Source organism: Desulfovibrio sp. SGI.230, assembly GCF_050313065.1.
Lineage (GTDB): Bacteria > Desulfobacterota > Desulfovibrionia > Desulfovibrionales > Desulfovibrionaceae > Desulfovibrio.
In genome coordinates this window covers 170,735-226,548 of sequence record NZ_JBNPKS010000002.1, presented here as the reverse complement: position 1 = coordinate 226,548, position 55,814 = coordinate 170,735, and the positions used below count along the sequence as shown (strand labels likewise).

Annotated in this window: 50 protein-coding genes (2 of these 50 running past the window's edge); 25 read left to right on the top strand and 25 right to left on the bottom strand. The window is 65.6% G+C overall.

The window, feature by feature from the left end; genetic code table 11:
* On the top strand, nt 1-671 hold the 3' portion of the coding sequence (locus ACQRAG_RS03040) for an aspartate aminotransferase family protein (RefSeq protein WP_040369801.1). 532 nt of this gene lie to the left of the window's left edge; only the last 671 of its 1,203 coding nucleotides appear in the window; its start codon lies off the left edge, out of view; its stop codon occupies nt 669-671.
* Between the two features lie 240 nt (nt 672-911).
* A complete protein-coding gene (locus tag ACQRAG_RS03035) occupies nt 912-1,130 on the top strand; it encodes a TraR/DksA family transcriptional regulator (RefSeq protein WP_040369802.1) in 219 nt (72 codons plus the stop codon).
* 436 nt (nt 1,131-1,566) lie between these two features.
* Here the strand turns inward: ACQRAG_RS03035 and ACQRAG_RS03030 are convergent, their stop codons facing one another.
* The 4 genes from ACQRAG_RS03030 to ACQRAG_RS03015 form a co-directional block, all read right to left on the bottom strand.
* Nucleotides 1,567-2,772 (bottom strand): FprA family A-type flavoprotein, encoded by a 1,206-nt coding sequence (locus ACQRAG_RS03030; RefSeq protein ID WP_006008121.1) that lies wholly within the window; start codon nt 2,770-2,772, stop codon nt 1,567-1,569.
* Nucleotides 2,773-2,885: 113 nt separating this feature from the next.
* A complete protein-coding gene (locus ACQRAG_RS03025; RefSeq protein ID WP_006008124.1) occupies nt 2,886-3,020 on the bottom strand; it encodes a rubredoxin in 135 nt (44 codons plus the stop codon).
* Nucleotides 3,021-3,039: 19 nt separating this feature from the next.
* Nucleotides 3,040-3,420, bottom strand: a complete 381-nt coding sequence (locus ACQRAG_RS03020; RefSeq protein WP_006008126.1) for a desulfoferrodoxin — start codon at nt 3,418-3,420, stop codon at nt 3,040-3,042.
* A 226-nt stretch (nt 3,421-3,646) separates the two neighbouring features.
* A complete protein-coding gene (locus ACQRAG_RS03015; protein ID WP_204674688.1) occupies nt 3,647-4,810 on the bottom strand; it encodes a phosphodiester glycosidase family protein in 1,164 nt (387 codons plus the stop codon).
* A gap of 152 nt (nt 4,811-4,962) precedes the next feature.
* On the opposite strand from ACQRAG_RS03015, the gene ACQRAG_RS03010 reads away from it, so the two are divergent.
* The 6 genes from ACQRAG_RS03010 (at nt 4,963) to ACQRAG_RS02985 (ending at nt 13,547) form a co-directional block, all read left to right on the top strand.
* Nucleotides 4,963-5,835, top strand: coding sequence for a methylenetetrahydrofolate reductase (locus ACQRAG_RS03010; RefSeq protein ID WP_168935487.1), 873 nt, complete (start codon nt 4,963-4,965; stop codon nt 5,833-5,835).
* A 303-nt stretch (nt 5,836-6,138) separates the two neighbouring features.
* On the top strand, nt 6,139-7,527 hold the full coding sequence (locus ACQRAG_RS03005; protein ID WP_297137762.1) for an MFS transporter: 1,389 nt from the start codon (nt 6,139-6,141) through the stop codon (nt 7,525-7,527).
* 17 nt (nt 7,528-7,544) lie between these two features.
* Nucleotides 7,545-8,207 carry a flavodoxin family protein gene (locus ACQRAG_RS03000; RefSeq protein ID WP_168935489.1) on the top strand — a complete coding sequence of 221 codons (663 nt, stop codon included), beginning with the start codon at nt 7,545-7,547 and terminating at the stop codon, nt 8,205-8,207.
* A 14-nt stretch (nt 8,208-8,221) separates the two neighbouring features.
* The gene (locus ACQRAG_RS02995; protein WP_427803830.1) at nt 8,222-8,683 is read left to right on the top strand and encodes a hypothetical protein; all 462 of its coding nucleotides are present in this window, start codon (nt 8,222-8,224) and stop codon (nt 8,681-8,683) included.
* A 411-nt stretch (nt 8,684-9,094) separates the two neighbouring features.
* A complete protein-coding gene (locus ACQRAG_RS02990; RefSeq protein ID WP_168935491.1) occupies nt 9,095-9,430 on the top strand; it encodes an ArsR/SmtB family transcription factor in 336 nt (111 codons plus the stop codon).
* A gap of 67 nt (nt 9,431-9,497) precedes the next feature.
* The gene (locus tag ACQRAG_RS02985; protein ID WP_427803831.1) at nt 9,498-13,547 is read left to right on the top strand and encodes an MFS transporter; all 4,050 of its coding nucleotides are present in this window, start codon (nt 9,498-9,500) and stop codon (nt 13,545-13,547) included.
* Nucleotides 13,548-13,821: 274 nt separating this feature from the next.
* On the opposite strand, the gene dnaJ is transcribed toward ACQRAG_RS02985, so the two are convergent.
* A complete protein-coding gene (dnaJ, locus tag ACQRAG_RS02980) occupies nt 13,822-14,943 on the bottom strand; it encodes a molecular chaperone DnaJ (protein WP_168935493.1) in 1,122 nt (373 codons plus the stop codon).
* Nucleotides 14,944-14,948: 5 nt separating this feature from the next.
* Nucleotides 14,949-15,188 (bottom strand): DNA-directed RNA polymerase subunit omega, encoded by a 240-nt coding sequence (gene rpoZ, locus ACQRAG_RS02975; RefSeq protein WP_168935494.1) that lies wholly within the window; start codon nt 15,186-15,188, stop codon nt 14,949-14,951.
* Nucleotides 15,189-15,416: 228 nt separating this feature from the next.
* Between rpoZ and ACQRAG_RS02970 the strand changes: the two genes are divergently transcribed.
* Complete coding sequence (locus tag ACQRAG_RS02970) at nt 15,417-16,223, top strand: tRNA lysidine(34) synthetase (protein WP_427803832.1); 807 nt, start codon at nt 15,417-15,419, stop codon at nt 16,221-16,223.
* 447 nt (nt 16,224-16,670) lie between these two features.
* On the opposite strand, the gene ACQRAG_RS02965 is transcribed toward ACQRAG_RS02970, so the two are convergent.
* The 5 genes from ACQRAG_RS02965 to ACQRAG_RS02945 all read right to left on the bottom strand — a co-directional run bounded on the left by ACQRAG_RS02965 (nt 16,671) and on the right by ACQRAG_RS02945 (nt 20,156).
* Complete coding sequence (locus ACQRAG_RS02965; protein ID WP_168935496.1) at nt 16,671-17,297, bottom strand: tetratricopeptide repeat protein; 627 nt, start codon at nt 17,295-17,297, stop codon at nt 16,671-16,673.
* Entirely contained in the window at nt 17,294-17,698 is a 405-nt protein-coding gene (locus ACQRAG_RS02960; RefSeq protein WP_006008157.1) for a hypothetical protein, read from the bottom strand. The genes ACQRAG_RS02965 and ACQRAG_RS02960 overlap by 4 nt, the downstream gene beginning before the upstream one ends.
* 10 nt (nt 17,699-17,708) lie before the next feature.
* Nucleotides 17,709-18,377 (bottom strand): YkgJ family cysteine cluster protein, encoded by a 669-nt coding sequence (locus ACQRAG_RS02955; RefSeq protein ID WP_168935497.1) that lies wholly within the window; start codon nt 18,375-18,377, stop codon nt 17,709-17,711.
* An 87-nt stretch (nt 18,378-18,464) separates the two neighbouring features.
* Complete coding sequence (locus ACQRAG_RS02950) at nt 18,465-18,653, bottom strand: ferredoxin (protein ID WP_040369804.1); 189 nt, start codon at nt 18,651-18,653, stop codon at nt 18,465-18,467.
* A 147-nt stretch (nt 18,654-18,800) separates the two neighbouring features.
* Complete coding sequence (locus ACQRAG_RS02945) at nt 18,801-20,156, bottom strand: trypsin-like peptidase domain-containing protein (RefSeq protein ID WP_427803833.1); 1,356 nt, start codon at nt 20,154-20,156, stop codon at nt 18,801-18,803.
* A gap of 221 nt (nt 20,157-20,377) precedes the next feature.
* Between ACQRAG_RS02945 and cobT the strand changes: the two genes are divergently transcribed.
* From cobT to ACQRAG_RS02930, 3 genes are all read left to right on the top strand, one after another.
* Entirely contained in the window at nt 20,378-21,475 is a 1,098-nt protein-coding gene (gene cobT / locus ACQRAG_RS02940; RefSeq protein WP_300644386.1) for a nicotinate-nucleotide--dimethylbenzimidazole phosphoribosyltransferase, read from the top strand.
* Entirely contained in the window at nt 21,475-22,461 is a 987-nt protein-coding gene (locus ACQRAG_RS02935) for an ABC transporter ATP-binding protein (protein ID WP_427803882.1), read from the top strand. Before cobT ends, ACQRAG_RS02935 begins: the two co-directional genes overlap by 1 nt.
* A 344-nt stretch (nt 22,462-22,805) precedes the next feature.
* On the top strand, nt 22,806-23,114 hold the full coding sequence (locus tag ACQRAG_RS02930) for a hypothetical protein (protein WP_168935499.1): 309 nt from the start codon (nt 22,806-22,808) through the stop codon (nt 23,112-23,114).
* 246 nt (nt 23,115-23,360) lie between these two features.
* On the opposite strand, the gene speA is transcribed toward ACQRAG_RS02930, so the two are convergent.
* Nucleotides 23,361-25,277 carry a biosynthetic arginine decarboxylase gene (gene speA / locus ACQRAG_RS02925; protein WP_204626192.1) on the bottom strand — a complete coding sequence of 639 codons (1,917 nt, stop codon included), beginning with the start codon at nt 25,275-25,277 and terminating at the stop codon, nt 23,361-23,363.
* 228 nt (nt 25,278-25,505) lie between these two features.
* On the opposite strand from speA, the gene ACQRAG_RS02920 reads away from it, so the two are divergent.
* The gene (locus ACQRAG_RS02920; protein ID WP_427803834.1) at nt 25,506-26,588 is read left to right on the top strand and encodes an efflux RND transporter periplasmic adaptor subunit; all 1,083 of its coding nucleotides are present in this window, start codon (nt 25,506-25,508) and stop codon (nt 26,586-26,588) included.
* A 280-nt stretch (nt 26,589-26,868) separates the two neighbouring features.
* On the opposite strand, the gene ACQRAG_RS02915 is transcribed toward ACQRAG_RS02920, so the two are convergent.
* Together ACQRAG_RS02915 and ACQRAG_RS02910 are read right to left on the bottom strand one after the other, a co-directional pair.
* A complete protein-coding gene (locus ACQRAG_RS02915) occupies nt 26,869-27,498 on the bottom strand; it encodes a YigZ family protein (protein ID WP_427803835.1) in 630 nt (209 codons plus the stop codon).
* Nucleotides 27,495-28,064: a cupin domain-containing protein gene (locus ACQRAG_RS02910; protein ID WP_297160147.1), complete on the bottom strand. Its 570-nt coding sequence runs from the start codon at nt 28,062-28,064 to the stop codon at nt 27,495-27,497. The genes ACQRAG_RS02915 and ACQRAG_RS02910 overlap by 4 nt, the downstream gene beginning before the upstream one ends.
* Nucleotides 28,065-28,322: 258 nt before the next feature.
* Here ACQRAG_RS02910 and ACQRAG_RS02905 point away from each other — a divergent pair, with 258 nt between their 5' ends.
* The gene (locus tag ACQRAG_RS02905; protein WP_168935504.1) at nt 28,323-28,835 is read left to right on the top strand and encodes a rubrerythrin family protein; all 513 of its coding nucleotides are present in this window, start codon (nt 28,323-28,325) and stop codon (nt 28,833-28,835) included.
* Between the two features lie 347 nt (nt 28,836-29,182).
* On the opposite strand, the gene ACQRAG_RS02900 is transcribed toward ACQRAG_RS02905, so the two are convergent.
* The 3 genes from ACQRAG_RS02900 to ACQRAG_RS02890 all read right to left on the bottom strand — a co-directional run bounded on the left by ACQRAG_RS02900 (nt 29,183) and on the right by ACQRAG_RS02890 (nt 32,924).
* Complete coding sequence (locus ACQRAG_RS02900) at nt 29,183-30,748, bottom strand: sigma-54-dependent transcriptional regulator (RefSeq protein WP_427803836.1); 1,566 nt, start codon at nt 30,746-30,748, stop codon at nt 29,183-29,185.
* Entirely contained in the window at nt 30,730-31,857 is a 1,128-nt protein-coding gene (locus ACQRAG_RS02895; RefSeq protein WP_427803837.1) for a sensor histidine kinase, read from the bottom strand. Before ACQRAG_RS02895 ends, ACQRAG_RS02900 begins: the two co-directional genes overlap by 19 nt.
* A 77-nt stretch (nt 31,858-31,934) precedes the next feature.
* Entirely contained in the window at nt 31,935-32,924 is a 990-nt protein-coding gene (locus ACQRAG_RS02890) for a YIP1 family protein (protein WP_418741210.1), read from the bottom strand.
* 279 nt (nt 32,925-33,203) lie between these two features.
* Here ACQRAG_RS02890 and ACQRAG_RS02885 point away from each other — a divergent pair, with 279 nt between their 5' ends.
* The 8 genes from ACQRAG_RS02885 to ACQRAG_RS02850 all read left to right on the top strand — a co-directional run bounded on the left by ACQRAG_RS02885 (nt 33,204) and on the right by ACQRAG_RS02850 (nt 40,008).
* The gene (locus ACQRAG_RS02885) at nt 33,204-34,445 is read left to right on the top strand and encodes a sodium:calcium antiporter (RefSeq protein WP_168935508.1); all 1,242 of its coding nucleotides are present in this window, start codon (nt 33,204-33,206) and stop codon (nt 34,443-34,445) included.
* Between the two features lie 234 nt (nt 34,446-34,679).
* On the top strand, nt 34,680-35,435 hold the full coding sequence (locus ACQRAG_RS02880; RefSeq protein WP_297138005.1) for a DUF3298 and DUF4163 domain-containing protein: 756 nt from the start codon (nt 34,680-34,682) through the stop codon (nt 35,433-35,435).
* On the top strand, nt 35,432-35,746 hold the full coding sequence (locus ACQRAG_RS02875) for a hypothetical protein (RefSeq protein WP_204625061.1): 315 nt from the start codon (nt 35,432-35,434) through the stop codon (nt 35,744-35,746). The genes ACQRAG_RS02880 and ACQRAG_RS02875 overlap by 4 nt, the downstream gene beginning before the upstream one ends.
* 294 nt (nt 35,747-36,040) lie before the next feature.
* On the top strand, nt 36,041-36,769 hold the full coding sequence (locus tag ACQRAG_RS02870; protein ID WP_427803838.1) for an SDR family NAD(P)-dependent oxidoreductase: 729 nt from the start codon (nt 36,041-36,043) through the stop codon (nt 36,767-36,769).
* Entirely contained in the window at nt 36,769-37,167 is a 399-nt protein-coding gene (locus tag ACQRAG_RS02865; RefSeq protein WP_427803839.1) for an acyl carrier protein, read from the top strand. The genes ACQRAG_RS02870 and ACQRAG_RS02865 overlap by 1 nt, the downstream gene beginning before the upstream one ends.
* Nucleotides 37,167-38,381 (top strand): beta-ketoacyl-[acyl-carrier-protein] synthase family protein, encoded by a 1,215-nt coding sequence (locus ACQRAG_RS02860; protein WP_427803840.1) that lies wholly within the window; start codon nt 37,167-37,169, stop codon nt 38,379-38,381. Before ACQRAG_RS02865 ends, ACQRAG_RS02860 begins: the two co-directional genes overlap by 1 nt.
* Nucleotides 38,378-38,851 (top strand): hypothetical protein, encoded by a 474-nt coding sequence (locus ACQRAG_RS02855; RefSeq protein ID WP_427803841.1) that lies wholly within the window; start codon nt 38,378-38,380, stop codon nt 38,849-38,851. The genes ACQRAG_RS02860 and ACQRAG_RS02855 overlap by 4 nt, the downstream gene beginning before the upstream one ends.
* Complete coding sequence (locus ACQRAG_RS02850) at nt 38,812-40,008, top strand: aminotransferase class I/II-fold pyridoxal phosphate-dependent enzyme (RefSeq protein WP_427803842.1); 1,197 nt, start codon at nt 38,812-38,814, stop codon at nt 40,006-40,008. Before ACQRAG_RS02855 ends, ACQRAG_RS02850 begins: the two co-directional genes overlap by 40 nt.
* A 427-nt stretch (nt 40,009-40,435) precedes the next feature.
* On the opposite strand, the gene yedF is transcribed toward ACQRAG_RS02850, so the two are convergent.
* Entirely contained in the window at nt 40,436-41,047 is a 612-nt protein-coding gene (gene yedF, locus ACQRAG_RS02845; RefSeq protein WP_427803843.1) for a sulfurtransferase-like selenium metabolism protein YedF, read from the bottom strand.
* A 701-nt stretch (nt 41,048-41,748) separates the two neighbouring features.
* Here yedF and ACQRAG_RS02840 point away from each other — a divergent pair.
* The 3 genes from ACQRAG_RS02840 (at nt 41,749) to ACQRAG_RS02830 (ending at nt 45,003) form a co-directional block, all read left to right on the top strand.
* Nucleotides 41,749-42,702, top strand: a complete 954-nt coding sequence (locus ACQRAG_RS02840) for a hydrogenase small subunit (protein ID WP_427803844.1) — start codon at nt 41,749-41,751, stop codon at nt 42,700-42,702.
* Between the two features lie 12 nt (nt 42,703-42,714).
* A complete protein-coding gene (locus ACQRAG_RS02835) occupies nt 42,715-44,400 on the top strand; it encodes a nickel-dependent hydrogenase large subunit (protein WP_427803845.1) in 1,686 nt (561 codons plus the stop codon).
* Nucleotides 44,401-44,496: 96 nt separating this feature from the next.
* A complete protein-coding gene (locus ACQRAG_RS02830) occupies nt 44,497-45,003 on the top strand; it encodes a HyaD/HybD family hydrogenase maturation endopeptidase (RefSeq protein ID WP_427803846.1) in 507 nt (168 codons plus the stop codon).
* Nucleotides 45,004-45,656: 653 nt separating this feature from the next.
* On the opposite strand, the gene queD is transcribed toward ACQRAG_RS02830, so the two are convergent.
* The 7 genes from queD to ACQRAG_RS02795 form a co-directional block, all read right to left on the bottom strand.
* Nucleotides 45,657-46,061, bottom strand: coding sequence for a 6-carboxytetrahydropterin synthase QueD (gene queD, locus ACQRAG_RS02825; RefSeq protein ID WP_168935519.1), 405 nt, complete (start codon nt 46,059-46,061; stop codon nt 45,657-45,659).
* A gap of 212 nt (nt 46,062-46,273) precedes the next feature.
* The gene (gene dnaE, locus ACQRAG_RS02820) at nt 46,274-49,747 is read right to left on the bottom strand and encodes a DNA polymerase III subunit alpha (protein ID WP_168935520.1); all 3,474 of its coding nucleotides are present in this window, start codon (nt 49,745-49,747) and stop codon (nt 46,274-46,276) included.
* Between the two features lie 373 nt (nt 49,748-50,120).
* On the bottom strand, nt 50,121-50,585 hold the full coding sequence (locus tag ACQRAG_RS02815) for a type III secretion system chaperone (RefSeq protein ID WP_297137992.1): 465 nt from the start codon (nt 50,583-50,585) through the stop codon (nt 50,121-50,123).
* A 23-nt stretch (nt 50,586-50,608) separates the two neighbouring features.
* On the bottom strand, nt 50,609-52,369 hold the full coding sequence (locus ACQRAG_RS02810) for a hypothetical protein (protein ID WP_427803847.1): 1,761 nt from the start codon (nt 52,367-52,369) through the stop codon (nt 50,609-50,611).
* Nucleotides 52,370-52,692: 323 nt separating this feature from the next.
* Complete coding sequence (locus ACQRAG_RS02805; protein ID WP_418473399.1) at nt 52,693-53,883, bottom strand: MFS transporter; 1,191 nt, start codon at nt 53,881-53,883, stop codon at nt 52,693-52,695.
* Between the two features lie 331 nt (nt 53,884-54,214).
* Nucleotides 54,215-55,054, bottom strand: a complete 840-nt coding sequence (locus ACQRAG_RS02800) for a hypothetical protein (RefSeq protein ID WP_204674460.1) — start codon at nt 55,052-55,054, stop codon at nt 54,215-54,217.
* Nucleotides 55,051-55,814 carry the 3' portion of a sirohydrochlorin cobaltochelatase gene (locus ACQRAG_RS02795; RefSeq protein WP_168936105.1) on the bottom strand. It continues 34 nt past the right edge of the window, so 764 of the gene's 798 nt are visible here — the last part of the coding sequence; its start codon lies beyond the right edge, outside the window; the stop codon is at nt 55,051-55,053. The genes ACQRAG_RS02800 and ACQRAG_RS02795 overlap by 4 nt, the downstream gene beginning before the upstream one ends.

Here is a 55,814-nt window from a genome sequence, read left to right as displayed (position 1 = left end):
TGGAAGCCGCCATCACGCCCGCCACGGCGGCGGTGCTGGTGGAAGTGGTGCAGGGCGAAGGCGGCATCGTGCCCCTGCCGGGCGATTACCTGCGCGGTGTGGAAGCCTTGTGCCGCAAGCACGACATCCTCTTCATCTGTGACGAAGTGCAGGCCGGTCTGTGCCGCACCGGTACCTTCTGGGCCTTCCAGCAGCATGGCCTGACCCCGGACGCCATCAGCATGGCCAAGTCCCTGGCCAACGGCCTGCCCATGGGCGCCATGCTGGCCACCGACGAGATGGCCAAGGGCTTCGAGGCCGGCAGCCATGCCACCACCTTTGGCGGCGGCGCGCTGGCCTCCGGTGTGGCGGCCAAGTGCGTGGAGATCATGCTCCGCGACAAGCTGGCCGACCGTGCCGCCGAGCTGGGCAAGCATGTGATGGACCGCGTCCGCGCCATCCAGGACAAGCTGCCCGGTACCGTGCGTGAAGTGCGCGGCCTGGGCCTGATGATCGGCATCGAGCTGGCTGTGGATGCCGCCGCCGTGTGGCGCGAACTCATCGCCCGCGGCTTCATCTGCAACCTGAGCCACGGCGTGACCCTGCGCCTGCTGCCTGCCCTGACCATCGACAAGGCCGACCTCGACGCCTTCATCGATACGCTGGAAGACATCCTGCGTACGGCGAAGTAAGGCGGCGTTTCCCGGTACATATCCAGGCTCCCGTGCCGCTCCGGTGCGGGAGCCTCTTTTTAGCGTTTTTCAGGGGCGGCCATCACGGTCGCCCAGGAGCCTGCCGGCCCTGATTTTTTCCTGGTGGCTGCGGGCGGACTCTTTACAGGATGGGGCGCCTGTGCTACACAGGCCCGCACCAATCCACTACGGCAATCCCGGCTCATACGGGATTGCCGCTTGCTTTAAGGAGACAGATGCATGGATGTTTTTGACCAGGCCACTGAACTTGAACGTCTGGACCGTGAAGCTGCCCTCTCCCGCGCCCGCGCTGCCATGGACCAGGGCGGTCCCGACTGGATCGACGGCGTGGCCTGCTGCCGCGAATGCGGCGAGCCCATCCCCCAGAAGCGTCTGGAGGCCCTGCCCGGTGTCGGCCTGTGCCGTGCCTGCCAGGAAGAACGCGAAAGCGGACGCTAGCATTTTTTGATAACGGACAACCGGAGGCCGGGGCCCTTGAGGCTCCGGCCTTTTTGTTTTGGGGCTGCAAGCTGTTGGGCCGCGCGGGCGTGGCGCAAGGATACCGGCCATGCCGGACGGGGCCGGGCGCATGCGTCCGGAAAGATGCCTGGATACGGGCAGGAGGCTTGCCTGTTTTTTTGCCGGGCCCCGCGGACGGGCGCAATGCTGATACGATCCCCATTGCCGCCTTTACGGTGATTTTTGATGAAGCTGACAGCCCCGCTCATAGGGAGGGAAGCCTCTGCCCGTGCCGGGACGCAGGCCAGGCCCCTCGCTCTGCCGGGCGATGCCTGCCTGTCGGATGGGACGGAGGCTCTTTGCCGCTTCACGCGGGGCATAAAAAAAACGGCGCCCCCGTTTGGGGACGCCGTAGGGCATTCGGAAGGATGCGGGCTTATTCGCCCTGGCACTTCTTCTTCAGGGCCTCGCCCACGGTCTTGCCCAGTTCCACGCAGGCGCGCAGGGCTTCGTGGCGCGGGGTCCAGTTGCACTTCACGAAATCGGCGGGCATGTCCATGCCCATGGAAGCCAGCATCTCGTGCAGGACCTTGGCGGATTCACCGGACCAGCCGAAGGAACCGAAGGCGCCGCCCACGCGGTTCTGGGGACGCAGGCCCTTCATGTAGGTCAGGGTGGAGGCCATCAGGGGCATGATGGTGTTGTTGTGGGTGGGGGAGCCCGCGATCACGGCGCCGCAGTTGGCCAGTTCGGTCATGATCTCGCTGTGATGGTTGCTCTTCACGGACATCAGGCGGGTGGGCACGCCCACTTCTTCCAGACCGCTGCACACGGCATAGGCCATCTTTTCGGTGGAATGCCACATGGTGTCATAGATCACCATGGCGCGCTGCTGGGGCTTCTGTTCGGCCATCTGGCGGTACATGTCCACGATGAACTTCACGGACTTTTCGCCGCGGTGGATCAGGCCGTGGTCAGGGGCGATCATGTCGATGTCCAGGCTCTCCACGATGGGCAGGGTCTTCAGCACCTGGGGAGAGTAGGGCAGCACGATGTTGTAGTAGTATTCCTTGATGGCGCGTACGAAGTCGCCCTGGTCGTGCTCATCGGCATAGCGGTAGCTGGTGGCGATGTTCTGGCCGAAGGCGTCGTTGCTGATGAGCAGCTTGTCTTCGGGGATGTAGGAGACCATGCTGTCGGGCCAGTGCAGCATGCGGGTCTCCTGGAAGATGATGTTGCGCTTGCCGATGTTCAGCTTGTCGCCGCTCTTGACCACTTCGATGGGCCAGTCCTTGCAGTCGAAGTAGCCCTGCATGGACTTGTAGCCCAGGGTGGAGACGAAGATCTTTTCGGGCTTCACGCGGGCCACCACTTCGGCCAGGCTGCCGGCGTGGTCGGGTTCCATGTGGTTGCAGACGATGTAGTCGATCTTTTCAGGATCCATGATCTTGGCGATGCGGCACAGCATGTTGCCGGCCCAGCCGGGATACACGGTATCCATCAGGACGTTCTTTTCGTCGCGGATCAGGTAGGCATTGTAGGTGGAACCTTCGGGGGAGCGGGAATAGCCGTGGAAGTCACGGTGATCGTAGTCCACGCAACCGACCCAGAAAATATCTTTTTTGATTTCAACGGGCTGCATGAAAATTCTCCATTAGGGGATATTGTTCACGGTCAGGATGCCGCAAAGGGCATAAACGAGCCTGCCCTGCCGCAGGGCGGCAGGGCAGGCGGAAAGAGCGGAAGAAACAGGGCTTAGGCCTGTTCGAACTGATCCTTGCTCACGCCACAGACGGGGCAGGTCCAGTCATCAGGCAGCTGGTCGAAGGGCACGTTGTCGTTTTCGGCGGGATCGTATTCGTAACCGCACACGCTGCAAACGTATTTCATGGTGTCTCTCCTTATGAGCCTAGTTTTCGGCCTTCCAGTGGCCGTGAAGGTTGCAGTATTCGCGGGCAGTGACCTTTTCGGCGTCGGTCTTGAACACCGCTTCAGGCTTGTCGCCCGGCTTCAGGAAACAGGTCAGGCTCTGGTTGTCGGCCAGCAGTTCGATCCACTCGATGTAGTGGTTCTCGTCCATGGGATGGGCCACGCTGCCCACGGTCACCTTGTAACCGCCTTCGATCTTTTCGATCACGGGCACGTGCTTTTCCATGGCGCCGTCGGTGGAGCCTTCCTTCATGAGCTTCATGTTCTCGCCACAGCAGACCAGGCTGGCGCCGCCGCCGTGGATGACTTCAACGATATTGCCGCAATGGGTGCACTTATAAACTTCAAGCTGATTCGGCATGATATTTGTCTACCTTTGTCCGCAGCCGGACAGTTGGGATCGGTGTTTGCATGTTGCCGGAACTCCTTCCGACGAGGCTACTTTGAACCAAGACGGCCCCGTTGTAAAGAGGTTTTCCGACTATAATAGTAATTTTTCTTAATAAAGAAGTTTTTCACAAAACTCTTTCCCGCCCTGGCGCAAAGGATGCAGAGAAAAAAGTCTGTATATCTGGCGTGTTTCGCCATCATTCGGCGGCAGCGGCGGGGACGGCCGTCTGCTGGAGCATGGTGGGACAGTCCGGCAGGGCCGGGGCGTGCCGTCGACGGATGCCCAGCACATTGGGCAGCTGGGCCCGCACATTGCCCGTGACCCAAAAATCGGCCAGGTGCCGTCCGCGCAGCTCCTGATGCAGCCCGGGGGAGCGGATCACCAGCCCGGCCTGCATGCCGCCCTCCACATACATGACGGTACGGACATCCAGCGGCAGGTGGAGCAGGGCGTGGGCAAAGCTGTAGGCTTCCAGCGGTTCGCGGCAGTGCAGGAAGAGGATCTTGCCCGCCCCGTCCTCGGCCACTGCCGAGATGGCGTACAGGGGGCCGCCGGGAGACCAGAGGATGCGGCGCTCGTCATTGATCATGCGGTAGTTCTGGATGACCAGGCGATATTGCTCCAGCAGTTCCTGCCACTGGGGATCCTCGCGGGTCAGGATGTCGGCGCGGGGCAGGCCCTCCTGGCGGGGACCGGCCACGAAGAAGGCGCCGAAGCGGCGGACCAGGCGCTTGTTGTTGATGTAGTCGTCCTGGCGCATGTAGCCCGTGCTGGTGACGCCGTCGGGAAGATACATGCTGGCATTGATGGCGGCCACCAGATCATGGCTGTCGGCCCACTGGCCAAGGGTCAGGGCAGGATGCTTGTGGGCCGCGCTGGCATAGAGGCGGAAGTCGAACAATTCCGGGTCGATACGCAGGACGGTCAAAGAGGCCTGCTGCCCGGCTTCGGATTGCAGGGAGAACTCCGCATATTCGAGCCCCTCTTCCAGGGCGTTCCAGCGGGGGGCTTCCGGCAGGGCCGCATCGGCCTCGGCGCCGGCGTCCGCTGCCGGGGCCTCGTCCGGGAGCGGCAGGGCCTGGGTGGCTGCCGCAGGCAGGACTTCATCCTCGGCGGGCAGCGGGGGCAGGCCGGGCAGGCCGGAAAGGTCGAGCTGTTCCAGTTCCAGACTCAGGGAAGGCGCAGGGGGGGCAGGCGGAAGGTCCCCTTCCGCTCCGGCTTCGGCAGGGCAGAAGACCAGCAGGCAGAGCAGCAGGTAGAGCGAGCGAAGACAGCAGGCAAGAAGAGCGTGCTGCCTGCGGCGGAGCAGACCGGCAGGGAAGGCGGGATGACAAAAAGCGGGTGCGACCGAAGCGTCCATACCTGCTGACATAGAGCGCCCTTGTTTTTTTGGCAAGCATCAGGCTTTGGCGGGAAGGGGCGGGCAAACTATATTGACTTATCAAGTTATATTGATATAGTTGGAGACATCGAAACCGTTTTTTCTGATTCACAGTTCCCAGGAGTTTTGTCATGCAGATCGCCCAGGCTCTCCGCCAGACAACCAAGCCTTTTGTTTCTTTGGAATTTTTTCCCCCTGCCGCGGAAAGTCATCTGCCGGAGTTCTACGAGACCGTGGAGCGCCTGCGCTCGATCGATCCCCTTTTCCTCTCCGTCACCTACGGTGCGGGGGGCGGTAAACAGCAGAACACGCTGAACGTCACGGCGGAGCTGGCCCGGCGGGGCTTCACCGTCATGGCGCACCTGACCTGTGTGGGCGCCGAGCCGCAGGCCATCAGCGATTTTGTGAGCCATCTGCGCGCTGCCGGGGTCCACAACGTGCTGGCCCTGCGCGGGGATGCGCCGCGCGGCGTGAGCGACTGGGACTGGAACGCGGGCCATTTCCACAACGCCCGTGACCTCGTGCGTTTCCTGCGCTCGGAGCATCCCGACCTGGGCATCGGTGTGGCGGGCTATCCCGCGCCCCATCCCGATGCGGCCACCTTCGCGTCGGACCGGGCCTATCTGGCCGACAAGCTGCGCGCCGGAGCGGATTTCGTCATCACCCAGCTTTTCTTCGACGTGCGCGAGTATGAGTCCCTGGTCAGCTCGCTGCGCGCCGCCGGACTGGAGACGCCGGTCATCCCGGGCATCCTGCCCATCCAGAGCTTCGATTCCCTGCGCCGCGTGCTCTCGCTGTGCGGGGCCAACATCCCGGGCAAGCTCTATCTGGAACTGGAAGCGGCCCACAACGAAGGCGGTGTGGAGGCCGTGCGCGAAGCGGGCCTGCGTTTTGCCGCCCGCCAGATCCGGCAGCTGCTGGATTGCGGCGCGCCCGGCATCCATCTGTACAGCCTCAACAAATCCGAGATGTGCCTGCGCCTGGTGGAAGAAGCGGGCCTGTAGGCCGCTTCCCCGGTGGGGGAGAACATGAATGACGACGGGAGCTGCCGGGACCGCGCGGCTCCCTGAAAAAACGGGAAGGGACAGGTGTCCTTCCCGTTTTTTCGTCGCATCCCGATACGCCCCCGCAGGGAGGGGACCGTGCTCCGGACCGGCACCGCCTGCGTCGCTGCTGCAGGCATGGCCCGGCCCCGGGCCGCCGTCTTGTGCCCTGCACGGAGGCGATCATTTCTCACCGTAACTGTTCTTTTTTTCACGATTTCACATCCGGTTGACCACCCCCGGCCTCCGGTTTTAGGGTTGTCCATGAGCATCGCAAAAGAACATCGCTGGTTGTTGCTGGCCGTCTGCGCGGCGCAGTTTTTCATGCCGTTCATGGTGGCCGGGGTCAACGCCGTCCTGCCGCCCCTGGGGGAAAGCCTGGGGGCCAGTGCCCGTGAACTCAGTCTGCTGGGGGCCGTCTATACGCTGGGGCTGGTCGTGTTCCAGCTGGCCGGAGGCACCCTGGGGGATATCTACGGACGGCGCCGGGTCTTCCTTTTTGGCCTGAGCCTGTTCAGTGTGCTGGCTCTGGTGCTGGGTTTCATCCCTCATATCGACGTCTTCATCGGCCTGCGCCTGTTCCAGGGCATGGGGGCCGCCATGCTGAGTTCGTCCAGCCTGGCCCTGCTGGCGTCCGCCGCGCCCAAGGAGATGCGGGCCAGCTATCTTGGCCTCAGCGGCGTGGCCGTTTATGCGGGCATCGCCTGCGGGCCGCCGGTGGGCGGTCTGGTGGCCGGCTGGCTGGGCTGGCGCTGGCTGTTCTGGGGCACGGGCCTGGCCGCGCTGGCCGCCATGTGCATCATGATCTTCCGGGTCCCCCTGGAGTGGCGCACCGCCGACAAGGAGCCCTTCGACGTGCCGGGCTGTCTGCTCTATGGCGGGGCCATGGCGGCCCTGACCTTTGGCGCGTCCTGTATCGCGGACGATCATCTGCTGGGCGGCGGGCTCTTTTTGCTCTGTCTCGTGCTGCTGGCCTGTTTCGTCTGGCGGGAGCTGCGCAGTCCCTTCCCCATGGTGGACGTGCGCCTGCTGCGCAGGAACAGGGTCCTCAGCCTGTCGCTGGTGGCGGCCTTCGTCAACTACTGCTCCTTTTTCGGCATGGTCTTTTTCTTCAGCCTCTACCTGCAGGTGGGACGGGGCTTCAGCGTGCAGGAGGCCGGTCTGATGCTGGCCCTGCAGGCCGCCGTGCAGTCCCTGGCCAGTCCGCTGGCCGCCCGTCTTTGCGACCGTTATGACCAGGGTCTCATCAGCACCGCCGGGACGGTGCTCTGCGGGCTGGGCCTGCTGAGTGCCGCTTTCCTCGACATGGATTCCTCGCTCTGGATCATCGTGGGGGCCCAGTGCTTCATTGGTGCCGGGGCCAGCATCTTTGCCCTGCCCAACACCACCATCATCCTCGAAGCGGCCGGGCCGCAGCGGGTGGGGCAGGCTTCCGGGCTGGTGGGCACGGTGCGTACGGCCGGCATGCTGGGCAACCTGACCATCATCACCCTGACCCTGAGTATTTTTCTGGGCCATGAGCCGGTGGGCAAGGACAATATCGACGCCTTCCTGCACTGCATGCAGGTGGATATGGTGCTGTTCGGTATCCTGAGCCTGCTGGCCGTGGGCTGTACCCTGGCCCGCAACAGCAGCGGCGCGAAGGCCGCCTGAACCGGAGGCACGATGCCATGAAGATATTCGCCGTCAACGGCAGCCCGCGCAAAAAGGGCAATACGGCCACGGTGCTGGAACACTTTCTGGAAGGGGCCCGCAGCGCCGGGGCGGACACGGAGCTGATCCATCTTTATGATCTTCAGGCCTCCGGCTGTCGCAGCTGTTTTGCCTGCAAGCTCCGGGGCGGGGCCTCGTACGGGCACTGCGCCCTGAAGGACGACCTTTCGCCCGTGCTGGCCGCGCTGGAAAAGGCCGATGGGCTGGCCCTGGGCAGTCCCGTCTATTTCGGTAACGTGACGGGCGCCATGCGTTCGTTCCAGGAACGTCTGTGCTTCCCCTATCTGGTCTATGACCGCCGGCGCAGCACCATCGCGCCCCGCCGTCTGGCGATGGCCTGCATCTACACCATGAACGTGGATGCAGAGACCATGCGGCAGCACGGCTATCCCGAGACCCTGGCCGTCATGGATGGCTATCTGGGGCGCATCTTCAGCACGCCCTCCGTCCAGTATGTGACCGACACCTGGCAGTTCGACGACTATGCCAGATATGTGGCCGACCGTTTTTCCGAGGCGGACAAGCGGCGTCGGCGCGAGGAGCAGTTCCCGCAGGACTGCCGTCAGGCCTTTGTCATGGGGCAGGAGATGGTCCAAAAGCTGGCAGGGCAGGGCGTGTGATCCGGCAGGGCGGGATGACGGAGGCGGAAGACGCCGCGCTGCTGTTCAGCCCCCTGTCCCCGGCAGGGGAGGCTGTCCCGGTGGCGTGGCATTTTCCGGCCGGGCTGGAAGATTTCCCCGCTGCGGCGGACTTCCATTTCTGGCGCCGGGAGCCGGGGAGCCCTGTGGGCGTGCTGCATCCGGCCGGACAGCCGGAAGAGGGCCTGCTGCTGGGCGAGGCCTGCGCTTTGGGCTGCACCGGCCCCCTGCGGCTGGCAGCGGCCGAGTACGCCCTGCTGGGGAGTTGCCCGGCCGAAGGCCTGGCCTTTTTCCTGTGCCTGGGGGCCCTGCCGGAGGAGCCGGGACGGGCCGAGCTGCGCGTCTGCGCTGTGCTGGCCGTGGCTCTGGACGGGGGGAGGGCCCTGCGCCTGTCCCTGCCGCAGGAGTTGCCGGAGCGCTTGCCCATGACGCGGCTGGCTTCGGCTTCCCCGGCCTGAGCCCCGTGAGCCTGCGGCGGGCAAGAGGATGGGGGAGCCGTGGCGTGGGCATCCGTCCCGTGCGGGAGGATGGGCCTTTACCGGCATGGAGGTGCAGTCCGTCCCCGCGTTGCGGTCAGGCCGGCATCGCCGTTGCGGGGCATGTGACGGGATCTTTGGTCGTAACATGCGGACATCTATCTTGAAATTATCGATATCGGCAGGGCTGCACCGGTGCTGTGCGGCCCTGTTTTTTTGTGCCCTGTATAGGGAAACGTTTCTCGTTCCGGCTGGCAGGGCGTGTGCCCCTGGAGCCTGCAGGCGGGGAGGGCGGGCATTAAAACTATAAAACTAGTTTTTTAGTTGACATGATAAAACTACTTTTTTAGTTTGATGTTGACAGCATACTTTCCCAGCGTCTACACCAAGGGCATGAATTCCTCGTATATCACCGCCCTGCCGGACGACTGGGAACGCGTGGCGCGGGTCTTTTCCGCCATGGGGGACGCCACCCGGCAGAAGATCCTTCTGCTCTTCGAGCCCGGGGAGAGCATCAGCCTCAGCAGCCTTGTGGCGACCGTGGGCCTGAGCCGTACGGCCGTGAGCCATCATGTGAACGTCCTCGTACGGGCCGGGCTGCTGATCCCCCGGCGGCAGGGCCGGGAAGTGCTTTACCGGCGCGACCTGCCCTTTGCCGTGGAGATGCTCGACCGGGTGCGGGATTACGCGCTGGCCGAGCTGGCCGCGGAGCAGGGCGACCGTTCCTGAGCCTGCCCGGCTGGGCAGGGGTTTTGGCTGGGATCGCCGCCATGCACGGATGCTGCAAGGAGTGCGCATGAGCAGGCGATTTTTGCGACAGACCGTCTCGCTGGGGGTGAGCTATACCCTCGGCACCTTCAACGACAATTTCTTCAAGCAGGCCATCCTGCTGCTGGCCGTGAGCATGGGCCATACGGCCGTGCAGGCCTGGGGCACCGTGCTTTTTTCGCTGCCCTTCGTCCTGTTCTCCGCCTGGGCGGGCTGGCTGGCCGACCGCTATCCCAAGTGCCGTCTGGTACTGGCGGCCAAGGCCCTTGAAGTGTGCGCCATGCTGGCCGGGGGCTGGGGGCTGCTCCAGCTGCACTGGAGCGGCATGCTGGCCATGCTCTTCTGCATGGGGGCCAGCGCCACCCTGTTCAGCCCGGCCCTCAACGGCTCCCTGCCGGAACTGTTCGCCCGCGAGGACGTGCCCCGCGTCAACGCCCTGTTCAAGCTGGCCACCACGGCCTCCATCCTGCTGGGCATCACGCTGGCAGGCGGGGCCCTGGAACGGCAGTGGCTCGCCACGGAGATCCCCTTCGGGCGCTGGCTGGTGGCTGCCGTGGCCGTGGGCGTGGCGGTGCTGGGCCTGCTCTCCGTGTTCTTCATCCCCTACCGCCCCGCTGCCGCCCGCAAGGAAGATCTGCCGCCCTTCCCCTGGCTGGGGGCCCTGGATTCCGCCCGCGACTTGTGGCGCCTGCGTGCCCGCCAGGGCATCTTCTGGTGCCTGTGCGGCGATGTCTTTTTCTACACTCTGTCCACCCTCGTCCTGCTGGAGATCAATGCCTACGGCGTGGCCCAGCTGGGCCTTGGCCCCACCATGGCCAGCCTGCTGCCCGGCGGGCTCATGCTGGGCATCTGTGCCGGGGCCGGGCTGGCGGCCCGCCGTGCCCGTGGGGACTGGCGGCGGAGCGTGCCCCGCGCCTGCGCCGGTATCGGCCTGCTGCTGGCAGTCGCCGGTGGCGTGCCCGCCGCGCCCGAGGCCTTCCGTTTCGGCCTGCTCTTTGCCTGTTACGCGGCGGTGGGCATCTGCGGCAGCCTGTACATCGTGCCGGTGTCCAGCCAGATCCAGCTGCTCCCGGCAGCGGAGGAAAAGGGCCGCATCCTCGGCACCAGCAATTTCTTTTCCTTTTCCGGCATGGCCCTGGCCGGGCCGGTCTATGCCCTGCTGTCCTTCCTGCCGCCTTCCGTGGCCCACATGCTGCTGGGCGGCCTTACCCTGATCTGGGCCGTCTTTTTTGCCCGTCGCCTCAAGGCCGCTTTCCCTGATGGCGACGATGGCGGCAGCAGCAGCGGGGCGGGGGACGGCGAGGGGAAGGCGGACGGGCCCCGGGGGCCTCGCCGGGCCGCTTCGCGTGCCCGTATCCTGTTCTCCCGCATGCTGCTGGGCTGCGGCCGCTATTTGCTCTCCCTGCGTTACCGTGTCCGTCTGGAAGGACTGGATGTCCTGCAGGCCGAAGTGGCGCGGGCGCGTGAGCGGGGCAGGGGCGTGCTCGTGCTGCCCAACCATCCCGCCTTCATGGACCCGGCCCTGCTGTGTACGCATCTTGCCGCTTTCGCCCTGCGGCCGCTGGCGGACAGCCATCAGATACGCCGCCCGTGGTTGCGGCCGGTGGCCGCGCTGACGGGCTGCATCTCCCTGCCGGATCTGCGCCGTGACGGCCTCTCCGCCCGTGACCAAGTGAGGGAAGCGCTGGACGGCTGCGCCGCTGCGCTGGCCCGGGGCGAGAACGTCCTTTTGTATCCCTCCGGCGGCCTGAGCCGGGACGGCGCTACCCATCTGGGCGGCAACAGCGGCGCGTACCGTCTGCTGCAGGCCGTGCCCGACTGCGGTCTGGTCCTCGTGCGCACGCGCGGTCTCTGGGGCTCGTCCTTCAGCTGGGCCGCAGGCGAGCCCGTGCTGGGCCGGGCCCTGCTGCGCGGGCTGGTGTCGCTGCTCTGTCACGGCCTGTTCTTCCTGCCCCGGCGGGAGGTGCGCATCACCTGCGCTCTGCCGTCCCGCCGTCCCATGCCCGGGGAAGGCGTCCGGCCGTACAATGCGCTGCTGGAGTCTTTTTATGATGCCGACGGCGGCGAAAAGGCCTGCCCGCAGATCCTTTTCCCCTGGCGGGCCGAGGTCCCGTCCGGGGCGGGCACAGGCGCTGTATCGGCCCGGATGGCCGCCACGCCGCCCCCGCTTGCCGCTGCCGACAGGGAATCCGTGCTGTGCCTGCTGGCGGAAGCGTCGCCTCTGGGCCCGGAGTGGGGCAGCCTCAAGGAAGACCTGCGTCTGGACACGGATCTGGGGCTGGACAGTCTGGCCCTGACGGAACTGGCCGTGCGGCTGGAAGAGCGTTTTGGTCACGCTCCCGCCAGTCTGGAAGGCTTGCGAACGGTGGGGGACTGTCTGCTGCTGGCCGCCGGGCAGATGCCGGAGATCGCCACAGCGGAAGCGTCGGAAGAGCCCTCCCCCTGGCTGGATGCCGTGCGGGCCCGTCCCGCCCGGGCGCTCAGCCTGCCTGATGCTCCCAATCTGCCGCTGGTCATGCTGCGGCAGTTGCGGCGCGCCCCGTCCCGCCCCCTGCTGGCCGACAACGGCCGGATACTGACGGCGCGTGCGTTCTGGATACGGGCCGTGGCCCTTTCCCTGCATCTGCGCCGCCGTTTGGGCAGCGGACAGCGGGTGGGCATCATGCTGCCCGCCTCGTCAGCGGCCTGCGTGGCCTGGCTGGCCGTGCTGCTGGCCGGACAGACGCCGGTCATGCTGAACTGGACCACAGGGCCGCGCAATCTGGGCCACTGTCTGCGTCTGGCCGGGGTGCGGCATATCCTCAGTGCCCGGGCCCTGCTGGATCGCTTGGAGGGCAGCGGCCTGCGCGAAGCCGCCGAAGAGGCCGGGGCCGCATGGCTGCCGCTGGAAGATACGGCAGCCTCCCTGTCCCCCTGTCTGCGGCTGGAGGCCGCCTGCCGTGCGATCCTCTCGCTGGCCGGGCTCGAAGGCTGCGCCGTGCCCCGAAAGCTGTCCCGGCCGGCGGCCATCCTGTTCACCTCGGGCTCGTCGGCGGCACCCAAGGGCGTGCCGCTCAGCCATGACAACATCCTGGCCAACTGCCGGGACGTGGCGGCCATCCTGGCCCTGGACAGCCACGACGCCATGCTGGCCATGCTGCCGCCCTTCCATACGCTGGGCCTCACGGGCAACATCGTGCTGCCGCTTTGCTTCGGCGTGCCGGTGGTCTTCCACGCCAATCCCACGGAAGGCGCCCGTCTGGATGCCGTATGCCGCCAGTGGCGGCCGACCTTGCTGGTGGCGGCCCCCACCTTCCTGGACGGTATGTTGCGGCAGGCCCGGCCCGGGGATCTGGCATCGTTGCGCGTGGCCTTCGTGGGGGCGGAAGCCTGTCCGCAGCGCCTTTACGATGATTTTGTCCGCCTGAGCGGCGGCGGGCTGCTGTGCGAGGGCTACGGCGTCACGGAATGTTCGCCGGTCATCAGCCTCAATCTGCCCACGGATGCCCGCACGGGTACCATCGGTCAGCCTTTGCCTTCGGTGCGGACGGCCATCGTATCCGTGCAGGAGCCCCGGCAGCGGCTGGCGGCCGGAGAGACAGGCCTGCTGCTGGTGCGGGGCCCCAATGTCTTCGGCGGCTATCTGGGGCAGGGCAGCGACGGCGGCCCGGCCTCGCCTTTCCTGCATCTGGACGGCGAGGACTGGTACTGCACCGGCGATCTGGTGCGGGCGGACAGCGACGGGCATATGACCTTTGCGGGACGGCGGGAGCGTTTCGTCAAGCTGGGCGGGGAGATGATCTCCCTGCCGCAGATGGAGGCCGTGCTGGGGCGTCATTTCATGGCCCCTGCCGGACAGGAAGGCCCGGTGCTGGCCGTGGATGCGCTGGAAGAGGAGGGGCAGACCGTGCTGGTACTGTTCACGACCCTGCCTCTGGAGCGTGAACAGGCCAATGCCGTGTTGCGGGAGGAAGGTCTTTCCGCCTTGTACATGCTGCGCCGGGTGCGGCGGCTGGCGGCCCTGCCTTTGCTGGGGTCGGGCAAGGTGGATTATCGAAGCCTGCGGGCCCTGGCCATGGAGGAGGGGCAAGGCGTCTAGCCGGGAGGACAGGATGCCGGGGCCCGTGAGCCGGACGGAGGGCTGGACGGCAGCATCCGGCCGGCACCATGAGGGCGCAGGCGCAGCGGGATCCACGCTTTTGCCGGCGGCCGTTCCCTGATGGTGTCAGCCCCGACAGCGCCGGGCGGACACGTCGGCCCGCGCCGCAGGGAGCCCGCATAACAGAAAAAGGGTGGCAGTCCTGGCGACTGTCACCCTTTTGCATAAGAGCTCGTTTGTGAGGTGGGCTCCTGTCCTCGCGCGCATCAGCGCCCTAGTCCAGGCCCATTTTTTTGCTCAGCTTCTTGCCCAGGTTCTTGACCTTGTCCAGCGGGCTTTCACTTTCCAGGCGTTCGAATTCACGCAGCAGTTCGGCCTGCTTGTCCGAGACGCGGGTGGGGGTCAGGACTTTGACTTCCACCAGCAGGTCGCCGCGGTTGCTGCGACCGGGGTAGGGCATGCCTTCGCCCTTGAGGCGCAGCAGGGTGCCGCTCTGGATGCCCTTGGGGATATCCAAGGGCAGCGGGCCCTTAAGGCCGGGCACTTCCACGCGGTGGCCGAGGGCCGCCTGCACGAAGCTGATCTCGCAGGTGTAGATGAGGTCCTGGCCCTGGCGTTCGTACTTTTTGCTGGGCTCCACATGCAGGACCACATACAGGTCGCCTGGAGGCCCTCCGTGCTCGCCGGGTTCCCCTTCACCGCGCACACGCAGGCGGGTGCCGGTATCCACACCGGCGGGGACGCGCACCACGATCTCGCGGCGTTCTTCCACGATGCCCTGGCCCTTGCAGCGGGGGCAGGGCTTTTTGATGACCTGACCGGTACCCTGGCAGGTGGAGCAGGGCATGGCGATCTGGAAGAAGCCCTGGGAATGGCGCACCTGACCGGTGCCGTGGCACTGGGGGCAGGTCTCGGGCTGGCTGCCCGGAGCGGCACCGCTGCCGGAGCAGTCGGGGCAGGTCACATGCTTGGGCAGGGTCAGGGGGATCTCGTCGCCCGTGGCGGCCTGCTCAAAGGTGACTTTCAGGTTGTAGCGCAGGTCGGCGCCCTGCATGGGGCGGGGACCACGTGCGCCACCGGCGGAAGCAAAGCCGAAAAGGTCGCCGAAGATATCGCTGAAATGGGCGAAGATGTCTTCGTTGCTGGTGAAGCCCCCACCGCCCATGCCGCCCTGCACACCGGCATGACCGAAGCGGTCATAGCGGGCGCGCTTTTCGGCGTCGCGCAGGACGTCATAGGCCTCGGCAGCTTCCTTGAACTTTTGTTCGGCTTCGGCGTCACCGGGGTTGTGGTCGGGATGGTAGCGCATGGCCAGCTTGCGATAGGCTTTTTTGATCTCGTCCTCGCTGGCGCTGCGGTCCACCCCCAGAACTTCGTAATAGTCTCGCTGTGCCATGGCCTTTAGCCTTCGTTCTTGGCGGACTCCTGACCTTCGGGCAGGGGATTGTACAGGCTCATGTCGTCAGGCAGCACCTTGCCCGCGGCGATCTCGCGCAGAGCGGTCACGGCTTCCTTGTTGCGGCTTTCGATGAGGGGCTCATAGCCTTCACGGTACTGGCGCACACGCTTGATGGCCATCTGGACCAGCAAAAAGCGGTTGTTCACGCGTTCCTGGCAATCTTCCACGGTAATGCGGGCCATAGTTCCTCCGGCTTGCCCGCGAGACAGCGGGCGGAGTGTAAAAATGAATGCCGCCGTACCCGACAGCAGCGGGCGCGGCGCAATAGGGGCAGAACTCTTTGCCTGCCCAAGCGAGTTATGCTATTGGTCTTTTGTGCGGCTGTCAAGGCCAGAGGCGCGGAAAATCGTCCCTGCCCTGTCTGCCGCCCCCGATCAACGCAACACATGCCCTGCGGGGCAGGAGGACATATGCGCGAAAAACGCTCCTATGCGCAGGAGATCTGCGTCAAGAGCGCCGGCAAGGCCATGCAGCAGACCGGCATGATCTGGCCCGGCTGCCGCATCGGCGTGGCCGTTTCCGGCGGGGTGGACAGCTTCGTGCTGCTCAAGACCCTGCATATCCGGCAGGGCATCGTGCCCTTCCGTTTCGAGATCATGGCCATCCATCTCAATCCCGGCTTCGATCCGCAAAGCCATATGCCGCTGGCCGCCTGGCTCTCACAGCACGGCATTCCCTCGCATCTGGAGGTGACGGACTTCGGCCCGCACGCCCATTCGGCCGAGAACCAGCGCCGTTCCCCCTGCTTCCGCTGCGCCTGGCTGCGCCGCAAACGCCTGTTCGAGCTCTGTTCGCAGTACAAGCTCACCCATCTGGCCCTGGGGCACAATGCCGAGGATCTGGTCTCCACCTTTTTCATGAACCTGTGCCGCAACGGCCGCGTGGACGGCATGAGCATGAACGAGCCCTTCTTCGGCGGCAAGCTGCATCTGATCCGGCCGCTGCTGCTGGTGGAGAAAAAGTACATCATCAAGGCCGCCAAGCAGTGGGAGCTGCCCCTGTGGGCCAATGCCTGCCCTTCGGCCGGCAATACCGCCCGCAGCGACATGGGCGAGACCCTCAAGGCCCTGTACGGCGTGGCCAAGGATTCCCGCCGCTGCATCCTCAACGGCCTGAGCCGCTGGCAGCTGGAAAAGAACAGCCTGCCTGATGTGACGGATGCCGGAGAGCAGGAGAGCGGGGCGTTTGTCCGGGGGGAAGGGACCCCCTTTAGCTAGCGCCCAAAGGGAGGCCTTCCCCGGGCCCTCCATCCTCCCCCAAACGCGCTTTATTACAGGAAACGGGCAGCCGTATGGCTGCCCGTTTCCTGTTTTCAGGCGGGATAATGACGTCATTCGGTTGGCGTGCTGTCTTTTGGCGGGGCAGTATGCGGGCCGCTTGATGCGAAGGAGTCGGGGCGGGACTGGCTTCGTGCGAAAAAGACTTTTCGGAGGCGGCAGGCGCGGACGGGTGCTCACTCCCCCAGTCCGGTCATGTCTGTCCCTTGGCGGTCAGGGGGACGTGTCCGTCATCCGAAGACGGGGACCCGCCATACAGACCAGAGTAAAAGTTTTTGGGAGGAGCGGGGGAGCATGAGGGGGAGAGGAGACCTTTTTTCAAAAAGGTCTCCTCTCCCCCTCATCAAAAAGACACTGCCTCAGGGCAGCGATGGCGCGCGTCGTATGCTAGACGCCCTTGGCCTTGAGCTCTTCCAGGAAGCCCTCGGGCACTTCAAAGCCCAGCTCGGCGGCCTTGGCGGCGGACTGGCGGGCTTCGGCGTACTTGCCAAGGTCGAACTGGGCAAGGGCCATGTTGTTCCAGGCGGGAGCGAAGGCGGGTTCCTTTTCCAGGATCTCCTTGCAGAGCTTTTCGCAGGCTTCGAAGTCGCCCTGCATGTAGTAGGCGGTGGTCAGGGCGTTCTTGGCCTGCACGAAGTCGGGGTCCCACTTGAGGGCCTTCTTCAGGGCGGTGATGGCCTTGTCCGGCTCGCCGCGCTGCAGGTGCACGAAGGCGATGTTGCTCCACGGCACGGGGAACTTGGCGCGGCACTGGGCGGCTTCTTCATTGTAGCGCAGGCAGCCTTCCAGGTCGCCGCGTTCCAGGCAGATGCCGCCGAGCTGCACATAGGCTTCGGCCAGGTGGGGGGAGTTGCGCACGGCGTTGAGCAGGGCTTCTTCGGCGCCCACGAAGTCACGTTTGCTCAGCAGGGCCAGGCCCAGGTTGTAGTGATGGGTAGCGCACTGCTCGTTGGCCGCGATCTCCATCTTGAGGTCGGCAATATATTCGTCGATATCGTCGTAACGCTGTTTCATAGGATGTGGCCCTCTTTTTTCAGCAGATCATGGTACCAGAGGCAGAAGTCGGTGATGCCCTGGAATTTTTCGTCACGGTTCACAATACCCAGAGCGCATTCCAGCACGCCGCGACCGTAGTCGTTGCCGTACTGTTCGTTCCTGGCGGCCTTGAGCTGGAGGAACTCGCGCACCAGCTGCTGGGTGGTGCGCTTGGTCACGTCCAGGCGCACGTCCAGAGGATCGTTGGGCTTCTGGAAGGGGTCCCAGTTATCGTAGCCGATGCGGTCCACGAACTTGCGGCGCCGCGGGTTCATGCGCTCGTAGATCTCACGCTTGAGCTGTTCCTGTTCCTCGTTGAGGCGCTGGGGCGTGCCGTCGCGGAACACGGTAGCGGGAATGAAACTGAGCTCGGAAGGCATGGTGCGCTCCCTATTTTTCAGGCTTGGCCGGGCCGATGCCCAGGTAGGCCTCGTCGTAATTGGTGATGAGTGCCATGGAGAGCGGCACGTAGACTTCGTGCAGCTCGCGGAAGCGGCTGTTGACGGTGCGGCCGATCTCGCGGCTCAGGTCTTCCAGGCGGCTCTGGATCTTGTCCAGATAGACGGTGGGGTACGACTTGCCCTTTTCGAAGGCGGCGAAGCCACAGACGTGGCCTTGACCGGCGATGGCGGTGGGCACGCCGTAGAGGCGACAGGTGATGGGACGGGCCTGGTAGAGCAGGCAGCGGTCGTCATCGCCCAGCAGGGGGCAGCGGCACTTGATGCGCGCGGCTTCTTCCATGATGGCTTCGGGGCTCTTGCCGGACTTTTCTTCCCGGAAGAGCTCGCGCTTGAGGCGGGTCAGCTGACGGTCGGTCTCGGCGGCCCTGGTCAGGATGGCCGAGCGCTGCGGACCGTAGTCGAAAGCCTGCTGGAAAGCCCGGTTGATGTACATGGCCTCCACCAGGGAAAGGTCGAACAGGGCATGACAGCAATCGCTGCAGCCTTCCTTGCAGGTGACGCACTGGGCATGGTCGTGCCGGATACGCTCGAACACGGCGTCACAGCTGGCGCGGAGTTTTTCGTATTCGGCAAAAATGGGCTGAAGATCAGGAATCATTGGGGTCGTTCCGCTGGTTATGAAAGTGCCGCCAGACGAAACGCCCGGCGGCACTTTGATTTGCAGGTGCTTGGGCACCCTTAGGGCTTAGGCTTCTTCAACGGTGATGGCGCTGGTTTCACAGACTTCCACACAGGATTCGCAGCCCAGGCACTCTTCGGAGTTCACGGGTTCGGACTTGCCGTCCTTGATTTCGTAAACTTCCACGGGGCAAACGTCCACGCATTCGCCACAGCCCACGCACTTGTCGGTATCGACATTCACATTGTAGCCCATTGTGTCCTCCAGATGTTGAAACGTACGTTTCTTGTAGTCCTCGGGGGGAGGGGTCTCCCCACCCAAGGGAATGCATAGCGTCCCCCCCCTTGGGCTGTCAAGGGAAGATTTCTTTGCACATCGTCGCAGGGGACGTGTCCGGCGCGTTTATTGCAGCAGCACGCGCGCGTAATACGGACGGCCGTCGCGGACGATCTGCATCAGTACCTGATTGGCCAGGCGTTCCCGGCGGAAGGCGTTGACCAGATCGGCGGTGGTGCGGATGCGCATGCCGCCGATGGCCGCGATGACGTCGCCGGGGCGCAGGAAGTCCGTGGGACCGGGGCGGCGCGTCTCGCGCACCAGCATGAGGCCGTCGGCCTCGCGCACGCGCAGGCCCCAGATCTCCTGCATGAGGGAAAGGGCCGTGGCATCGTCGAAGGAGGCGGGCTTCACGCGGATCTTTTCCGGCTTGTCGCCGCGCAGCACGCCCAGGGTCAGCTCGGCGCCGGGCACCTGGTTGCGCAGGATGTTCACGTATTCGCGACGGTCGCGCACGGGCGAGCCGTTGATGCTGTCGATGACGTCGCCGGGCTCGATGCCGGCCTTGCCCGCAGGGCTGCCGGGGTAGAGGCGGGTGACGATGATGCCGCGGGGCTCACGCAGGCCCAGGGCCATGGCCATGCGCTGGTCCACGTCGTCGGCGGCCAGGCCCAGCCACAGGGGCGCCACACGGCCCTGGCCCACAAGGTCATCCATGACGCGGCGGGCCTTGTTGACCGGGATGGCAAAGCCGATGCCCTCGCCGCGGGCGTGGACAGCGGTATTGATGCCTACCAGACGGCCTTCGAGGTTGAGCAGGGGGCCACCGCTGTTGCCGGGGTTGGTGGCGGCGTCGGTCTGGACCAGGTCGGTGAACACGCCGCTCTCGCTGCGGATGGTGCGGCCCAGGGCCGAGACCACGCCCGTGGTGACGGTGTGGTTGAAGCCGAAGGGGTTGCCGATGGCGATGACGGTCTCGCCGGGCATGAGGTCGGAGGAATCGCCCAGGGGCACGGCGGGCAGGTCATGGGGGCCCTGGATCTCCAGCACGGCCAGGTCGAAGTCCGGCTCCGCGCCCTTGACCACGGCGGGGAACTGGCGGCCGTCCTGCAGATGGATCATGACCTCGTCGCCACCGGCGATGACGTGGGCGTTGGTCAGCACCAGGCCGCGTTTGCCGTCCACGATGACGCCGGAGCCGAGGCTCACGCGTTTTTGCCGGCGGGGCTGGTCGAAGCCCGGGCCGAAACCGAAAAACTGGTCCATGGGCGAGATGCGCTGGCGCTCCACCACATGGGTGCTGGTGATGTTGACGACGGCGGGGGCCGTGGCCTGGACGGCGCGCACCACCGGGGTCATGCGCGGGCTGGAATCCGGCACGGGCGCGGCGGCAGGGGCCGTGGCCGTACAGAGCAGGGCCAGACAGGCCAGGGTGCCTGCGGCGCGGCGCAGGCCGGGGAACAGGGAAAACGACGGATGCATGGTCAACTCCGTGATCGTTGCGGATGGAAAAAGGACGGGAAGGCCCAGGGGCAGGGGAGCGGCAGCCGTGGACGGACGGCGGCGATGCCCTGCTTTTGTCCGGGCGGGCCGTGGGCCACGCGGGCATTCCCGGCAGGATCCGCCTTTTCTAATACAGGCCGTCACACAGGTAAAGACGGGCCATGCTTGCGCCGGGCCGGGCAAGACGTTACACAGAAAACATGAAACAAGTTCCCGTATATCGTGAGGCTGTGGAAGTGCCCGCCCTGCCGGGCCTCTTTATCCGTCCCCTGGAAAGCTCCCTGCTGGAGAAGGCCCAGGCCCATCTGGACAACCTGACCAAGCCGCGCGGCAGTCTGGGGCGTCTGGAAGAACTGGGCCGGCGCCTGTATGCCATGGCAGGCGGGGTCACGCCCCTGAGCGTGAGCCCGGCCCTGATGCTGACCGTGGCCGGGGACCACGGCGTGACGGCCCAGGGCGTCTCGCCCATGCCGCAGGCCGTGACCCGCCAGATGACGCGCAACTTCCTCAACGGCGGCGCGGGCGTCAACGTGCTGTGCCGCAGCAGCGGCATGGACCTGCGCGTGGTGGATGCCGGTTGCGCCGGGGGGCCCTACGAGCCGCACGAGCTGCTCATCGACCGCCGCCTGGGCGACGGCACCGCCGACATCAGCAAGGGCCCGGCCATGAGCCGTGAGACCTGCCTGCAGGGCCTGCGCCACGGCATCGCCCTGGTGGAGGAGTTCGCGGACAAGGGCTACCGCTGTTTCGGCACCGGCGAGATGGGCATCGGCAATTCCACGCCGGCCACGGCCATCAACTGTGCGCTGTTCGGTTTCGACCCTGACGTGGCCACGGGCCCGGGGGCCGGTTCCGATCCCGAACGGGTGCGCCACAAGGCCGCCATCGTGCGTCGCGCCCTGGAGGTCAACGCCGCTGCCCTGAAGGGCGACGGGGTGGACATCCTGGCCGCGCTGGGCGGTTTCGAGCTGGCCATCATGGCCGGCATCATGCTGGGGGCCGCGTCGCGCTCCCTGCCCATACTGGTGGACGGCTTCATCTGCAGCGCCGCCTATGCCGCCGCGGTGCGCATCTGCCCGCTGGTGGCCCAGTACGCCATCCTGTCCCATGCCTCGGCCGAGCCCGGCCATGTGCCCGCCCTGGGCGCGCTGGACAGCGGCACGCCCCTGCTGCATCTGGACATGCGGCTGGGCGAGGGCACCGGCGGCGCCGTGGCCTATCATTTGCTGCGCTGCGCCGTGAACATCTTCAACGAGATGGCCACCTTTGCCGAGGCGCAGGTGGACGAAGGCCTGTGATGGAGACCGGGAACAGGGACGATTTGCTGACGCTGGAAGATGTGCGCTGCCACTTCCCGGTGCGTCAGGGCATGCTGGGCGAAGTGCGTCATCTGCAGGCCGTGGATGGGGTGGATCTTGTCCTGCGGCCCGGCCAGAGCCTCGGGCTGGTGGGCGAATCCGGCTGCGGCAAGTCCACGCTGGGCCGTCTGGTTTGCGGTCTGCAACGTCCCACCGGCGGCCGCATCCTGTTCCGGGGCGCGCCGCTGCCGCCTGCCGGAGCGGGCAGCATGGCGGCCGGACGCATCCAGATGGTCTTTCAGGACCCGTTCTCTTCCCTCGATCCCCGCTGCACGGTGGGCACCTCGGTGGAGGAGAGCCTGCTGGCCGGGGAGCGCCTGAGCCGCAGGAAACGCCGGGAGCGGGTGCGCGACATGTTCGCCACGGTGGGCCTGGCCGGTCTGGAACGCCGCTACCCGCACGAGTTCTCCGGCGGTCAGCGGCAGCGCATCGCCGTGGCCCGGGCGCTCATGACCCATCCTGACCTCATCGTCTGCGACGAGCCGGTCTCGGCGCTGGATGCCTCGGTGCAGGCGCAGATCCTCAACCTGCTGCGGCAGGTGCAGGAGGATTTCGGGCCCGCCTATCTGTTCATTTCCCACGATCTGGCCGTGGTGGGCTTCATGTGCCCTCACATCCTGGTCATGTATCTGGGCCGTTTCGTGGAAGAGGGCCCGCGCGAGCGTCTGCTCCGGGAGCCCGCCCATCCCTATACGCGCGCCCTGCTGGCCTCGGTGCCTTCCTTTGAGGATCTGCGCGACGGCAAAAGCCCGGTGCGCGCGCCCCAGCAGAACATCCGGGGCGAGCTGCCGAGCCCGCTGGATCCGCCGTCGGGCTGCCGCTTCCATCCCCGCTGTCCGCAGGCCACGGAACGCTGCCGCGAGGAAGCCCCGCAGTGGAAGGAGCTGGAGCCCGGCTGGCGGGTCCGCTGCCATCTGTATGGGTAAATGATACGTTATCCAGGGGGAGGGGCCCTCGCGCTGCCCGCAGCTTTTTTCGGCGCAACGGGCACGGCCTGCGGCCGTCGGCTGGTCGCCGGCACGTGCGGCAGAGTGCCCCTTGCCCCTGCATCTCCCCCCCTAAAGTATGTCTTATGCGGAAAGACGGAACGCTGCCTGCCAAGAAGGCCGTGCCTGACAGCCTGTCCCCCGGCAGGTGATGCGGGAGAGCGGGTGTTTGCACGTACCCGTTAGAAGGGCGAGCAGCGTCAGGAAAAATTGCTGGGATATTTTAATTGAAAATGAAATTCTTTTTCTATAAACTGATACAAATACCCAGCAAAGGAGAGCGTATGGACAATCGCTTCGGCACTACCTCCGGCATGGTCATCCAGACCGTCATGGAAAACGGGCAGGAATTCTGCCTGGCCATCGACGAGCGCGGCCTGTATCTGACCAGTGCCAACTATCTGGACAAGAACCTGGCGGACCCCCACCGCTATTCCGGCAGCAGGGCCACCACCAAAGCCCGCCTGCTGGCCCTCGATCTGGACCCCGTTCGCCTGGCCGAGGCCAATGCCCACCGCATCCCGGTCTACACCGACGAAGCCAAGAAGAAGATCAACCCCATCAAGGCTTCCAAGCGTGGTCTGAGAGGCTGATTGATGATTGCACTGCCTGCGACGCCCCGGATCGGGAGAAAAAGCTCCCGGGCATTGACGTCGGCCCTGCTCTAGTCGGCGTGCGACCTGGCTGCCTTCATGTGGCGCGTCCCGTGCGGCAAAACAAGAACGCCCGGCAGGAAATGCCGGGCGTTCGACGTTTGCAGAAAGCGCTTTGGAGAGGCGCAAGGAGAGGGGTTTTCCAGCTCCGGGAAAAGGTCCCTTCCCCTGCGAGCGCCCTCTTTCCTAGCGTTCGAAATAGGTGTAGCCGCGCAGGCCGTCTTCAAAAGCCTGGAGCACGGCAAAGCGGTCGCTGGGGGTCAGGCGTCCGGCCCGCACGGCGCGTTCGGCCGTGGCGCGCAGGTCGTCCAGGATACGGCGGGGATCGTATTCCACATAGCTCAGGATGTCGGCCACGGAGTCGCCCCGGATCTCGCGCACGTACTCATAGCCGCCGTCGGGATCGACGCGGATGGAGACCACGTTGGTATCGCCCATGAGGTTGTGCAGGTCGCCCAAAGTCTCCTGATAGGCACCCACCAGGAAGACGCCCAGATAGTATTCCTCGCCGTCCTTCAGGGGATGCAGGTCCAGGGTGGTCTTGAGGCCCTGCGGGTCGATGAAGTGGTCGATGCGGCCGTCAGAGTCACAGGTGATGTCCGAGATGATGCCCTGGCGCGAGGGGAACTCGTTGAGGCGGTGCACAGGCATCACCGGGAAGAGCTGGTCGATGGCCCAGCTGTCCGGCAGGGACTGGAAGACGCTGAAGTTGCCGTAGTAGATGTCGGCCAGGCTCACGTCGATGTCCTGCAGGTCGCGGGGCACGGTCTTGAGCTTCACCTTTTCCTGGGCGATGCGCATGATGATGGCCCAGAAAAAACGCTCCGAAAGGGTACGCTGGCGCAGGTTCACGCGGCCCGTGGAGAAGAGCTTGCGCATCTCGTCACGGTAGTAGATGGCGTCGTTGTAGCATTCCTGCAGGTTGCGCAGGCTGATGTTGCCGTAGACCTCGCGCATGTTCAGCACGGGCTCGGGGGTGTCTTCGGGCAGCTCGGCGGGCAGCTGGGCCTCTTCCACGGCGCTCACGTCCAGCACGTTGAACAGCAGCACGGAATAGTAGGCCACGGTGGCGCGGCCGGATTCGGTGATGATGTGCGGGTGCGGCACCTGCTGCTCGTCGAGGATGCTCATGATGGCTTCCACGATGTCGGCGCTGTATTCGTCCAGATTGTAGTTGCGCGACGAGATGTAATTGGTGTGCGAGCCGTCGTAGTCCACGGCCAGACCGCCGCCCAGGTCAAGGTAGCCCATGGGCGCGCCTTCCTGCACCAGGCCCACATAAAGGCGCGCGCCTTCCATGACGCCGGTGCGGATGTCGCGGATGTTGGAGACCTGAGAGCCCAGGTGGTAGTGCAACAGGCGGAAGCAGTCCAGCATGTCGCAGGCCTTGAGCTTGTCCACCACGTCCACGATCTGGGCCGGGGAAAGGCCGAAGGTGGAGCGCTCGCCGCCGGAGTCGGTCCAGTGGCCGCTGGCCTTGACCGAGAGCTTGGCGCGCACGCCGATGTTGGGGCGGATGCCCAGTTCACGGCTGCGGGAGAGCAGAACGTCCAGTTCGCTGGGCATCTCCAGCACGAAGAACAGGTTGAAGCCCAGGCGCTGGGCCTGCAGGCCCAGGTCGATGAACTCCTCATCCTTGTAACCGTTGCAGACGATGCAGGCTTCGGTATCGCGCATCAGGGAGACGGCGGCGATGAGCTCCGCCTTGGAGCCCACTTCCAGACCGTGATGGTAGCGGGAGCCGAACTGGGCGATCTTTTCCACCACCTGTTGCTGCTGGTTGACCTTGATGGGGAAGACGCCGCGGTACTCGCCCTGATAGTTCAGGTTCTTGATGGCCTTGCGGAAGGACTCGTGCAGGCTGGCGATACGGGAGTCCAGGATGTTTTCCACGCGCAGCAGCACGGGCATGTCATAGCCGCGTTCACGCAAGCCGGAGATGATCTCCGGTATGGAGATCTGCGGGCCCTTTGGGCCCTGCGGGCAGACGACCACGTCCCCTTCATCGGACACCGTAAAAAAGCCGGCTCCCCAGTTGCGGATACCGTACAGTTCGATGGAATCTTCCACCCGCCACTGTTGCAATGCGCGGTTTTTTGCCAATTCTTGTGCCTCCAGCATCGGAAATTTCGGATGAGTTCGCGGTCTCTCCCGCCGCGGGATTATTATGCCCGCACAGGGGGGAAAGTCAATTGTCCCGGGGCCGCTGTCCGTCCGGGAAGGCAGGGAGGGCAAGCGCTCCCGGGCAGGACCACACATTTGTTTTCTTGACGCGATGTGTCTGGTGTGCAACGTTTTTGAGGCATCATTCAGAAAATCGTGAGGACTGCCATGAAACATCTTGCCATCTTCCTGTTGCTGCTCGTCCCCGTGCTGGCCTCCTGTTCCGGCGACAAGGACGGACAGGGCGGCAGACAGGCCGCGCCCGTGCATGTGATGACGGTACAGCCGCAGGACGTGCCGCGCGTGCTCGGCGCTGTGGGCAACGTCAAGGCTTCCGCCAGTGTGGGGCTCACTCCCCGTGTGACCGGCGAGATAGAAAAGGTGCATTTTACGGAAGGCCAGGACGTGAAGGAAGGCGATGTGCTGCTGACCATCGATACGCGTCCCTTTGAAGCCACCCTGCGCGAAAAGAAGGGCCAGCTGGCCAAGTCCGAGGCCCAGCTGCACAAGGCCACCAACGATGCGGGCCGTTACGGCAAGCTGGTGGGCAACGGCTATGTGAGCCGCGAGGCCTACGAACAGACCGCCACCGAGGCCGCGGCCCTGCGCGCCACCGTGCAGGCCGACAAGGCCGCGGTGGAAAGCGCCGCCCTCGACCTTTCCTACTGCACCCTGCGCGCGCCCATCAGCGGTCGTGTGGGCGGTCTCAAGGTGGACAAGGGCAATATGGTGCGCAGCTCCGATACCACCCCCATCGTCAGCATCGACACCCTTTCGCCCATCTATGTGACCTTTTCGGTGCCGGAGCGGCATCTTTCCCTGATCCTCGACCGCATGCATGCCGGACCTGTGGAAGTGGACGTGACCCCCACGGGCGGGCAGACCGAAAAGGGCCTGCTGACCCTGGTGGAAAACAGCGTGGATACCACCACCGGCACCATCCAGCTGCGTGCCACCTTCGACAATGAGAACCGTCGCCTCTGGCCCGGCCAGTTCGTGACCGTGGAACTGCCGCTGGGCATGGCGCGCCAGGCCCTGGCCATCCCCAGCCGGGCCGTGCAGAGCGGCCGTGAGGAAAATTACCTCTATGTGGCCGGTGCCGACGGCAAGGCCTCTTACCGCAAGGTGAACATCCTCTTTGAGTCTGGTGACATCAGCGTGGTGGAAGGCGATCTCAAGGCCGGGGAACAGGTCATCATCGACGGTATCGTGCGCCTGGCTCCCGATGTGCCGGTGAAGGTGATACAGTAAGGACGCTGCCGGGGGAGAACGGATCTCCCCCCGCCGAGTTTGAAGAATGGACGAGCCCCGTCTGCCGGACAGCAGGCGGGGCTTATTTTTATATTGGGGGGGATCCGTATCCCGGTCGGGGACTGCTGGCCATCTTCCCCTGGAAGGGGCGTGCCTGAAAAGGCGGACGGGCCTGCGCCTGCCGGATGCGCGGGCCGGTTCGGGCGGGAAGCCTTTTTGTGGATATGCCGGAGACGCTTTGAGGGGGACGGAAGGAAGTGTCTTGCGGCAGCCCCCTGCCTCACGCTTCCTCGACCGGCGTACAGCGGGCGCGGCCGTCGGTACGTCCGGCGATGGCTTCCTCGAAGGGGCCGCGCAGGGCCTCGGGCAGGCAGATGCGTACCCGGGCGGCCTGATCGTAGGCCTCGGCGCAGACGCGGGCCTCGAAGGTGGGCAGCAGGCGGTGCAGGCGGTCCAGATGGGCATAGTCCAGCTGCACGTCCAGCTCCACGGTAGGCACTTTTTCAGCCAGCGGCAGGGTGGCCAGGTTCTCGCGCACCGAATCCTGATAGGCGCGCACCAGGCCGCCGGTGCCCAGTTTGACGCCGCCGAACCAGCGCGTGACCACCACGGTAATCTCGCCCACGCCGCAATGCAGCAGCACCTGCAGCATGGGGCGCCCGGCCGTGCCGTGCGGTTCGCCGTCATCCGAGAAGCCCACCTGGCCGCTGTGTCCCGGAGCCCCGGCCACGAAAGCCCAGCAGTTGTGGGTGGCGTCGGCGTGTTTGGTGCGGATCTGCTCCACGAAGGCGCGGGCGGCTTCCATGCCGGGCGTATGCGCGCAGTGGGTCAAAAAACGGCTGCGCCGGATGATGATCTCGGTCTGGAAGGGGGCGGCGGCATCGGCCGCGGGGATGGGGAAGCGGCTCATCCCCGGTAGCCTTTCCCGGGATCGGGACAGCCGTCAGGCAGCCGGCAAAAATGTTCGATGCCTTCTTTGGCAAAAGGATAGCGGCGTACCAGACAGGCCGCCTTGGCTAGCTCGAAGTCACGAAAATCGAAGCCCGGCGCCACCGTACAGGAGACCAGGGAAAAATCCGTCCCCGGGCAGGGTTCGGCGCCGAACCAGCAGCCGCCGGGCATGGGCAGCAGCAGATGCTGGCCGGCAAGGATGTCGGCCCCCAGTATCCTGTCCAGCTCCTTGCCGTCAGGGGTCAGGCAGTACAGGCGCAAAGGGCCGCCCAGATGGAAATGCCATAACTCATCCTGGCGGATGCGGTGCAGGCGTGAGCGCTCGCCCGCCTGCAACAGATACAGGATGCTCGTGCTGCACGGGCGGCTGCCGTAGATGCCGCAGGGAAGGCTCTCGGGCTGCAGATCCTGCGAGCTGCACCAGACGCGCCGGTAGTGGCCGCCTTCCACATGGGGCATCAGGTCATAATGGCGGATGATGTCCTGGGCCGAAAGGGCTTGTGCAAGGGATGTGGTCGCTGTCATGCCGTTTTTTTAGCCTGCCTTGGCCCGGCTCGCAAGCTTTGCGGACAGGGCATGGAACAAAGGGCGTTTTTGTGCAGGAAAGACGGTGCTAATCCGGCTCCGGGACATTGACGCGGGCCATTCGGACCTTATTTATTGGGGGCGGAAATAAAAATACGCAAAAAAATGCTTTACAAAGGCATGAGTTTTCTGTAAACAGGAATCGTTCCTGATTAAGACGACATTTTTTTGAACATATACCCCCCAAGGAGAACCACAATGAGCAAGACTCTCGAAAACCTGATGGCTGCTTTCGCCGGTGAATCCCAGGCCAACCGCAAATACCTCGCCTACGCCCAGGCTGCCGACAAGGAAGGCCTGTCCGGTGTGGCCAAGGTGTTCCGCGCCGCTGCCGCCGCCGAAACCATCCACGCCCACACCCATCTGAAGAACGCCGGTAAGATCGGCGACACCGCCGCCAATCTGCAGGACGCCATCGGTGGTGAGACCTACGAATTCACCAAGATGTATCCTGAAATGATCAAGGAAGCCGAAGCCGAAGGCCAGACCGCCGTGGCCAAGTACATGGACATGGTGAACAAGGTGGAAGAAGTGCACGCCAACCTGTACAAGAAGGCTGCCGCTGACAACCACGCTTTCGACAACGTCGACTTCTACGTCTGCAAGGTCTGCGGCTACACCCACGAAGGCCCCTGTGACAGCTGCCCCGTGTGTGGCGCCAAGGCCGCTGCCTTCTTCAAGGTGGACGACGCCTGCTGCCTGAACAAGTAAGTTCGGCCGGTCCTGACTTTTCCAGGCGCTGCCCTTCGGGGCGGCGCCTTTTTTTGTGCCCGTTGGCCGGGAAAGATGGCCTTGCCATGCCGCAAAACCGTGCGGCGGGGGAAGGTGCCGTCACCGGGCGGGCCGTTTGGGGCTGTGCCTGGGGGCTGAGGGCGCGGCAGGGCATGGCGGAGGGAACCTCACGCGCGTACGGTGGACGTTTTTGGCGGGACATCCGTGCCGGGGTGTGTCCGGGAAGGCCGCCGTGCCGGCAGGCAAAAAAGAAGGCCCGCCGGAGACCGGCAGGCCCTGGGATGGCGCGGGCATTGAAGCGGTGACGGGCGTTTGTCCCGCGGCCCTCATTCGTCGCTGATGCGGGTCTCGATCTTCAGGCCGTATTTTTCCATGCGCGCCAGCAGGGTGGGGCGGGAAAGGCCCAGCAGGCGGGCCGCCTGCGAGCGGTTGCCCCGGCACTGGCGCAGGGCCTCGCGCACCACGGCCCTGCCCATGATGTCCATGCAGGTGTCGAAGGGCGAAGGATCGCCGGACCGGAGGCAGGCCGTGACGATGCTAGCCAGGCTGCGCTGTTCGTCGTTGTGATGTACGCCAGCAGGAGCCGGGGCGTCTTCGACAGGAGCTTCCCCTTCGTGGAAGCCGTTCCCGGTGCCGACGGGGGAGCGGCGTACGCCCGGGGCAGGGCCGGTATCGCCGTTGCCGTTGGTGCTGAGGCCCGCCGCGGGGGGATGCGCTGCCGGGGAATCCAGCACCAGCTGCAGGTCGCGGATGCTCACCGGGGCGCCGCTGTTGAAGACCAGGGCCTTCTGCAGGGCATTGGAAAGTTCCCGCACGTTGCCGGGCCAGTCCAGACCGGCCAGATAGCGCAGGGCCTCTTCTTCCAGACCGGGATCGGGCCGGTGCAGCTCGGCGGCCTGCCGGTGCAGCAAAAAGGCCGCCAGGGCCGGGATGTCCTCGCGTCGTTCGCGCAGCGGCGGGGTCCAGAGGGTCACCACCTTGAGACGGTAGTAAAGGTCCTCGCGGAAGCGTCCGTCGGCCACGGCCTGCTCCAGATTGGCGTTGGTGGCGGCGATGATGCGCACGTCCACGTCGATGGAGTCATGCCCGCCCAGACGCTGGATCTGTTTTTCCTGCAGCAGGCGCAGCAGTTTGGCCTGGATGCCCGGCGGCATGTCGCCGATCTCGTCCAGGAAGATGGTGCCGCCCGCGGCCTGTTCGATACGGCCGATGCGGCGGTGCTGCGCGCCGGTGAAGGCCCCGCGTTCATAACCGAAAAGTTCGCTCTCCAGCAGGGTGTCGGGGATGGCCACGCAGTTGATGACCGAGAACGGGCGGCGGGAGCGCGGGCTGTAGCGCCAGATGGCATTGGCCACCAGCTCCTTGCCCGTGCCGGATTCGCCCCGGATCAGCACCAGGGCATCGGTGGGCGCCACGCGGCCGATGGCCTTGTACAGCTCCTGCATGGGAGGCGTATGCCCCACCAGGCGGATGTCGTCCTCTTCGCCCAGAGCCTCCTCGGCGGACTGGGCCTCGTGGCGGCGCTGGCTCTCTCCCGCGGCCAGGGCCCGTTGCAGCAGCTCCAGCACCTGCGGGATGTCGAAGGGCTTGAGCATGTAGTCGAAGGCCCCCAGCCGGGTGGCTTCGATGGCGGTCTCGGTGGTGGAATAGGCCGTCATGATGACCACCGGCGGACAGCCCTCCAGGGCACGCATCCGCTTGAGCGCTTCCAGACCGTCCATGCCGGGCATGCGCACGTCCATGACCACGCATTGCGGCATCTTTTCCCGCATGAGGTTCAGGGCCTCCTCGGCCGAGGCGGCGGTGCGCGTCTCGTAGCCTTCGGCGTCCAGCAGGCGCTGGAAGCCCTGACGCAGGTGGTGGTCGTCGTCGACTATGAGGATCTCAGCCATACGTCGTCCCCCTTGCGGACAGGCAGTACCATGACGAAGCTGGCCCCGTGTCCCGGTGCGTTGTGCAGGTGCAGCCAGCCGCCGTGTTCTTCAAATATGCGCCGGGCGATGGGCAGGCCCAGGCCCGTGCCCTCCACCTTGGTGCTCATGAAGGGCTGGAAGATGACCTCGTGCAGCTCTTCGGGCACGCCGGGGCCGCTGTCCTCGATGCGGATGACCACCACGGGCCCCAGCGGGGCCAGGCGGCCGCGCTCTTCGCTGATGCGCACTTCCCCGTCGGTACCGGCGGCTTCGCAGGCATTGATGATGAGGTTGGCCAGAGCCTCGCGCAGCTGTTCGGCATCGCCGTCCACCCGGGGCAGGGGCGCGTGCCGCGTGCGGCGCAGGGTCACCTTGTAGGCTTCCATGCGCGGTTGCAGCAGGATGAGGGTGCGGTCCAGCACCTCGCTCATGTCCAGCGGCTCCTTGCTCAGGCGCGGACGGCGCGAAAATTCCAGAAAGTTGCTGGTGATGGCTTCCATGTGCCGCACGGCCTCGTTCATGGCCTGCACGTCTTCCTGCTGGGCCGGGGAAAGCTCCATGCCCCGGGTGAAGGAGAACAAGCGCAGCTTGAGGCCCGTCAGCGGGTTGCGGATGGAGTGGGCCACCCCGGCGGCCAGTTTGCCCACCAGGGCCATCTTTTCGGTCTGGCGCAGGTTTTGGCGCAGGTTCTCGTGGCTTTCCTCAAGGGCCAGGCGGGTGCGCTGCATGTTCTCGTGCATGCGGCGGATGCGGCAGGTGATGGCGGGCACGGGCGAGCCCTGCGGCATGCGTCCGTCGGCATCGGGGCCCAGTTCGCGCAGGGCCGTGAGCAGGGGCAGGTAGATGCCGCGCCACAGGCAGGCGCCCAGGCCCAGCAGCAGGAGCAGGGCAAACAGCAGCAGGCACATGAGGATGCGCTGGCGCGTGCCCAGCGGCCAGATGAAGATGTCGATGCACAGCCAGATGCAGAGCAGCAGGCACAGGGCCAGGGCGATGCTCCCCGGCAGCAGCAGCCGGGTGAGGTCGAAACCGTTTTTTTCTCCAGGAGCGGGAGCGTCCTGAGCGGGCTGGGAAGGGTTTTCGTTCATGGGTGGCACGGGCGGAGGGGGAAAAGGCCCGCGCTGGCGGCAGCGGCGGGCCCGGAAAAGGTCAGGTCGATATGGGGCTAAAGCATCTGCATCACTTGCAGGAGCAGGAACATCTCCAGCAGGAAAACGGGCGCGTAGCCCAGCAACGTCTGGCTCCAGTCCAGGCGCAGCACGGTCTTGTAGCCCACAAGGGTGCAGGCCAGGCTCCAGACCAGGCCGGTGAGCGCCCCCAGCACGGGGATGACGCACAGCAGCATGGGCGCCGAGCCGTAGGCGCTGACCTGGAAGATCAGGTCGAATTCCGGCTTGTCGCGCAGGATGAGCCGGTACATGAGATAGAGCAGGGCGCTTTGCACATACAGCTGCAGGGTCACGAAGGCCACCTGCTTGAGCACGAACAGGGGCATGCTCTCATGGATGGCCAGGGTGCTGGCCATCATCTGCTGCATCTGCGGGTCCATGCCGCCGTCCACGAGCATGGAGGTCATGCCGCGCATCCAGAGCAGCTGCACCACGGAAAGGATGACGCTGACGATCAGGTAGAAGCTCAGGGCGCGCAGGGAGCGGCGATGCGGGCGCAGGCAGCTGAAGAAGGCCGGCGCGCCGAACATGATGCGCGTGGCCGTACGGTAAAAGGCCACCATCCAGCCCGAAGGCGCGGGCGCCACGTCCCAGGGGTTGCCGGAAGGCAGGCCGGGGCGGTCGTCGTCGGCGTCGTCGTCCCGGAAGTCATCTTCAAGCGGCTCGTCGTCTGCCTGCGACTTGGGCTCTTCCTGCCGGTCACGGGGCCGGAAGGGCGGGATCTCCTCGCGGGGATCTTCGCGGCGGCAGGGGGCTCCGCCTTTCCCGTCATCCCCCATGCCGGGGATGATGGCGCCGGGGGGCAGGTCGCTGGCCGCCGGGGCGGCTTCATTGCGGACGGGCGAAAGCTGCTCGCTGCTGCCATCCTGGGGATGGAAGCGGAAGCGGCAGGAACACTGGGGGCAGGTGGCGATCACCGAATGCGCCGGAGCGCGATCGGGAGGGAAAGGACGGCTGAAACCGCATTGAGGGCAGATGATGTTCATGACGCTACTCATAGCAGAGAGGCATCTGCCCTGCAATCCGGGGAACGGCCACGGGGCGGAAAAGGCGGATTCAGGCTTGACAGGCGGAGAGAGAGCAACTATTTTGTCCGCACCTAAGGGGAGTAACTGGGTCCTTGAGACCCTGGCAGCATCAACAGCCTGACATCACGTCTGGTGCTGCCGTTGGCCCTGCCGACTAGTGAGACCTTGGCCGCATGACTGCATGCAGCCAAGGTCTTTTTTTTTGTGTAAAACCCAAACCCCGCCAAGGAGACCGTCATGTCTTTGCGCGACCTGCGTCCCTACCTTCTGGCTATCCTCATGACCTTGCCGGGCCTGGCCCTGCGCCTTGCCCCTGCGGACGTTTCCCCCATGCTGGTGGCCGTACTGGCCGGCCTGGCCATCCTGGGCGCGTCTTTCCTGCTGACCTGGGCCTGCGAAGTGGCCCAGCTCGACATCCCCCAGGCCGTGGCCGTGGCCGTGGTGGCCTTCATCGCCGTGCTGCCCGAATACGCCGTGGACATGTACTTTACCTGGATGGCGGGCCAGCATCCCGAAAGCGCCTACTCGCATTACGCCATCGCCAATATGACGGGCGCCAACCGGCTGCTCATCGGTATCGGCTGGACGGCCATCGTGCTGATCTTCGCGGGCCGCTTCCATAATTATGTGGCCCTGCACGAAGAAAAGCGCACCGACATCCTCTTCCTGGGCATGGCCACCCTCTATGCCCTGCTGATCCCGCTCAAGGGCTCCCTGACCCTGTTCGACGGCGTGGTCTTCCTGGGCATCTATGTGGGCTACATGTGCATCATCGCCCGCCGTCCCTGTGAGGAAGAAGAGCCCGAAGGCCCGGCGGCCACTCTGGCCAAGCTCTCGCGTCCCGCCCGCATGCGTGCCGTGGCCGGTCTGTTCCTGTTCGCGGCCCTGGTGATCCTGTTCAACGCCGAACCCTTCAGCGAAAGCCTGGTGGCCAGCGGCAAGATCCTGGGCATCAACGAGTTCCTGCTGGTGCAGTGGCTGGCGCCCATCGCTTCCGAAGCGCCGGAATTCATCGTGGCCCTGATGTTCGCCTTCCGCGGCAACGCCGGTCTGGCCCTGGGCAGCCTGCTGTCCTCCAAGCTCAACCAGTGGACCCTGCTGGTGGGCATGATCCCCGGTGTCTACGCCGTGTCTTCCGGCGGCACCACCCCCATCAACCTGGACCCGCACCAGTTCCAGGAGATCTTCCTCACGGCCGGCCAGTCCATCTTTGCCGTGGCCCTGCTGCTGGACCTGCGCCTGGGCCTGCGCGAGGCGGCGGCCCTGCTGGTGTTCTTCCTGGCCCAGCTGTTCTCGCCCTTCTATGACGTGCAGCTGGAAGCCCTGCTGGGCCTGCCCCACGACCCGCTGCGCCTGCACAACTTCTATGCCTGGACGTACCTGATCCTGGCGGGCCTGCTCCTGCTGCGGCACTGGCGCCTGGTGGCCGAGCTGCGTTACGGCTTCCACGTCAAGGTCCGGGATATCGTGCATCATTAAGGCCTTGCCTCCGTCTGGAGGAGAGGCTCCCTACGGCCGGTCTTCCCCCTGTCCGCGCAGGGTCGGCAGACCGGCCTTTTATTTGCTCCCGCAAGGCTTGACAGGGCCGCAGGAGCCCTCTACAAGCAGCTTGCGGCGCCATGCCGCGATCTCTTTTTCCGTCGTCTGGGGGGTATGATGTTCAGCTCTGGGAATCTCCGTCATCTGCCGGGATCCTGTTGCCGGTCCGCTCGCATGCTTGCGCTGGCGGCCCTGCTGTCGTGCTTCGCACTGTCTCCTGATCTGTGTCCCACGGCCAGCGCCGCGCACGGGCACGGCACCATGCTGGCCGACTCCCGTCCCGAGCCCGCCCTTGCCCCCATTTCCGTCACGGATTGCAACCTGCGCCGCGTTTCCCGGCCGGGCAAGCCGGACATCACCGTCACCTATCCCATGCTGGGCCGCAAGGACGTGGACCGCGACGTGGCCGACTGGGTGGAGCGCATCGCCTCGACCTTCGAGGCCGAGCTGGCGCCGCTGGCCCTTGAGTGGCAGGAGCAGGAACTCCCGCCCTGCGAGCTCATAGGCTCCTACACCCTGACGCGTCCCTCGGCCAATGCCCTGAGCATCGTCTTCGAGATCTGGACCTACACCGGCGGCGCGCACGGCAATCTGGACGTGATCCCGCTGACCTACAGCCTGCTTTCCGGCCAGCGTCTGGGGCTGGTGGACATCTTCGAGAACGTGGACAAGGCTCTGGAGATCATGTCCGCCGTGTCCCGGAAGGAGCTTGCCACCCGTCTGGGCGGCGGCCGGGTGGACAGCATGATCCACGACGGCACCGAACCCCTGGCGGACAATTTTTCCGCGCTGGCCCTGGTGCCCGGCGGGGTGCGTGTCTACTTCCAGCCTTATCAGGTGGCTCCTTGGGCCGCCGGGACGCAGCGCGTTTTCATCCCGCTGGAAAAACTGGCTCCGGCCGGTCCCCTGCATCTGCTCTGGGGCGAATGATGCCGCCCCTGGAGGCCGTGCTGCGCTTTCCCGGCCATGCGCCTTTGCTGGCCGACCATTTTCCCGGTGCGCCCCGCGTGCCCGGTTCCTGCCTTCTGGAAGCCATGCGCCGGGCCGTGGAAGAGGCCTTTCCGTCCCGCCGTGTCCGTGCCGTGCGCCGGGCACGCTTCCGCCATTTCGTCCTGCCTGACAGCGACCTGCTGTGCCGTATGGAGCCTGAAGACAGGGGCGACGCCCTGCCGTCGGAGGTCCGCTGCCGTCTGCTGCACGGCGATGCCTGCCTGGCCGAAGCCGTGTTCTCCCTGGAGTGAGGGGAAGGCAGCCCTATTTTCAAGGGGATCTTGCCGAAGGAGGCTTGGGGAAAAGCGCCCTTTTCCGCCTTCTGGCGCTCCCATCTCCCCGCAAAAAACTTCCTTTCGGTCATTGGCGGGTCGTGCGCTGCGCAGAGCGGACGCGCGGCTGCCGGTCTCCCGTTTTTGTCGCGAACTCGATGGTCCTCATGCCCGGCGCATCTTCAGGCTTTATCCCGGCCTGTCCATGGCCTGGCGCAGGCCGTGTGCGGCAGGGCCCTTGCGCCCGGGCCGCTTTTTTTTCACTATGCGGCCATGCGATTGACGTTCCATGGTTCTGTCCTCATCCTTGGCGGCAGCAGCGAGCTGGGCCGTGCCCTGGCGCTGGCCTTGCGCGCCGAAGGGGCGCAGGTCTGCTGTGTCTGCCGTGATGACGCAGGCTGCGCCCGCTGTGCGCAGGACGGCCTGCCCGCCCTTGTCCTTGGCGATCCCGAGACCCTGCCCGTCCGTTGTGAAACTCTGCTGGGCCGGCCGGTGGGGCATCTGGCGGATCTGCTGCATTCCCGTTTCGAACAGCTGGTGGCCATGGCGGCGCCCGAGGCCATAGAGCGCTGGGCGGATGATGACATCGCCCTGCGGGCCCGCTGCCTGCGTGCCGTGAGCCGGGCCATGCTGGCCCGCCGTTTCGGCCGTTGTGTCTTCGTCTCGTCCAGCGCCGCGCAGCGGCCGTCGCCCGGGCAGGGCTGGTACGCCGCAGCCAAGCTGGCCGGTGAGGGCCTGTACCGCAGCCTCGGCGTGGAGCTGGCCGGACGCGGCCTCAGCGCCTGTTCCGCCCGTCTGAGCTGGCTGGATGCCGGACGCGGGCACGAATTCCTTTCCCGCCACGGGCAGGTGGCCCGTGCCATGCCCGCCGGGCGCTGCCTGGGCCCGGACGACGTGCTGCCGGGCCTGTGCTTCCTGCTGTCGGCGGAGGCCGCGGCCATCAACGGCAGCGTGGTGACTCTTGACGGGGGCCTCGGGGCCCTCAAACTCCCGGAGCTGTGATGCGATACGACGATATCAGCCTCAAGGTGCGCGAGATCGTGGCCAATCTGTTCGAGCGCGATGCCGCGACCCTGAGCGACGATACCCTGCTCATGCAGGATCTGCCCTGTGAATCCATCGACCTGCTGGAAGTGAGCGTGCAGCTGGGCGCCACCTTCCATGTCTTTGTGGACGAGGAGCGCGCCTTCCTGCGTTCCCTGCGTTACCAGCTGGCCGGCGCCCCGGATGCGGCCGCCTTTTTGCGCGAGCATTACGGCCATCTGGACGAAGCGCGGCGGCAGCAGCTGGCCGCCTATTATACGGATGCCGACGGCATGGCCCTGCAATCGCCCCTGACCCTGGGCGACATCGCCCACTGGGTGGAACAGGCCCTTGAGGCCACACGGCAGGGGGCCTGATGGCCGTGCCTGAGCGGGTCGTCATCAGCGGTGCGGGCTGCTGCACGGCGCTGGGCCATGATCTGGACAGCGTGGCCCGCAGCCTGCGCGAGGGCCGTGATGCCTTCCGGGCCTCCGGCGCGCTGGAAGGGCTTTCCATCTGCCCGGCGGAAGACTGGGGCCAGGACGAGGCCCGGCAGCAGTTCGAAGGCTGGCGGCATCGCCATTACCTGAACCGGGGCAGCCGGATGGCTGTCCTTTCGGGCCTGCGTGCCCTGCGCGATGCCGGGCTGGAGGCGGGCCTGCCCGTCCGTTCGCAGATCATCGCCGCCGTGGGGCCCATGCTGGACGTCACCGGTGAACCGGGCCTGCCGCCGCAGGATACCGCGACGCTGGGCGCGCTCTGGCTGCTGCGCTGGCTGCCCAATACCGCCGCAGGGGCCCTGGCCCGTTTTGCCCGCTGCCATGGCGAGGCCCTGACCGTCAACGCGGCCTGCGCTTCGGCCCTGCAGGCCCTGGGCGAAGGCTGGCGGCGCATACGCTTCGGTCTGGCCGACGCCGTACTGGTCGCGGCCGGGGACAGCCGCCTTTCGCTGGGCGGACTGCTGGGCTATCACAAGGCCCGGGCCCTCAGTCTTTGTGCGCCCGGTACGGGCCCGCGTCCTTTCGACATGGGCCGGGACGGCTTCGTGCCCGGTGAGGGCAGCGCGGCCTTCGTGCTGGAGAGCCTGTCCTCGGCGCAGGCCAGGGGCGCCCATGTCCATGCGGAGATCCTGGGCTACGGGGCCTCCGTGGATGCCGAGAGCCTGACCGCGCCCGAAGCACGGGGCACCTGGGCCGAGCTGGCCGTGCGGGGCGCTCTGGAAGAGGCGGGCCTCGATGCCGCCGGACTGGGCTGGCTTTCGGCCCACGGCACGGGAACGCAGCTCAACGATCAGGCCGAGAGCCTGCTGTGGGAACGCCTGCTGGGCGATGTGCCCGGCGGCCCGGCCGTCATGGCCTTCAAATCCTGGCTGGGGCACGGTTCCTCGGCCTGCGGGGCGCTGGAGCTGTGCTGTGCGCTGGCCGCCTGGCGTGACGGCAGGATGCCGCCCGTGCGCCATCTGGAACGGCCCTGTTCCCCCCGTCTCGACTTCGTGCGGGAGCCCCGCCCCTTCCCGTCCTCCCGCGGCCTGCTGGAGAATTTCGGCTTCGGTGGCCAGAACGCCGCCCTTGCCGTGGATCTGCGGCCATGAACACGGATTTCTTTCTGGATGCGCCGTCGCCCTTCGTCTTGCTGGATGCGGCCCGGGCCATGGCCTCCCCACCGGGGTTCACGGCCTGGCGCCGTTGTGAGGGCGTGCCTTTCTGGCATGTGCTGGAGGCCGCCGCGCAGGCGGCCGCCCTGCAACAGCGCGTGGCGCGGGATTTTTCCTGCCATGCCTTCCTGCTGTCCGTGGAGCGTGCCCCGTGGCCTGCCGGGCCCTTGTCCGGCACGGCGCGGCTGGACGTGCGGGTGACGGCACAGGGCGGCAATGTGGCGGCCTCGCTGGTGCGCGTGCGGGGGCTTTGCGGGCCTGGGGGCCCCCTGCTGCCGCTGGAGCTGGAACTGCGCGTGGGCCTGGTGCCCTATGATGCCTCTTTTTCCCGTGAACTGCTGGAGAGCCGCTACAGGGAGCTGTACTCATGTCTGTCCCACAACGCCGAAGCCTTTATGACTGTCTGAACGACCGCCTGCGCGCCGATGCCCGTCTGGGCCTTGCCCGCGACAGCGCCGCCATGGCCGGGGGAGCCGCCGGGCCGCTGCTGTACCGGGACGGCCGGGAGTACATCTCCTTCATGAGCAACGACGGTCTGGGCCTTGCCGCCGATGCGCACTGGCAGGCGCGGGTGGCTGCCTGTTTTGCCGCCCATGCGCCGTCGGCGTCGGCCTCGCGTCTGGCCGGGGGCCGCAGCGATGTGGTGGACCAGGCCTGCCGGGCCGTGGCCGACTACTTCGGTTTTGCGGAATGTCTGTTCCTGCCCAGCGGTTATCAGGCCAATCTGGCCTGTGTGACCACCTTGCTCCAGCAGGGGCAGGAGGCCTTTGTGGACAGGCGCTGTCACGCCAGCGTCATGCGGGCCCTGCCGCTGGCCGGGGCGCGCATCCGGGCCTGGAACCATCTGGATTATGACCATCTGGAGCGCCTGCTGTCCTCCCTGCCGCCGGACGCGCCGCAGCCCGTGGTCATGGCCGAGTCCCTGTACAGCATGGACGGCGCGGCTCTCGATCTGGAACGCATGGCGGCCCTGCGGCGTCGGTACGGATTTTTCCTCTGTGTGGACGAAGCCCATGCGCTGGGGGCCCTGGGTCCCGGCGGACGCGGCCTGTGCGCGGCGCAGGCCCTGCGGGATGGCGGCCGGGCCCCGGCCGATCTGGTGGTGGGCACGCTGGGTAAATCGCTGGGCCTGTGGGGCGCGTTCCTGCTGCTGCCCCGGGGCTTCACGCCCCTGTTCGAGCATCTGGCCTCGGCCATCATGCACAGCACGGCCCTGCCGCCCGCCCATGCGGCCTGCATGCTGGCGCTGGTGGAGGAACTGCCGCGCCTTGAGGAGCGACGGCGTACGCTGGCCGCGCGCGTGGCCTTTTTCCGTCAGGCCCTGACGGAACGGGGGCTGCCGGTCATGGGCGATGCGCACATCTTGTCCGTGCCCGTGGGCGATGAGGCGCGCTGCCGCCGTCTGGCCGCCCGTCTGTCCGAGAGCGGGGTGCTGGTGCTGGGGGCCCGCTGGCCCACCGTACCGCGCGGGCAGGCCCTGCTGCGTTTCGGCCTCACCGCCCGCCATACGGAAGAATTGCTGGCCCGCACGGCTACAGTGCTGGCCGAGGTATGGGAAGAGTAGGATATGGCGGGGGAGGAAGGGCCCCTTTTGGAAAAGGGGCCCTTCCTCCCCCGTACCCCCTCCATCCTCCGAAAACTTTTGTTCTGGTCTGGCCGCAGGTCCCCGGCGTTGGATCACAGGGAGGGCTATCGTCTCCTGGCCGGAGTACAGGGACTTCAGGGGGGAAGGCTTTGAGGGGAAGTGCCGCTTCGCTGGCTGCGGTCTGCGGCAGAGGATACGCGGCCGGGACCGGCGGATATGCGGGAAGAAGAAAGGGCCCGTCCCATGAGAGAAGATACTGGCGAGGCCGGGAAATTTTCAGATGGCCTGCCCTGTTGCAGGGACCAAGACGTAAAAAAAGAGGAACGCTGTGGAGCGTCCCTCTTTTTTTATGCCTCATGCGCGGGCAGGGAAAGGTGCTTTCCCGCACGGCCCGCAGGCGTTGCGGTCAGGGCCGGATGACCTTGTCGGCCAGGGAAAGACTGGTCACCACGTCCATCATGTTGGTGGTCTCGCCCACCTGCTTGGCTTCCAGCAGGTTGAAGAAGTTCAGACAGGTCCCGCAGACAAGGATGCTGACGCCGTTGCTTTCCAGCTGCTTCAGGGTATCCAGGCACTTGCCCTCCGTGGCCGCCAGCTTGACGCCGCCGTTGAGCAGCACGATGCGCCACAGGGAGGCCCCCAGTTCGGGCAGGCTGGCCAGGAAGTTTTCCATCAGGCGGGCGCCCAGTTCGTCATCGCCGCGGCCCAGGGTATCGGTGGTGATGAGGACCAGGGTCTTGCGGCTTTCCGTGTCCGCTGCCGGAGCGGCGGCCGGGTCCTGTTCCGGGGCTTCCACCTGTGTGGCGCTGCTCAGGCCGTGCACTTCCCACAATGCGTTTTCGGGCTGGTTGACGCTGACTTCAAAGCCGCTGCGGCGCAAAAAGCGGCTCACGTTCTCGCTGGCGGCAGCGTTGTCCACCAGGACGAGCAGCTCCTGCGGCCGTCCCTGTTCCAGGGCGTCGCGGGTGCGCATCACAGGCTGGGGGCAGGCAAGGCCCCGACAATCCAGGGTTTTCATTCATATCCTCCTGACGGTTTCGTTCCGGCATCATGCCGGTGGCGCCAGTATGCCAGATGCGGCAGGCAGGGTCGAGAGGGGAGCGGTACCGGCGGGATGCCACGCGTTTGGGGGCATGACTGGCTGATGTTGCTTGATGGGGGCGGCAGGGAGGACTTCCCGCAAGTGGCGTGCAAGCTTTTCTGACGTGTTTGTTGGCCGCAGCTTTCCCGGCCTGCTTTGGGGACGGGCAGGGCAGGCCGGAAACGTTGCCGGAGCAAGGGGAAAAGAAAAATTTTTTCCAGCCCCGGCAAGCGGCCATGCGGTCGGGGAGGCCCTGCCCACTGCCGGAAAAGCGGTGGGGTGGTTGACCAGATGCCGGTGGCAGGGTAGGATGACTGCCAATGGCGGAATTCTCCGCCACAAGGAGGCATCATGTTCATTGTCCGTTTGTGAAGTAGCCGGCTGAAGACGCGGGTTCGCGTCATTTCCGGCTGCGGCGCGGGCAATGGATGGCATGCCCACGCATAATCCCTCCCATTCCTTCCCCTCGCCGCATACTCCCCATTCGACCATGCATGGCCTTGGTCGTCCTTTGCTGTGGCATGCACCTCATGCAGTGGACGGCAGTCGGGGGAAGGCTCCGTGGCTGGAGCCTTCCATTTCATCTTGTGCGGTCTTCATCATTCCCGTTTATCTCATCCTGCAGACAGGAGGCACGTATGCGTATTGCCGTTGGTCTGGGCAAAAAAGGTGGGGAGGAACGTCTGGCGCAACAGGGCGTCAGCCGTCGTGATTTTTTGAAATTCTGCACGGCCGTGGCCGTGACCATGGGCCTTGGGCCCAGCATGGCCACGGAAGTGGCCGCGGCGCTGACCAATCGCCGCGCCTCCGTGGTCTATCTGCACTGCGCTGAATGCACGGGCTGTTCCGAGGCCCTGCTGCGCACCTGCAAACCCTTCCTCGACACCCTGATCCTGGACACCATCTCCCTGGATTATCACGAAACCATCATGGCCGCCGCGGGCGAAGCCGCCGAGGCCGCGCTGGATCAGGCCATCAGCAATCCTGAAGGCTTCATCTGCGTGGTGGAAGGCGCCATCCCCACGGCCATGGACGGCAAGTACGGCTATGTGGGCGGCCACACCATGCTGGACCTGTGCAAGCGCGTGCTGCCCAAGGCCAAGGCCGTGGTCACCATGGGCACCTGTGCCGCTTACGGCGGCGTGCAGGCCGCCAAGCCCAATCCCACCGGCTCCGTGGGCGTCAATGACTGCTTCGCCAAGCTGAGCATGGACGTGAAGGCCATCAATATCCCGGGCTGTCCGCCTAATCCTCTGAACCTGGTGGGCACGCTGGTGGCCTTTTTGCAGAACAAGGAGATCAAGCTCGACGATCTGGGCCGTCCGCTCATGTTCTACGGCCAGTCCGTACACGATCTGTGCGAGCGCCGCGTCCATTTCGAGGCGGGCGAGTTCGCGCCCTCCTTCGATTCCGAAGAAGCGCGCAAGGGCTGGTGTCTGTACGATCTGGGCTGCAAGGGCCCCAGTACCTACAACAACTGCCCCAAGGCCCTGTTCAACGAGACCAACTGGCCCGTGCGGGCCGGACATCCCTGCATCGGTTGCAGCGAGCCCAATTTCTGGGATGACCTGTCGCCTTTTTACCAGAACTAGGGAGCTGCCAGCATGAGCCAAGTTATGAAAACGCCCCAGAGCAATTTCTCCGGCCCCATTGTCGTTGACCCGCTGACCCGTATCGAAGGCCACCTGCGCATCGAGGTGGAAGTGGAAAACGGTCGCATCAAGGATGCCCGCAGCTGCGGCACCCTGTATCGCGGCCTGGAAGTGATCCTCAAGGGACGCGACCCCCGCGATGCCCAGCACTTCACCCAGCGCACCTGCGGCGTGTGCACCTACACCCACGCCCTGGCCTCCACCCGCGCCCTGGAAGACGCCATGGGCCTGACCCTGCCCGCCAATGCCACCTATATCCGCAATCTGGTGCTGGGCCTGCTGTTCATGCACGACCACATGGTGCACTTCTACCACCTGCACGCCCTGGACTTCGTGGACGTGACCGCCGCCCTCAAGGCCGATCCGGCCAAGGCCGCGGCGCTGGCCTCGTCCATCTCGCCCCGCAAGGCCACGGCCGATGACTTCAAGGCCGTGCAGGCCCGCCTGAAGGCCTTTGTGGACAGCGGCCAGCTGGGGCCCTTCACCAACGCCTATTTCCTGGGCGGGCATCCGGCCTATTATCTGGATCCCGAAGCCAACCTCGTGGCCACGGCCCACTATCTGGAAGCCCTGCGCGTGCAGGTCAGCGCCGCCAAGGCCATGGCCGTGTTCGGCGCCAAGAACCCGCATCCCCAGTTCCTCATCCCCGGCGGCGTGACCTGTTATGAATCCCTGACGCCCGAGCGCATCAAGGAATTCCGCGACCTGTACCTGCAGGCCCGCAAATTCATCGAAGAAGTCTACATCCCCGACCTGCTGCTGGTGGCCGGTGCCTACAAGGACTGGGCCGCGCTGGGCTGCGGTTGCCGCAACTTCATGGCCTTTGGTGAATTCCCCGAAGTGGGCGGCGAGCGCGACATCACCAAACGCTGGCTCAAGCCCGGCGTGCTGCTGGACGGCAAGCTGGATACCGTGCATCCCTTCGATTCCGGCAAGATCGCCGAGCATGTGCGCCACAGCTGGTACGAAGGCGAAGAGGCCCGCGCCCCCTACGACGGCGAGACCAAGCCCGCCTTTACCCGCATGGGCGATACGGACCGCTATTCCTGGCTCAAGGCGCCGCGCTATGACGGCCTGGCCATGGAGACCGGCCCGCTGGCCCAGATGCTGGTGGCCTATGCCCAGGGCCATGAAGCCGTGAAGCCCGCGGTGGACAAGGTGCTGTCCGCCCTGGGCGTGGGGCCGGAAGCCCTGTTCTCCACCCTGGGCCGCACCGCCGCCCGCGGCGTCGAGACCCTGGTCATCGCCCAGCAGGTGGAAAAGTGGCTGGCCGAATACGAGGCCAATATCGCCGGCGGCGACAAGAAGATCGCCATGGAATGCAGCGTGCCCAGGGAAGGGCGCGGCGTGGGCTTCGTCAATGCTCCGCGCGGCGGCCTGTCGCACTGGCTGCGCATCGAAGACGGCAAGATCGGCAACTTCCAGCTGGTGGTGCCCACCACCTGGAACCTGGGGCCCCGGGACGCCAAGCATGTGCTGAGCGCCGCCGAACAGGCCCTGGTGGGCACGCCCGTGGCCGATCCCAAGCGGCCTGTGGAGATCCTGCGCACCATCCATTCCTTCGACCCCTGCATCGCCTGCGCCGTGCATGTCATCGACGGCGAGACCAATCAGGTGCACGAGTTCAAGGTCCTGTAATCCGTATCCGTTCGTTGGGGGAAGGGCTGTCCTCAAGGGGCCCTTCCCCTTTTTCATGCGCCGTCCGCCGGGACGGCCGCCATCCAAGGAGGCTCCATGAGCGAGACTGTGGCCGCTCCCCGCGTGCTGATCATGGGCGTGGGCAATATCCTGCTGCGTGACGAAGGCTTCGGCGTGGCCGCCGTGAACCATCTGGAAAAGAACTACGACTGGCCGGAGAACGTGCGCTTGCAGGAAGGTGCCACCCAGGGGCTTTTGCTCATGTCCGAACTGGAGGAGTGCGACCTGCTGGTGGTGCTGGACGTGGTGCTGGGCGGCAAGGAGCCGGGCACGGTCTATCTGCTGGAAAACGAGGATCTGAGCCGCAGCCTCAGCTTTCAGGGTTCCATGCACCAGACGGATCTGCTCCAGACCCTGCAGGTCTGCGAGCTGGCCGGGTGCCGTCCGCAATGCCTGGCCTTCGGCCTCCAGCCTTTTGACTGGCGCACCATGCAGGTGGGCCTTTCGCCCGAGGCCGAGGCCATGCTGCCGGTCTTTGCGGAAAAGGTGGTGGCCGAACTGGCCCGGCGCGGCATCGTGGCCCGCTGGAAAGAAACGGCCTGAGTGGCGTATCCGGAGAGAAGGGGAAGCTTGCGTTGCTGTCGTCGCTGCCCGCAGCTTCCTTCGTCCCGACGGCTATGGCTGCGGCGGCCATGCGGTCGCTGCCGGCGCGGGAGGAGCGCCATTGCTCCCCGTCCTTCCATCCCATCCCCCGCGCGTGTTATCGGCGGGTGCGAGACCACGACACGATCGCGGTACCGCACGGACGGCGGTCGCCGCGCGACGGCGAAAATCCCTGCCACCCCGCCAGCCCTGCTTTTGTTGCGAGCGCTCCGTCCGGAAGCGGCAGCGCATGAAAAAAGCTCCCTTTTCAGGGAGCTTTTTGCGTGCTGTGGCAGAAAAAGTACGGCGCGGACAGGCGCATATCGTCCGCAGGAAAGGGCGGGGAAAGTGCAGGGCAGAGAAAAGAGAAGCCTTGTTCGTCTGCACTGTCGCCTTGCCGTTGTCTTGAGACGTCCCTTGCCTTGCGCCTGACGCATCTCCGCCTGGGGAGCGCTTTCTCTCCCCGCACGGCAGCGGCAGGGACCGTCCAGCGCGACCGGAAGAAACATTTTCGGGGGAAGGAGGGGGCGGGGGAGGAAGGCCCCCCTTTTTCAAAAGGGACTCTTGCCACTCCCGCCATAACAGGCCCGGCAACGACAGCCGGACCGGCAAAACTAGTCGTCCAGTTCCAGATAGGTGGCGGTCTGTGCGCCTTTTTCGCTGACGCTGACGCTGTGGACGCGCACATGACAGGCGCTTTCATCGGCGGCCAGACGGCGGGCCACGTTCTGGAAGATGTGGCGGGAGATGTTTTCCGACGAGGGATTGAGGCGGTCGAAGGGCGGCACCTCATTGATGATCTGATGGTCGAGGGCGGCCAGCTCTTCCTTGAGGGCGCGCTTGAGGACCTTGAAGTCCAGCAGCAGCTCCACATTTTCGGTGAGTTTGTCGCCTTCCACGGTCAGCTCCACGGCGAAATTGTGGCCGTGCAGACGTTCGCACTTGCCTTCGTAATGGCGCAGGGCATGGCCTGCGGAAATCTCGTCACGCACCGTAAGGCGCCAGATCTTCTTGGACATATCCTTTCCTTTGGCTGTTCTGGCCAGCCAGGGTTCATTCGTGATCCTTTCCCGGAGGGATACCGTTTCGGGAAGGTCTGTGGCCTGTCCTCCCTGGCCGTCGCATATCCTGGCCGGATAAAGCGCATTTGGGGGAGGATAGGGGGCCCGGGGGGAAGGAACCCCCTTTGGGCGCCAGCTAAAGGGGGTTCCTTCCCCCCGGAAAACGTTTTTTATCCGGCCCAGGCGGCCAGGGCCCTGTCCAGTTCGGGGCCGGGGCTGACGCGGAACTGCGGCCCCAGCGTAAGGTGGCAGCGCACGCCGTCCAGCAGGACCATGGCTTCGGCCTCCACATTGCCGGGATGGGCCTCCAGGATGGCCTTGAGGGCCAGGATGTCCTCCTCGCCCAGGCGGTGGGCCGGTATCTGCACGCAGATGGGCGTATCGCTCTGGCCGCAGGCCTCGGAAAGCAGGGTCACGCTCTGGCCCAGCAGCTTGACCTCGCGGCTGGTCTCTTCGCCGTCCTCGTCGCTGTCGCGGCTCTCGTCCACCTGACTGTCCACCGTGGCCCGCAGGCAAAGGGGCTGTTCGCTCTTGAGCAGCTCGCGGGCCTCGGCATAGGCGCGGGGGAAGAAGGTGACCTCGGCATGGCCGGTAAGGTCTTCCACGCCCACGAAGGCCATGCGCTCGCCCTTGGACTTGGTGATGACCTCCTTGAGGCTGACCACCAGCACGGCGGTGCTCAGTTCGGCCTTGGGGTAGAGGTCGCGGGCGTCTTCCAGCGTGGTCAGGCGCAGGCGGCGCATCTCGCGGCTGAAGGGCTGGAGGGGGTGGCTGGTGAGGAAGAAGCCCAGGGCCTCTTTTTCGTTCTTGAGGCGCTGGTCCTCGTCCATCTCGGGGATGCCGGACTCGGGGCAGTCGAAGCCGATACCGGGCTGGGGCTTGGCTTCCACCTGCGGGGCCATGGCCAGCAGAGAGATCTGGTTGGAATTCTTTTCCTTGGCTTTTTTCTGGGCGCGGGTGACCACCGTGTCCAGGGCGGCCAGCAGGGCCGCGCGCGAGACGCCGAAGCAGTCGCAGGCGCCGCCCTTGATGAGGGCTTCGAGCACGCGCTTGGTGACCTTGCGCAGGTCCACGCGGCAGCACATGTCGAAAAGGGAGACGTACTCGCCGTCCTTGCGGGCGTCCATGATCTCGGTGATGGCGCTGTCGCCCACGTTCTTGATGCCGCCCAGACCGAAGACGACCTTGCCCTCGCGGGCCGAGAAGGAACGCTGGCTGGCATTGACCGAGGGCTGCACCACGTCGATGCCCATGTCCTTGCAGCAGGAGATGTACTTGAGCAGCTTTTCCTGGTTGCTCATTTCCGAGGTGAGCAGGGCGGCCATGAACTCCACGGTATGGTGCACCTTGAGGTAGGCCGTGAAGTAGGAGATCTGGGCATAGGCGGCGGAGTGCGACTTGTTGAAGCCGTATTCCGCGAACTTTTCCATCAAGTCGAAGATCTCGTCGGCCTTGGCCTTGTCCACGCCGTTCTTCTGCGCGCCTTCCACGAACTTGACGCGTTCCTTGGCCATGGCTTCGGGCTTTTTCTTGCCCATGGCGCGGCGCAGCAGGTCAGCGCCGCCCAGGGTGTAGCTGGCGATGATCTGGGCGATCTGCATGACCTGTTCCTGATAGACGATGACGCCGTAGGTATCGCGCAGGCAGTCGCTGAGGGACTCGTGCGGATAGACCACGGGCACCTGCCCGTGCTTGCGCTTGATGAATTCGTCCACCATGCCGGAGCCCAGCGGGCCGGGACGGTACAGGGCCAGCATGGCGATGACGTCCTCGAAGCACGAGGGCTTGAGCATGCGCAGGTACTGGCGCATGCCCGAGCTTTCCACCTGGAAGATGCCGTCGGTGTCGCCGCGGGCGTAAAGATCATAGGTGGCGGCGTCGGTGAGAGGCAGGTTGTCCAGGTCGGGCGGCGTCTTGCCCTGCAGGGTGATGTTGTCCAGGGTGTCCTGGATGAGGGTCATGGTCTTGAGGCCCAGGAAGTCGAACTTCACCAGACCGGATTTTTCGGTCATGGGGCCGTCGAACTGGGTCACGAGTTCGCCGCGTTTGCCGGTGTAGAGGGGCAGGAACTCGTCCATGGGCCGGGGCGAGACCACAAGGCCGGCGGCGTGGGTAGAGGCGTGGCGCGACAGGCCCTCCAGACGGCGGGCCGTATCCAGCAGCTTTTTGACCTGCGGGTCGGTATCGTACAGGTTTTGGAGGTCGGGCTCGGCTTCCAGGGCCTTGTTGATGGTCATTTTCAGGTCGTCGGGCACCAGCTTGGCGATGCGGTCGGTCTCGGCAAAGCTCATGCCCAGGGCGCGGCCCACGTCACGCACAACGCCCTTGGCCTTCATGGTACCGAAGGTGGTGATCTGGGCCACGCTGTCCTTGCCGTAGGTATCCACCATATGCTGGATGACCTCGGTACGGCGGCGTTCGCAGAAGTCCACGTCGATATCGGGCAGGGAGACGCGCTCGGCGTTGAGGAAGCGCTCGAAGAGCAGATTGTAGGGCAGGGGGTCCAGGTTGGTGATGCGCAGCGACCAGGCCACCAGCGAACCGGCGGCCGAACCGCGGCCCGGGCCCACGGGGATGCCGTGGTCCTTGGCCCAGTTGATGAACTCCTGCACGATGAGGAAGTAGCCGGGGAAGCCCATCTCGAGGATGACCTTGAGCTCGTACTGCAAACGGTCGCGGTAGGCCTGCGGGTCGATATTGGCGCGGTTGGGGTGCTTCTCCAGGCGGCGTTCCAGACCCTCCTCGGCCAGACGGCGGAACTCGGAATCCAGGCTGGCCCCTTCGGGCAGCTTGTAGACCGGGAAATAGTGGTGGCCCATGTCCAGTTCCACGTTGCAGCGCTCGGCGATCTCGGCCGTATTGCTCAGGGACTGGGGCAGATGACCGAACACGGCCTCCATCTCCTCGCCGGACTTGTAGTAGAGGTCATGGGTGCCGAAGCGCATGCGCTTGGGGTCGTCCATGGTGGTCTGGGTCTGGATGCAGAGCAGCACCTCATGGGCGTCGGCGTCGTCGGCGTTGAGGTAGTGGCAGTCGTTGGTGGCCACGATGGGCAGCTTGAGATGGTCGGCGATCTCCAGCAGGCCCTTGTTGGCGATCTCCTGCTCGGGCAGGCTGTTGGACTGCAGCTCCAGATAGAAACGGTCTGGGTAGATGTCGGCGTATTCGCGGGCCAGGGCGATGGCGCCGTCCATGTCGCCGGCGTTGAGGGCGCGCGGTATCTCGCCCGCGATGCAGGCCGAAAGGCAGATGAGGCCTTCGGAATACTGGCGCAGCATGGCCTTGTCCACGCGCGGCTTGTAGTGGAAGCCCTCCAGATAGCTGCGGCTCACCAGCTTGACCAGGTTGTGGTAGCCCTCGATGTTTTCCGAGAGCAGGATCAGGTGGTTGCGCTTGCGGGCCAGCTCGGAGGTCTTGTCCAGATGGTCGTGGCAGACGTAGACCTCGCAGCCGATGATGGGCTTGATGCCGAAGTCCTTGCAGGTCAGGAAGAATTTGGCCGCGCCGAACAGGTTGCCGTGGTCGGTGATGGCGCAGGCGGGCATGCCGAAATCCTTGGCACGGGAGCAGAGATCCTTGACGCGGATGGCGCCGTCAAGAAGGCTGTATTCGGTGTGGCAGTGCAGATGCACGAAATCGGACATGCGGGAACTCCGGGCCTCGACGGCCGATGAAGGAAAGAGAAGGCCATGCGCGGCCGGGGCGGTACGGGACGGCCGTGTCCGGCACCGGAAAGCGGATACGGACGCAGGGCCCGCACACGGCGGAGCAAGAGTATAGCAGGTTCGGGAGTGGGCCTCAAGGCTGGGCTCTGTCCTGTTCCGGGAAAGGGCAACGGCATTTCCCGGTATTTCCCGAAGGGCGGAGCTGCGCATGCGGCAAGGGAAACGGGGCGGCGATCGGCGGATCGTCGCCCCGTTTCGTATGGGGAGGGAAAAGTCTGCCCCTGCAGGCAGGCCGCGGGAGTACCGGGCGGGTTCGGGCGCGGCAGGGTATGACAGAGGCGGGATGTGCCGGCTAGATGCGCAGCATGCCGCCCATCAGGGCCGGATCAACGGCGGGCGCTTCCGGGGCGTCGGCAGCGGCGTCGTCACAGGCCAGGCAGCGTTCCTGCCAGTGCTCGGCCACGTTGACGAAATTGCTCACCCAGGTGCCCACATTGGTATCGGTGAGCGCGGCCAGGGGCAGCGTGCCCTGCAGGGTCACGCCCGTATCCTCGCGGGCGGCCAGGGTGAAGCCCTGGGTCTGGTGGAAGAAGGTGTTGGCGTCCAGCAGCGCGGCATACAGCTCGTCACGTTTGCGCGCGGGCAGGGGGGCCACCACGGTGAAAATCATGACCTGATCCGTAGAGAGGCAGCGCAGGCTGACCTCGAAGTCATCGATGCCCAGCAGGCAGGAGGAATCGCCGTCGCGGGTCTCGATGCCGGGCAGATCCAGTTCACGGGCCAGGGCGGCCAGCAGGGAAGAAAAAGCGGGGTTCATGGCAGGGGCTCCTTGTTAGGGGATCAGGCGTCCTGGGGCTGACGGGCCTGCATGCGGCAGGCCGTGAGCACGCCCTGGCCGTCCGGGGTGACGGTGTAGGTGAAGTCCGCATCCAGCGGCGACTGGGGCGGCGTGTGGTAACGCATGGTCACATCGCCGTTGGCCTCGCGGCGGATGTCGAGGTCCATGGGCGAGTGCTCGTCCTGCAGCACGCCGGTCCGGTTGCTGAGGGTGCGCACCAGGAAGACGCCGGACTGGCCCATGCTGAGGAGGACCTGCCGTGCCTGCACGTCATTGTCGTCGCAGAGCAGCCGGGCCCGGATGGCCAGATTGTGCGACATGGTGGACGGCCGGCCATGCTCGAAGTCGTTCTTGTCCTCGTCGGTCATGTAGGCGATGTCCTGGATATGGACGGTGCCCTCTGCCTCCGCCGGGATGCCCACACCGCCGAAGCTGATGGTGGGCCGGTAACCGGGAAGGGCGTTTTGTGTGCCGCGGCGGTTCAGGTCTATGGCCATCTCCTTTTCCACATGGGCCATGTCGTCCAGGAGCGCCAGAGGCGTCAGCCTGGGCGGGAAGGCGAAGTCATTGAGATCGAAGCGGGCGCCACCTTCGACGGCTTCCAGGGCCTTTTCCAGGCTCACACCGGCACTGAGCAGGAGCATGCCGGTGAAGGGGGCCGCGGGATCATCCGTGCGGGCCTGGAACATGCCCAGGAGCTTTTCATACATGGCGCTGTTGAAATCACGCTGGCTCTTGGCAGCCAGATCCTGCGGCATGGGCTCCTGGAAGCAGCCCTGCCACAGGGTCTCGCGGCTGAGGGGGCCCTGGGGCTGCTGGGCGCGCATCTCGTCCATGTGCCGCATGGCCACCATGATGAGGGCGATACCGCCGCCCAGGTTCAGCTGGGAAGCCAGGGAGGCCACCTCGCCCACAGACTGACGGGGGGCCAAGTTCATGACATCACGGAGCGTGGCGTCCCTCAGGCCCGGCTTGCCGCAGGCAAAGGCAAAGCATTGCAGGGAGGTCTGGTTGGCCGTGGAAAGATCGCGGAAGAAGTCCGCGGGCGTGCCCTGACGCCCCGCCGCGCTTTCTTCCACCAGCACGCGGTCCATGAGCTGGCCCAGCTGGGCCTTGAGCTCGCCGTCCACACCAAGATGGGTGGCGCAGGCATCCAGGGCGGCGTCGCGGGTCAGCTGCGGATCGATGCCGCAGAGCATGTAGTCCGCGGGCCGGGACTGGAGGGTCTGCATGGTCACGGCATCGGCCATGTCCTGATAGGAAAGCAGCTTCTGGCTGTTGGCCGCCATATCGTTGATGATCCGCTCAAAGGCCTGGCGCAGGGCCGGGGAGGGCTGGAGGTTGTTCTTCGTGTAGAAGTCCTGCAGCGCATGGTCCAGATTGCGGGTATCGCCCGCGCCGTTATTGCCCAGCAGGAAGCGGCGGGCCATCTCGGTGTTGGCCGGGCCCAGGGCCTGCGACATGTTCGATGCCTGGGCCAGGATGTCGCGGGCAACGCGGGCCTTGAGCGGCTTGCCCTGCTGGCGCATGGCGCTGAGCTGCGGGGCCAGGGCATCGGCGATGCCGTCACCGTACTTGTTGCGGATGGCGCCGAGGAAAGCTTCGGCAGTGGCGCGGTGGGTGGCCTTGGCGGTGAAGAAGGCGCTGACCCTGCCGGAAGTCTGGATGCCGCCTTCCGCGGTGGCGACAAGACGGTCATGGGTGCCGGCTATGTCGGCCAGTCGGGTCAGAGTGGCAACGTTGACGCGATCGATCTGGGGCATGGGATCCCTCCCGGGAAATGGTCGATAGGTGCGGTACGGGATGTACGGGCAAATGCTGTCCTGGGTGAAGCAAGCTTCATGCCAGTTCCTTCCAGCCTACAGGGGAAAGCCGGAAGTGTCCATTTTTCTTCGTCCAAAGGCGATCGGGCCCGGCAGGAGCAGGCGACGACACCTCCGGACTGGCAACGATGTTGCCAGCATGGAGAACAGAACGCGCCGCCATGGGACAAAAAGTGTCACGGCAGCCCCGAAGGACTGCCGCGGCAGGTGCGGGAAGATCCCCTGTCGAGACTTTTTGGGTGTTCCGGGAAAGAGCGCGGCGATCAGCCTTCGTAGACCTTGTGGCTGTCCAGCCACAGCCAGCCCAGCAGGCAGGACAGACCCACCAGGATGGCCATGAGGGCCTGGGCCGCCACGGGGCCGGGCCAGACGGGCAGGGCGCAGAGCAGCATGGACAGGCTGCCGAACAGCAGGCCGCCGCTGTTGATGAGGGCCGTCAGGCTGCCGGTATCGCTGCGCATCTGGTTGAGCATGAGCACCGTGGCCGGGGGGCGCAGGGCGCTGCCGCAAAAACTGATGGGCGCGCAGAGCAGGGCGAAGATGAAGGGTCCCCGATCCCCCACCAGCAGCAGACCCAGCCCGGCCACTACGACGATGCCCAGATAGGCCGAGAAGAAGAGGCGCCGGGGCGCGGTGCGGAAAAAACGCTCATGCGCCAGCGGGCCCAGCATGCTCATGCCCGCATTGAAGGCGAAGAACAGGCTGTAGGCCTGGGGCGAGAGCCCGAACAGGCCCTGGAAGATATAGGAGGAAAGGGCCAGATAGGCCATGAAGGGCATGCTGGTGGCGGAAAAAAGCAGCAGCAGGCAGCGGAATCCCCGATGGCGCAGCACCACCAGCAGACGGCCCAGCGTGCGGAAGGCATTGCCCTGCACCGGGTGGGTCATAGTCTCGCGCAGCAGCAGTGTCCCGGCACCGGCCAGCAGGCCGCAGAGCAGCAGGCAGGCGAAGATGCCGCGCCAGTCGGTGACGGCCAGCAGGGCCCCGCCGATGACCGGGGCCAGCATGGGCGCCAGGATGGTGATGGTCTGGATCCAGGTGATGACTTTTTCCATGGCCCGGCCGCGCAGCACGTCCTTGACGATGGCCAGGGCCATGGCGCTGATGCCGCCGCTGCCGATGGCCTGCACGGCGCGCCAGAACAGCAGGGGCCAGATGGACTGGGCCAGGGCCAGGAACAGGCTGGAGACCACATAGAGCAGGGCGCCCGTGTAAAGCACGGGCTTGCGGCCGTATTTGTCGCTGAGCGGGCCCCAGAAGAGCATGGAGGCCCCGAAGAGCAGCAAAAAGCAGGAGATGCTCAGGCTGGAGAGGGCGTCCGTGGTCTGCAGGGCCTGCGTCATGTGCGGCAGGGCCGGCAGGTACATGTCGGTGGAAAGGGGCGCGAAGGCGCTCAGGAAGGCAAGATAGGCAACCAGCCAGCGGTTGCCGGGGGCAAAAACTTTTTTGGGCATACGGGAACTCCATGCCCTCGTGTGAACGAAGGCTGGTTCCGTGCTAACCAAGTTCCGCCCGATGTGCAATGAAATCCGTTTTCGTCCACCGGCGGGGCGCGGGCTTTTTTCGCACAGGGCCGGCAGACAGCTCCGGGAGGGCCTGCCGTGCTGCCCACGTCACGGAGGCGGCGGGCGCGCTGCGGCTCAACCGTATACGCGGCACAGCCCGCACCGCGGCATCGCGCGGGGCCGTGTGGTGGCAGGGCCCGCTTTTCGTCCGGCAACGGGCAACAAAAAAGGACGGGCCCGGCTTGCGGACCCGTCCTTGCAAAATGCGGAGAGAGCGTGCCTAGCGCAGGGCGGACACGATGTCCGAGGCCGAAGGCGAGGCCAGCACCTTGCCGTCGGCGATGACGGCCGGGATGCGCTTCACGCCGTAATAGCGGGAGATCTGCACGGCCTGGTACATGTTCACGTTGCCGGCATTGTAGCAGTAGCGGGCCACGTCCAGTTCCTGGCTGGAAGGCACGGCCGGACGCAGCTTGCCCATATAGGCGTAGTGGATGGGCAGGTCGCTGGGCTTGACGGTGGCATCGTACTCATTGGTGAAGGGCACGCTGCGCCCCTGCTTCTTCTGGGCGGCCTTGATGCGGTTCCATTCGCTGAGGGCGTGGCTCATGTAGTCCATGGCCTGGCCCTTGCGCTCATAGCTGATCCAGATGCCCATGCCCATGAGGTCGGTACCGTAGTTTTCCGAATTTTTGGCAAAAACGGCGATCTTGGCGTCAGCGGGAGAAAGCTTGGCCGAGGCATCGCGCACGGCCTGCCAGACGCGGGCGCTGTCGGGCGAGGCAAAGTCCAGCAGCACGATGATCTCGTGCGGGGCCGTCTTGTTGCCGAAGAACACGGGGTAGATCTCTTCGCGCCAGTGGGGGCGGTAGGCGGCCTCGTCCTCGATGCTCTGGCGGTCGGCGCCCATGGCCTGCACCATGGCCATGCCTTCAGCGGAAAGGGTACGGGTGTTGGGCAGGCTCTTGTTCATCCAGGGGTTGAAGGCATTGGCTTTGGCAGCGGGGGCTGCCTGTGCCACAGGCGTCAGGTCGGCGCTGCCGTTGCCCCCCATCAGACCACAGGCAGAGATCAGGCCGCAGACCAGCAGGGCCAGCGGCAGGCGCAGGACATTCTTCACTTTTCCTCATCCTTTTTGACAGTTGGCAAGGCAGCCACGGCATCTTCCAGATGCCGCAGCCAGATATCGGCAAAAGCGCGGTATTCGGCCGTGCCCCGCACCACGGGCGCGCAGGTGTGGCCGGCGGCCTCGATGCGGGAACGCCAGGAATCCGGCGCGTCCCCGGCCATGTCTTCCAGAGTATGGCGCCCCACCACGGAGAGCAGGGGCATGAGCCAGACACGGCGGGACGTGAGGCGCGGCAGCAGGGCCTCCAGCTCCAGGGCACCGCTCATGGTGCCCACATGCACGCGGGCGTCCAGGGCCTGCACGGCCCCGGCAAGGGCCGCATACGCGGTCACGGCCTGCTTGCGGCTGCCGTGGCCCATGAGCACCACGTCCTCGTCGGCCCGGCGTTCTTCGGGCAGGTGGGCCAGCACGGCCTGCGCGGCGGCCCGGATGTCCTCGTCACAGGCCAGCAGGGGCGTCCCTATGCTCACATGCAGGCCGTCCAGACGCCCGGCCTCGTCCGCATCGGCGCGCACGTCGGTATGTTCGCTGCCGGGGATGATCTGCAGGGGCTGCACGGCCACATGGGTGAAATTTTCCAGGCACAGGCGGCGCAGGGCCTTGAGCACGGAATCGTTTTTTTGCCGGGCACGCGTCAGACGGGTGCGCAGCAGCTCCGAAGAAAGGGCCCAGCGCACGCAAATGCCGGGAAAACGTTCGCGCACCCAGGCGTCGAACTGGCGCAGCGAGCCACGCCCCTGGGGGCTGCTCG

Bases quoted from the DNA above. Each gene is read 5' to 3' on its own strand.
- ACQRAG_RS03035 (WP_040369802.1), top strand. From the start codon at position 912: ATGGATGTTTTTGACCAGGCCACTGAACTTGAACGTCTGGACCGTGAA.
- ACQRAG_RS03030 (WP_006008121.1), bottom strand. From the start codon at position 2,772: ATGCAGCCCGTTGAAATCAAAAAAGATATTTTCTGGGTCGGTTGCGTG.
- ACQRAG_RS03025 (WP_006008124.1), bottom strand. From the start codon at position 3,020: ATGAAATACGTTTGCAGCGTGTGCGGTTACGAATACGATCCCGCCGAA.
- ACQRAG_RS03020 (WP_006008126.1), bottom strand. From the start codon at position 3,420: ATGCCGAATCAGCTTGAAGTTTATAAGTGCACCCATTGCGGCAATATC.
- ACQRAG_RS03015 (WP_204674688.1), bottom strand. From the start codon at position 4,810: ATGGACGCTTCGGTCGCACCCGCTTTTTGTCATCCCGCCTTCCCTGCC.
- ACQRAG_RS03010 (WP_168935487.1), top strand. From the start codon at position 4,963: ATGCAGATCGCCCAGGCTCTCCGCCAGACAACCAAGCCTTTTGTTTCT.
- ACQRAG_RS03005 (WP_297137762.1), top strand. From the start codon at position 6,139: ATGAGCATCGCAAAAGAACATCGCTGGTTGTTGCTGGCCGTCTGCGCG.
- ACQRAG_RS03000 (WP_168935489.1), top strand. From the start codon at position 7,545: ATGAAGATATTCGCCGTCAACGGCAGCCCGCGCAAAAAGGGCAATACG.
- ACQRAG_RS02995 (WP_427803830.1), top strand. From the start codon at position 8,222: ATGACGGAGGCGGAAGACGCCGCGCTGCTGTTCAGCCCCCTGTCCCCG.
- ACQRAG_RS02990 (WP_168935491.1), top strand. From the start codon at position 9,095: ATGAATTCCTCGTATATCACCGCCCTGCCGGACGACTGGGAACGCGTG.
- ACQRAG_RS02985 (WP_427803831.1), top strand. From the start codon at position 9,498: ATGAGCAGGCGATTTTTGCGACAGACCGTCTCGCTGGGGGTGAGCTAT.
- dnaJ (WP_168935493.1), bottom strand. From the start codon at position 14,943: ATGGCACAGCGAGACTATTACGAAGTTCTGGGGGTGGACCGCAGCGCC.
- rpoZ (WP_168935494.1), bottom strand. From the start codon at position 15,188: ATGGCCCGCATTACCGTGGAAGATTGCCAGGAACGCGTGAACAACCGC.
- ACQRAG_RS02970 (WP_427803832.1), top strand. From the start codon at position 15,417: ATGCGCGAAAAACGCTCCTATGCGCAGGAGATCTGCGTCAAGAGCGCC.
- ACQRAG_RS02965 (WP_168935496.1), bottom strand. From the start codon at position 17,297: ATGAAACAGCGTTACGACGATATCGACGAATATATTGCCGACCTCAAG.
- ACQRAG_RS02960 (WP_006008157.1), bottom strand. From the start codon at position 17,698: ATGCCTTCCGAGCTCAGTTTCATTCCCGCTACCGTGTTCCGCGACGGC.
- ACQRAG_RS02955 (WP_168935497.1), bottom strand. From the start codon at position 18,377: ATGATTCCTGATCTTCAGCCCATTTTTGCCGAATACGAAAAACTCCGC.
- ACQRAG_RS02950 (WP_040369804.1), bottom strand. From the start codon at position 18,653: ATGGGCTACAATGTGAATGTCGATACCGACAAGTGCGTGGGCTGTGGC.
- ACQRAG_RS02945 (WP_427803833.1), bottom strand. From the start codon at position 20,156: ATGCATCCGTCGTTTTCCCTGTTCCCCGGCCTGCGCCGCGCCGCAGGC.
- cobT (WP_300644386.1), top strand. From the start codon at position 20,378: ATGAAACAAGTTCCCGTATATCGTGAGGCTGTGGAAGTGCCCGCCCTG.
- ACQRAG_RS02935 (WP_427803882.1), top strand. From the start codon at position 21,475: ATGGAGACCGGGAACAGGGACGATTTGCTGACGCTGGAAGATGTGCGC.
- ACQRAG_RS02930 (WP_168935499.1), top strand. From the start codon at position 22,806: ATGGACAATCGCTTCGGCACTACCTCCGGCATGGTCATCCAGACCGTC.
- ACQRAG_RS02920 (WP_427803834.1), top strand. From the start codon at position 25,506: ATGAAACATCTTGCCATCTTCCTGTTGCTGCTCGTCCCCGTGCTGGCC.
- ACQRAG_RS02915 (WP_427803835.1), bottom strand. From the start codon at position 27,498: ATGAGCCGCTTCCCCATCCCCGCGGCCGATGCCGCCGCCCCCTTCCAG.
- ACQRAG_RS02910 (WP_297160147.1), bottom strand. From the start codon at position 28,064: ATGACAGCGACCACATCCCTTGCACAAGCCCTTTCGGCCCAGGACATC.
- ACQRAG_RS02905 (WP_168935504.1), top strand. From the start codon at position 28,323: ATGAGCAAGACTCTCGAAAACCTGATGGCTGCTTTCGCCGGTGAATCC.
- ACQRAG_RS02900 (WP_427803836.1), bottom strand. From the start codon at position 30,748: ATGGCTGAGATCCTCATAGTCGACGACGACCACCACCTGCGTCAGGGC.
- ACQRAG_RS02895 (WP_427803837.1), bottom strand. From the start codon at position 31,857: ATGAACGAAAACCCTTCCCAGCCCGCTCAGGACGCTCCCGCTCCTGGA.
- ACQRAG_RS02890 (WP_418741210.1), bottom strand. From the start codon at position 32,924: ATGAACATCATCTGCCCTCAATGCGGTTTCAGCCGTCCTTTCCCTCCC.
- ACQRAG_RS02885 (WP_168935508.1), top strand. From the start codon at position 33,204: ATGTCTTTGCGCGACCTGCGTCCCTACCTTCTGGCTATCCTCATGACC.
- ACQRAG_RS02880 (WP_297138005.1), top strand. From the start codon at position 34,680: ATGCTTGCGCTGGCGGCCCTGCTGTCGTGCTTCGCACTGTCTCCTGAT.
- ACQRAG_RS02875 (WP_204625061.1), top strand. From the start codon at position 35,432: ATGATGCCGCCCCTGGAGGCCGTGCTGCGCTTTCCCGGCCATGCGCCT.
- ACQRAG_RS02870 (WP_427803838.1), top strand. From the start codon at position 36,041: ATGCGATTGACGTTCCATGGTTCTGTCCTCATCCTTGGCGGCAGCAGC.
- ACQRAG_RS02865 (WP_427803839.1), top strand. From the start codon at position 36,769: ATGCGATACGACGATATCAGCCTCAAGGTGCGCGAGATCGTGGCCAAT.
- ACQRAG_RS02860 (WP_427803840.1), top strand. From the start codon at position 37,167: ATGGCCGTGCCTGAGCGGGTCGTCATCAGCGGTGCGGGCTGCTGCACG.
- ACQRAG_RS02855 (WP_427803841.1), top strand. From the start codon at position 38,378: ATGAACACGGATTTCTTTCTGGATGCGCCGTCGCCCTTCGTCTTGCTG.
- ACQRAG_RS02850 (WP_427803842.1), top strand. From the start codon at position 38,812: ATGTCTGTCCCACAACGCCGAAGCCTTTATGACTGTCTGAACGACCGC.
- yedF (WP_427803843.1), bottom strand. From the start codon at position 41,047: ATGAAAACCCTGGATTGTCGGGGCCTTGCCTGCCCCCAGCCTGTGATG.
- ACQRAG_RS02840 (WP_427803844.1), top strand. From the start codon at position 41,749: ATGCGTATTGCCGTTGGTCTGGGCAAAAAAGGTGGGGAGGAACGTCTG.
- ACQRAG_RS02835 (WP_427803845.1), top strand. From the start codon at position 42,715: ATGAGCCAAGTTATGAAAACGCCCCAGAGCAATTTCTCCGGCCCCATT.
- ACQRAG_RS02830 (WP_427803846.1), top strand. From the start codon at position 44,497: ATGAGCGAGACTGTGGCCGCTCCCCGCGTGCTGATCATGGGCGTGGGC.
- queD (WP_168935519.1), bottom strand. From the start codon at position 46,061: ATGTCCAAGAAGATCTGGCGCCTTACGGTGCGTGACGAGATTTCCGCA.
- dnaE (WP_168935520.1), bottom strand. From the start codon at position 49,747: ATGTCCGATTTCGTGCATCTGCACTGCCACACCGAATACAGCCTTCTT.
- ACQRAG_RS02815 (WP_297137992.1), bottom strand. From the start codon at position 50,585: ATGAACCCCGCTTTTTCTTCCCTGCTGGCCGCCCTGGCCCGTGAACTG.
- ACQRAG_RS02810 (WP_427803847.1), bottom strand. From the start codon at position 52,369: ATGCCCCAGATCGATCGCGTCAACGTTGCCACTCTGACCCGACTGGCC.
- ACQRAG_RS02805 (WP_418473399.1), bottom strand. From the start codon at position 53,883: ATGCCCAAAAAAGTTTTTGCCCCCGGCAACCGCTGGCTGGTTGCCTAT.